The organism is Dokdonia pacifica (genome assembly GCF_900188275.1).
Classification (GTDB): domain Bacteria; phylum Bacteroidota; class Bacteroidia; order Flavobacteriales; family Flavobacteriaceae; genus Dokdonia; species Dokdonia pacifica.
The window spans coordinates 1-50,349 of sequence record NZ_FZNY01000014.1 but is presented as its reverse complement, the minus strand read 5'-3'; the positions used below and the strand labels follow the sequence as shown (position 1 = coordinate 50,349).

The 50,349-nt window shown below is 32.8% G+C and carries 46 protein-coding genes; 20 read left to right on the top strand and 26 right to left on the bottom strand.

Annotated elements, in window-relative coordinates; translation table 11 throughout:
* Together CHB80_RS24060 and CHB80_RS24055 are read left to right on the top strand one after the other, a co-directional pair.
* A partial coding sequence (locus tag CHB80_RS24060) for an RHS repeat domain-containing protein (RefSeq protein WP_143337247.1) occupies nucleotides 1-2,106 on the top strand: 2,106 nt, incomplete at its 5' end.
* Nucleotides 2,106-2,648 carry a hypothetical protein gene (locus tag CHB80_RS24055; RefSeq protein WP_089374080.1) on the top strand — a complete coding sequence of 181 codons (543 nt, stop codon included), beginning with the start codon at nucleotides 2,106-2,108 and terminating at the stop codon, nucleotides 2,646-2,648. The genes CHB80_RS24060 and CHB80_RS24055, both read left to right, overlap by 1 nt.
* Nucleotides 2,649-2,713: 65 nt before the next feature.
* On the opposite strand, the gene CHB80_RS24050 is transcribed toward CHB80_RS24055, so the two are convergent.
* The 6 genes from CHB80_RS24050 to CHB80_RS24025 all read right to left on the bottom strand — a co-directional run bounded on the left by CHB80_RS24050 (nucleotide 2,714) and on the right by CHB80_RS24025 (nucleotide 8,102).
* A complete protein-coding gene (locus CHB80_RS24050; protein WP_089374079.1) occupies nucleotides 2,714-4,402 on the bottom strand; it encodes a hypothetical protein in 1,689 nt (562 codons plus the stop codon).
* A gap of 145 nt (nucleotides 4,403-4,547) precedes the next feature.
* Nucleotides 4,548-4,961 carry a hypothetical protein gene (locus CHB80_RS24045; protein WP_089374078.1) on the bottom strand — a complete coding sequence of 138 codons (414 nt, stop codon included), beginning with the start codon at nucleotides 4,959-4,961 and terminating at the stop codon, nucleotides 4,548-4,550.
* Entirely contained in the window at nucleotides 4,936-5,571 is a 636-nt protein-coding gene (locus tag CHB80_RS24040) for a hypothetical protein (RefSeq protein WP_089374077.1), read from the bottom strand. Before CHB80_RS24040 ends, CHB80_RS24045 begins: the two co-directional genes overlap by 26 nt.
* A 38-nt stretch (nucleotides 5,572-5,609) precedes the next feature.
* Nucleotides 5,610-6,410 (bottom strand): DNA adenine methylase, encoded by an 801-nt coding sequence (locus tag CHB80_RS24035; protein WP_089374076.1) that lies wholly within the window; start codon nucleotides 6,408-6,410, stop codon nucleotides 5,610-5,612.
* Nucleotides 6,411-6,421: 11 nt separating this feature from the next.
* Complete coding sequence (locus tag CHB80_RS24030; RefSeq protein ID WP_089374075.1) at nucleotides 6,422-6,892, bottom strand: JAB domain-containing protein; 471 nt, start codon at nucleotides 6,890-6,892, stop codon at nucleotides 6,422-6,424.
* 43 nt (nucleotides 6,893-6,935) lie between these two features.
* A complete protein-coding gene (locus tag CHB80_RS24025; protein ID WP_089374074.1) occupies nucleotides 6,936-8,102 on the bottom strand; it encodes a type IV secretory system conjugative DNA transfer family protein in 1,167 nt (388 codons plus the stop codon).
* 395 nt (nucleotides 8,103-8,497) lie between these two features.
* On the opposite strand from CHB80_RS24025, the gene CHB80_RS24020 reads away from it, so the two are divergent.
* The 5 genes from CHB80_RS24020 (at nucleotide 8,498) to CHB80_RS24000 (ending at nucleotide 11,300) form a co-directional block, all read left to right on the top strand.
* The gene (locus CHB80_RS24020; protein ID WP_089374073.1) at nucleotides 8,498-9,388 is read left to right on the top strand and encodes a tyrosine-type recombinase/integrase; all 891 of its coding nucleotides are present in this window, start codon (nucleotides 8,498-8,500) and stop codon (nucleotides 9,386-9,388) included.
* A gap of 338 nt (nucleotides 9,389-9,726) precedes the next feature.
* Nucleotides 9,727-9,936 carry a hypothetical protein gene (locus CHB80_RS24015; protein ID WP_089374072.1) on the top strand — a complete coding sequence of 70 codons (210 nt, stop codon included), beginning with the start codon at nucleotides 9,727-9,729 and terminating at the stop codon, nucleotides 9,934-9,936.
* Nucleotides 9,926-10,438, top strand: coding sequence for a hypothetical protein (locus tag CHB80_RS24010; protein ID WP_089374071.1), 513 nt, complete (start codon nucleotides 9,926-9,928; stop codon nucleotides 10,436-10,438). Before CHB80_RS24015 ends, CHB80_RS24010 begins: the two co-directional genes overlap by 11 nt.
* Before the next feature lie 90 nt (nucleotides 10,439-10,528).
* A complete protein-coding gene (locus tag CHB80_RS24005) occupies nucleotides 10,529-10,756 on the top strand; it encodes a hypothetical protein (RefSeq protein WP_089374070.1) in 228 nt (75 codons plus the stop codon).
* Between the two features lie 88 nt (nucleotides 10,757-10,844).
* Nucleotides 10,845-11,300 (top strand): JAB domain-containing protein, encoded by a 456-nt coding sequence (locus CHB80_RS24000; RefSeq protein ID WP_179218268.1) that lies wholly within the window; start codon nucleotides 10,845-10,847, stop codon nucleotides 11,298-11,300.
* A 32-nt stretch (nucleotides 11,301-11,332) separates the two neighbouring features.
* Here the strand turns inward: CHB80_RS24000 and CHB80_RS23995 are convergent, their stop codons facing one another.
* A complete protein-coding gene (locus CHB80_RS23995; protein WP_089374068.1) occupies nucleotides 11,333-14,401 on the bottom strand; it encodes an NACHT domain-containing protein in 3,069 nt (1,022 codons plus the stop codon).
* A 179-nt stretch (nucleotides 14,402-14,580) separates the two neighbouring features.
* Between CHB80_RS23995 and CHB80_RS23990 the strand changes: the two genes are divergently transcribed.
* The 8 genes from CHB80_RS23990 (at nucleotide 14,581) to CHB80_RS23960 (ending at nucleotide 20,643) form a co-directional block, all read left to right on the top strand.
* Nucleotides 14,581-15,327 carry a hypothetical protein gene (locus tag CHB80_RS23990; protein ID WP_143337246.1) on the top strand — a complete coding sequence of 249 codons (747 nt, stop codon included), beginning with the start codon at nucleotides 14,581-14,583 and terminating at the stop codon, nucleotides 15,325-15,327.
* Nucleotides 15,328-15,487: 160 nt separating this feature from the next.
* Nucleotides 15,488-16,588 carry a hypothetical protein gene (locus CHB80_RS23985; RefSeq protein WP_089374066.1) on the top strand — a complete coding sequence of 367 codons (1,101 nt, stop codon included), beginning with the start codon at nucleotides 15,488-15,490 and terminating at the stop codon, nucleotides 16,586-16,588.
* Complete coding sequence (locus tag CHB80_RS23980) at nucleotides 16,588-17,310, top strand: hypothetical protein (RefSeq protein ID WP_089374065.1); 723 nt, start codon at nucleotides 16,588-16,590, stop codon at nucleotides 17,308-17,310. The genes CHB80_RS23985 and CHB80_RS23980 overlap by 1 nt, the downstream gene beginning before the upstream one ends.
* Nucleotides 17,300-17,461 carry a hypothetical protein gene (locus tag CHB80_RS24845; RefSeq protein WP_179218267.1) on the top strand — a complete coding sequence of 54 codons (162 nt, stop codon included), beginning with the start codon at nucleotides 17,300-17,302 and terminating at the stop codon, nucleotides 17,459-17,461. Before CHB80_RS23980 ends, CHB80_RS24845 begins: the two co-directional genes overlap by 11 nt.
* Nucleotides 17,462-17,464: 3 nt before the next feature.
* A complete protein-coding gene (locus tag CHB80_RS23975) occupies nucleotides 17,465-18,922 on the top strand; it encodes a type IV secretory system conjugative DNA transfer family protein (protein WP_089374064.1) in 1,458 nt (485 codons plus the stop codon).
* Entirely contained in the window at nucleotides 18,919-19,278 is a 360-nt protein-coding gene (locus CHB80_RS23970) for a DUF2958 domain-containing protein (RefSeq protein WP_089374063.1), read from the top strand. The genes CHB80_RS23975 and CHB80_RS23970 overlap by 4 nt, the downstream gene beginning before the upstream one ends.
* The gene (locus tag CHB80_RS23965) at nucleotides 19,262-19,747 is read left to right on the top strand and encodes a hypothetical protein (protein WP_089374062.1); all 486 of its coding nucleotides are present in this window, start codon (nucleotides 19,262-19,264) and stop codon (nucleotides 19,745-19,747) included. Before CHB80_RS23970 ends, CHB80_RS23965 begins: the two co-directional genes overlap by 17 nt.
* A complete protein-coding gene (locus CHB80_RS23960) occupies nucleotides 19,744-20,643 on the top strand; it encodes a relaxase/mobilization nuclease domain-containing protein (RefSeq protein ID WP_089374061.1) in 900 nt (299 codons plus the stop codon). The genes CHB80_RS23965 and CHB80_RS23960 overlap by 4 nt, the downstream gene beginning before the upstream one ends.
* Nucleotides 20,644-20,914: 271 nt before the next feature.
* Here the strand turns inward: CHB80_RS23960 and CHB80_RS23955 are convergent, their stop codons facing one another.
* The gene (locus CHB80_RS23955; RefSeq protein ID WP_089374060.1) at nucleotides 20,915-22,636 is read right to left on the bottom strand and encodes a T9SS type A sorting domain-containing protein; all 1,722 of its coding nucleotides are present in this window, start codon (nucleotides 22,634-22,636) and stop codon (nucleotides 20,915-20,917) included.
* A gap of 120 nt (nucleotides 22,637-22,756) precedes the next feature.
* On the opposite strand from CHB80_RS23955, the gene CHB80_RS23950 reads away from it, so the two are divergent.
* Nucleotides 22,757-22,999: a helix-turn-helix domain-containing protein gene (locus tag CHB80_RS23950; RefSeq protein WP_089374059.1), complete on the top strand. Its 243-nt coding sequence runs from the start codon at nucleotides 22,757-22,759 to the stop codon at nucleotides 22,997-22,999.
* 50 nt (nucleotides 23,000-23,049) lie between these two features.
* Here the strand turns inward: CHB80_RS23950 and CHB80_RS23945 are convergent, their stop codons facing one another.
* On the bottom strand, nucleotides 23,050-23,412 hold the full coding sequence (locus CHB80_RS23945; RefSeq protein WP_089374058.1) for a hypothetical protein: 363 nt from the start codon (nucleotides 23,410-23,412) through the stop codon (nucleotides 23,050-23,052).
* Nucleotides 23,413-23,712: 300 nt separating this feature from the next.
* On the opposite strand from CHB80_RS23945, the gene CHB80_RS23940 reads away from it, so the two are divergent.
* From CHB80_RS23940 to CHB80_RS23925, 4 genes are all read left to right on the top strand, one after another.
* The gene (locus CHB80_RS23940; RefSeq protein WP_089374057.1) at nucleotides 23,713-24,405 is read left to right on the top strand and encodes a hypothetical protein; all 693 of its coding nucleotides are present in this window, start codon (nucleotides 23,713-23,715) and stop codon (nucleotides 24,403-24,405) included.
* 159 nt (nucleotides 24,406-24,564) lie between these two features.
* A complete protein-coding gene (locus CHB80_RS23935; protein WP_089374056.1) occupies nucleotides 24,565-25,227 on the top strand; it encodes an IS1 family transposase in 663 nt (220 codons plus the stop codon).
* Nucleotides 25,228-25,878: 651 nt separating this feature from the next.
* Nucleotides 25,879-30,027, top strand: a complete 4,149-nt coding sequence (locus CHB80_RS23930; protein ID WP_089374055.1) for an RHS repeat domain-containing protein — start codon at nucleotides 25,879-25,881, stop codon at nucleotides 30,025-30,027.
* A gap of 12 nt (nucleotides 30,028-30,039) precedes the next feature.
* A complete protein-coding gene (locus tag CHB80_RS23925) occupies nucleotides 30,040-34,671 on the top strand; it encodes a DUF6443 domain-containing protein (protein ID WP_089374054.1) in 4,632 nt (1,543 codons plus the stop codon).
* Nucleotides 34,672-35,053: 382 nt separating this feature from the next.
* On the opposite strand, the gene CHB80_RS23920 is transcribed toward CHB80_RS23925, so the two are convergent.
* From CHB80_RS23920 to CHB80_RS23840, 17 genes are all read right to left on the bottom strand, one after another.
* Nucleotides 35,054-36,187, bottom strand: a complete 1,134-nt coding sequence (locus CHB80_RS23920; protein WP_089374053.1) for a type II secretion system F family protein — start codon at nucleotides 36,185-36,187, stop codon at nucleotides 35,054-35,056.
* Entirely contained in the window at nucleotides 36,178-36,654 is a 477-nt protein-coding gene (locus CHB80_RS23915; protein ID WP_089374052.1) for a PulJ/GspJ family protein, read from the bottom strand. The genes CHB80_RS23920 and CHB80_RS23915 overlap by 10 nt, the downstream gene beginning before the upstream one ends.
* On the bottom strand, nucleotides 36,651-36,980 hold the full coding sequence (locus tag CHB80_RS23910) for a hypothetical protein (protein ID WP_089374051.1): 330 nt from the start codon (nucleotides 36,978-36,980) through the stop codon (nucleotides 36,651-36,653). Before CHB80_RS23910 ends, CHB80_RS23915 begins: the two co-directional genes overlap by 4 nt.
* A complete protein-coding gene (locus tag CHB80_RS23905) occupies nucleotides 36,968-38,239 on the bottom strand; it encodes an LbetaH domain-containing protein (RefSeq protein ID WP_089374050.1) in 1,272 nt (423 codons plus the stop codon). Before CHB80_RS23905 ends, CHB80_RS23910 begins: the two co-directional genes overlap by 13 nt.
* Nucleotides 38,239-38,712 (bottom strand): hypothetical protein, encoded by a 474-nt coding sequence (locus CHB80_RS23900; protein WP_089374049.1) that lies wholly within the window; start codon nucleotides 38,710-38,712, stop codon nucleotides 38,239-38,241. The genes CHB80_RS23905 and CHB80_RS23900 overlap by 1 nt, the downstream gene beginning before the upstream one ends.
* 3 nt (nucleotides 38,713-38,715) lie before the next feature.
* Entirely contained in the window at nucleotides 38,716-39,378 is a 663-nt protein-coding gene (locus tag CHB80_RS23895) for a hypothetical protein (protein WP_143337245.1), read from the bottom strand.
* A gap of 10 nt (nucleotides 39,379-39,388) precedes the next feature.
* Nucleotides 39,389-40,114, bottom strand: coding sequence for a hypothetical protein (locus CHB80_RS23890; RefSeq protein WP_089374047.1), 726 nt, complete (start codon nucleotides 40,112-40,114; stop codon nucleotides 39,389-39,391).
* 9 nt (nucleotides 40,115-40,123) lie between these two features.
* Nucleotides 40,124-40,636 (bottom strand): hypothetical protein, encoded by a 513-nt coding sequence (locus CHB80_RS23885; protein WP_089374046.1) that lies wholly within the window; start codon nucleotides 40,634-40,636, stop codon nucleotides 40,124-40,126.
* On the bottom strand, nucleotides 40,637-41,851 hold the full coding sequence (locus CHB80_RS23880) for a hypothetical protein (RefSeq protein ID WP_089374045.1): 1,215 nt from the start codon (nucleotides 41,849-41,851) through the stop codon (nucleotides 40,637-40,639).
* Nucleotides 41,851-44,028: a type II secretion system protein GspD gene (locus tag CHB80_RS23875; RefSeq protein ID WP_229746911.1), complete on the bottom strand. Its 2,178-nt coding sequence runs from the start codon at nucleotides 44,026-44,028 to the stop codon at nucleotides 41,851-41,853. Before CHB80_RS23875 ends, CHB80_RS23880 begins: the two co-directional genes overlap by 1 nt.
* Nucleotides 44,029-45,447: a GspE/PulE family protein gene (locus CHB80_RS23870; protein ID WP_089374044.1), complete on the bottom strand. Its 1,419-nt coding sequence runs from the start codon at nucleotides 45,445-45,447 to the stop codon at nucleotides 44,029-44,031.
* Nucleotides 45,447-46,004, bottom strand: coding sequence for a hypothetical protein (locus CHB80_RS23865; RefSeq protein WP_089374043.1), 558 nt, complete (start codon nucleotides 46,002-46,004; stop codon nucleotides 45,447-45,449). Before CHB80_RS23865 ends, CHB80_RS23870 begins: the two co-directional genes overlap by 1 nt.
* On the bottom strand, nucleotides 46,001-46,411 hold the full coding sequence (locus CHB80_RS23860) for a prepilin-type N-terminal cleavage/methylation domain-containing protein (RefSeq protein WP_229746912.1): 411 nt from the start codon (nucleotides 46,409-46,411) through the stop codon (nucleotides 46,001-46,003). The genes CHB80_RS23865 and CHB80_RS23860 overlap by 4 nt, the downstream gene beginning before the upstream one ends.
* A 177-nt stretch (nucleotides 46,412-46,588) precedes the next feature.
* Nucleotides 46,589-47,251, bottom strand: coding sequence for a hypothetical protein (locus CHB80_RS23855; protein ID WP_089374042.1), 663 nt, complete (start codon nucleotides 47,249-47,251; stop codon nucleotides 46,589-46,591).
* A gap of 187 nt (nucleotides 47,252-47,438) precedes the next feature.
* Entirely contained in the window at nucleotides 47,439-47,828 is a 390-nt protein-coding gene (locus tag CHB80_RS23850; protein WP_089374041.1) for a DUF3592 domain-containing protein, read from the bottom strand.
* A gap of 11 nt (nucleotides 47,829-47,839) precedes the next feature.
* On the bottom strand, nucleotides 47,840-48,235 hold the full coding sequence (locus tag CHB80_RS23845; protein ID WP_089374040.1) for an RDD family protein: 396 nt from the start codon (nucleotides 48,233-48,235) through the stop codon (nucleotides 47,840-47,842).
* 20 nt (nucleotides 48,236-48,255) lie between these two features.
* A partial coding sequence (locus tag CHB80_RS23840; protein WP_317044302.1) for an RHS repeat domain-containing protein occupies nucleotides 48,256-50,349 on the bottom strand: 2,094 nt, incomplete at its 5' end.

Below are 50,349 nucleotides of genomic sequence, written 5' to 3'. Positions count from 1 at the left end.
AATGGAACTACAGTAGCTACACATACCATGACACAAAACTTCCCTTCTCTAGTTGGAGATATGGTGATGTATGATGAAGGGACGCAAATAAGCAGTTTAAATCTCTATGCAACCAATATTAATAAGAGTCTACAGAAAGTAGACTATCAGTATAACATACGGGGATGGCTCACCGATATAAATAATAACAACTCAAAAGAAGGTGATCTTTTTCATTTTCATATCAATTATGATTCTAAACAAGGAATGAGCGCCACAGGAAGTATTACTCCTCTATACAATGGAAATATTTCTCAAACCATGTGGAAAACAGCAAACACTGATAATCAAATAAGAGCCTATGGATATGCCTATGATGATTTAAATAGAATTAACAGCGGATTTAGTAGGCGTGGAACTAATTTCGATACCGTAGATAGTTATAGCCTTATTAATGTGAGTTATGACAAAAATGGTAACATTGGTGGTTTAGAACGTAGAGGGTTAGGATCAGGTACAGAGGTGATAGATGACCTTACCTATACCTACGACGGAAATCAATTACTCAGTGTTACCGATCTAAGTGCCAATACATCAAGTAGTATTAGTAATCAGGGATTCTATGATGGAAATACTTCAGGAGATGATTTTGAGTATGATGTCAATGGAAATATGATCAAAGATCGTAATAAAGGGATTACTGATAATATTGAGTACAATCATTTAAATCTGCCTGAGATTGTTAAAATCAATACAACTGACTCTCAAGGAAATACTCAGCAAGGAACGATTACGTATATTTACGATGCTACTGGAATAAAACTAGCTAAAATTGTGGATGATCAGTCTCAAAATAGTACTATCACGACCTATTATGCAGGTGGATATATCTATGAGAATAATAACAATAATGTTGAATCCTTAAAAATGTTTCCACACCCCGAAGGATATGTAGAACCAGTATATAGCACCTCTAAATCTATCCAGAAATTTAATACTTTAACGCAGGCTACATCCTTCTCTTCGTATCAATATGCATTTAACTATACAGACCATTTAGGAAATGTAAGACTCACCTATGCAGATTCGGATGGAGATGGGGCGATTACACCTTCTTCTGAAATTATATCTGAAAAACACTATTATCCATTTGGATTACAGCAAAAAGGATATAATGACGTGGTTACATCCAATTCTAACTCCATGGCGGAACGTTTTGCCTTCAACGGAAAAGAAAATAATCCTGAACTTGGACTGGAATGGTACGACTTCGGAGCAAGAAATTATGATGCTTCTTTAGGTAGATGGATGAATATTGATCCTATGGCTGATTTATATGTTGATATGTCTCCTTATCATAATGTTGCAAATAATCCGATTATTTTTATTGATCCAGAAGGAGAATCGTATTACTATGCACAAGATGGAACATTTCTTTTTGAAACTGATGATGATAAAGATGATGTGTATGCATGGCAAGAAGGAGAAGGTAAAAAAAGAACTCATAATCCTGATGGTAGTTATCAGGATGAATGGGTTGAAGGAAGTTTTGGTCAATTAAAGCATGATGGCGAAGCAGTTAGTCATGATGTGTTTCTTGGATTTGCAGCAGCTGTTGCAGAAGAATCTAGCGGAGATAAAAATGAATCTTTTGCAATAGCGAGTACTACTTTAAATTTCTTAGCTGAAGGAGGCAGTACACAATTACAAACGCTTGAAGATTTAGTACTCTATGATAATAACTTTATACAAGGTGCTACTCAAAAAGGTTATTCAGAATATCTAAAATCAAAAAATAAAAACTCTGAAAACGAAATTGGTGCAGTAATAAATGCACTTTCTGGTGGTACTGATTATTCTGGAGGTGCAAATGGATGGGATGGAATAGATCTAATATCTACAAAGCATAGTAATAGTCATAGAGGCTATAGATGGTCTTCTGATTCTAAATCACTAGTTGAGAAGTATAGAAAAGATAATAATGGTGGCGTAAAAGTTGGAAAATGGACTTATACAAGTAAAAACCCTCAAATACAGGTTCAAAGGATCGTGAAGAAGACTATTTTCACTAAACTTTTGACGGGAAGGGGAGAAAGAAAACAATCGGAAACAAAATTTAAAAAATAATGGTAATTAAAAAGTTAATTTATATTGGTATCGTATGTGTTACATTTTTTTCTTGTAAAGAAAATAAGGACTCAGTAGAAAAATCTGTAGAATCGAAAAGCGTTACAGAATGTGATTCTAAATCTTTAAAAGAGTGGTCATTAGAAACTATTAAGAAAAAAGAGTTTGTTCTTTCTAAAGAAAATAACATTAAATTTTCAGATGATTCAACATCAGTAACATTAACTTGGATATATGATATTGAAAATCCAAATCTTGATAAAGATGAATTCACAATGTATTGTATTGATTTAATAAGAGAAAAGATTACGATTCCAGAAAATTATACTTTAAAATTTAATTATCTTTTAAATGCATATTGTCCTGTTGATGCAGATCTTCCAATAGAAGTGAATTCTGAAATTCAGAATTTTAATATAATTGATAATGATTCATTAGCTATCTATGATTTTGATATTGTTAGAGGAAGACTTGATTCTGGAATAAAGTATTTAGTAAATGAATCTAAAGAAGTTACGGATACTATTCATTTGAAAATATAATCATAAAGAGTAACTTAAAATGAAAAGGGAAGTAATTAATTTTACTTCCCTTTTTTATTGATATATTATTCATTTTTAGGCTCAAATAGTCCTTTAAGGTTTATAGATTTGGAGATATTAACACTAATCACAGGATCTTCGCCTCTGGCGAAGTATTTACGAACTTCACCGCTAAGTTTAATTCCTACTGATCTTTCTAATAAATAAAACTGAAACGCTCCAAAAGTGGTAAAAGTAGATGTTTCTTGACCAGAATCTCTAATTCCTGGGTTCCCTCCTCCTAGAAATGGATTAAAAAAGACTTCAATTCCTTTACTTTGATAAATGGTTGGCATTGCTATTGCAAAATAACTATCATATACAGTTAAAGTTCTATTACTACTTCTAATTAAATTGCTTTGTAGTTCTTGATTTTCTGCTAAATCACTTACAGAAATACTTTCTACCCCCAATGAAAATAAGTCTTCATTGTTAAAGGTTGTAGTTTCTGTACGTTGTATGACCTCAACATGAGGACCTACCATAAGTCTAAAAACAAAATCTTCTTTAATTGTTTCTTTTAAATTAATAAATGCTTCAAAGAATAAACCTAAATTTTCTATCGAAACACTAGGCACACGCCTAACTTGTTTTCGTTCAAAGAAAATTTCTTCTGAATTTGATTGTTCATCTAAAATCTCTATGACTTCTTGATTTTCTGAAAGCTCAAGTAATTGAGACACACTATTTGTTTTATATAGCCCTGCTCTTATTCCGTATTTTGCTGTTCTTTCACCTGACAAATCGGGTAAAAAAACATCTATTTCAGAATAAAAACTATTAGCCTCTAGATTGTCTTCTAAATCGAAATTAGTCCCGCCAAAAAAATTATAAGAATTTCCAGAAAAAGATGACTTAGTTAATGAACGCTCTACATAAACAATTTTCTCTTTATTTAATTCGTCAACTTTAATTATTTGTTGAGATTTAGGTTGAGATTTGAAATAAATAGAATCTATTTCTAAAACAAACCTTTTCAGAGAGAGTAAGTTTTTAGTTAAGTTTTGTTGTTCTTTTTCTATTAATCTATTTTTACTTGATAGATTTGAATCATCTAATTTTATTATAATTTTATCATTTGAGTAACTTCCTTTAAATGGTTTTTCGTATTTAGCAACTATCTTAGGAGATAAGTTTTCAAGCCCTTTAGTTTTTATTATTACCTCAATATCTTCTTCAATTGGTATTGAAGATGTTATTTCGTAAGGAATCTCGATGACCTGTTTTTTTGACTCTGTTATTTTTATAGTGGTTTCCTTTGATTTAAATCCTAATTTTGTAATTGATTGTCCTTTAAAATATAGAATTTGTTTACTTTGAATGATCTCATAACCTTCATTAGGAGTACTGATCTCTAATATTAAGGTTAACTCTTCATCCTCCAAACCTATATTTTTATATATAGGAATATTTACAATACTTTCTTTATTTGAGGTGTCTACTACAAATTCTAATTTTTTATCATTAGAAATTCCTATCAAAAGTTCATTGAACTTAGCATTAGCATGAGAAATTTTAAGCTTTAAAAAATGATGATTCTCATTAACCTTTTTATCGTAATCATAGTTTTTTATGACAACTTGTATATTCTTAGAATTAGAGTTTATAGTTTGGTATGGCGCTGAAAAGCCTATTTTAGTCTGGCAATAGCCAACTGAGAAAGAAATGTAGATTAATAGTATTAATAATCTTTTGATGATTTTTAATTGATCCATAACTAAAGTTTTGATATGTTATTTAAAATTCTTCTTAAAAGGACTCTATAACAATACATAAGAAATTAGATATTTTATTACGGGAAGCCGTAATTGACTTAGAAGTTAAAAGCCCACTTTAGAAAGTGAGCTTTTATATATTCATTTATTCCAACCAAATCTCCTTAGCTTTATTAAATCCAACCCATTGCATTTCCTTGTCATACCCACGAGCAGATAAGCTATAGCGAATCAGTTTTTCAAGCGGAATGTCATAGGCAAGCAAAAACCTGAGAAGCTCTCCGTTCAAAGTTCCAAAGGTTCCTTTAAGCTCCTCCCAAAACCATAATGGATTAAGGTCTGCAAAGATTTCGGCAATCCTATCATAGGAAAGGGAAGTGTAACTTTCAGGTAATATTTCAAAGGTTTCTCCAACAACGGTTGGATGATCGACAGGCACTATTAAATAATCATGTTCAATACTTTGAATAACGCCGTACTCTTTATCAGTTCTACGATGTTCAAAGTTTAACCATAAGGCGTTATCTATTGCCTTACTTTTTTGTTGCTGTCGTATCATCTTTCTTCTTGTTAGGTGTCCCTTTTTTAAGAGCAATGGTTTTGGACGCTTCTTTCTTTTCAGCTTGCTTTGCATCATCTTTTATTTCAGATGTTTCTTTTACTTCCACTACACCGTCTTTTCGTTCTTCCTTTTTAATAGGCGTACCATTGAGTGAAATGATATCCTCACGAGAAGACAATCCCTCTGCTGCTTTTTTGCGAATTAATCGCTGGCTATTAAACAATGGTCTACATTTAATATTAAAGGCGGTATAGTTTAGCGCATCTTTTGGGCTTTTATGACTCCCTGCATAGATGGTATAAAGCTCATCATTGGTAAGTGAATTACCTTTAGTCTCCATAATAATGTTTAATGCTCGTGTGGCCACATCATTTAATGAACTTCTAGTTTCAGCAGTATCAAAGCCAAGGGCTTCAATCTGTTTCTTTTGTTCTTCATTTGCATACTTTAAAAAAACTTCTGCTTCTTTTCGATAGCCTTTGAGACGATCTGCAACAGTTACTTTTTCTTCTTTGGCTTGGGTAATCTTTGCATCAGCATCTTTTAAGAGTTCTTGATCGGTAGTGATATTCTGTATCAGCGTATCAACAATACTTGGTGTTTCCATAATATTCAGTTTTAAAAATTAATAATTATTTGTTTGTGTTATTCAATAGAGTAATTGGCTGTTAGTACTTCTACTTTTTTAGAAGTTCGAGCCTCACCACTTTTACCAAGACTGGCGTTAAGTGGTTTTTCAAATCGCTTGGTGTACCATCCGTTCTCTTGGATATACTCATCCAAGATATCAGAAGGATACGAAGACAAGAGAAATTTTCCTTTGATATTAGAAAGGGTATCTAAGAGTTTACGATAATCATTTTCGGTATATCCGCCATACAATCCTTGATCAGAATTGATATACGGAGGGTCGACATAATGAAAGGCATCTACAGCATCACGACTGGTGATTACTTTTAATGCATCATTGTTCTCAATCTGTACATTCTCTAACCGTTTATAAATCGACTCATCAAAGGCAATCTTCTTATTCCTAAATGCCTTAACTCGTTTCCCATACTTATCATATCCCCAAGATCCCACGTTACAGGCAAATCCCATATTGGTAGCTATGTAAAATGCCCAGGCTTGTTGCAATTTGTTAAACAAGTGAGGCATTCGATAGATTGCTAGAGCAACGGAATACGTCGCCCGTGAGAATAAGGTTGCTTCTATTTTCGCTTTAAGCGAAACAAAATCAGTTTTAACGACTTCATAGAAATTAACTACAAGGTTGTTTGTATCATTGATGGTTTCTGATTCAGATTCCGCTTTCGCGAAAAAGACGGCACCACCACCAAAAAAAGCTTCGGTGTAGATTTTGTGTTGTGGAATTAGTGGGAGAATATGCGATAGCATATTAAGCTTTCCGCCATAGTAAGTAATTGGAGTTTTGAGTTTGGGCATAAAAGGTCAAGCTATAACCAACCTTCATCAGAGAAGGAAGTATAATTTTCAGTAGTTAGGATGATGTGATCGAGTAATTTAATATCAAGTAAGCCAAGGGCTCCCTTGATACGCTGAGTTGTTGCTTCATCAGACGTTGATTTTTTAAGCACGCCCGATGGATGGTTATGACAAATAAGTACTCCAGAAGCATTCGTAAGAATGGCTAATTGTACAACCTCTTTAATGTTTACGAGTGTACCGGTTGTACCACCAACTGATATTTCGCTAATGGCGATCACTTGATTGGCATTGGTGACAAGCATGACGAAAAAGAACTCTTTAAAATCCAATCGCTCAGTATCGACAAAATCACGAAAAATAGCTTCAGCAGATTTACTGCCTTTTATATTTTTTGTCTCGTCATATACAGGGCGTTTGTAATGTATTTGGACTTCATTGCATAAAGCAATATCCAAGGGATGTTGTTTTTTTGGTTTCATTGATATTGAGTTTTTAAGTTATTGAAATGAGGTCATAGACCTTTTAAAGAATGGTATCTGCACTAAAGGGAACAGAGGGTTTTCCGTCTATCATTAATTTGAGATAGATGGAGTAATTGGCAAGGGAAGTGAAGTCAGTTGTTTTAAAGATTGGATAGAATTCTTTTGCCATTAAGTTGGCATCAGTAATTCCTAATCGAAAACAAATAATAGTTCCGACATTTCCAAGGACACTATTACGTACTTCGGCATCTAATTGAGAAAGGAATTGATTAGCGAGAATGAGTCCAACTTTGAACTTACGAATCTGTGCCAATAGTTCGGCGATGAGTTCTGTGCCTGACAGAGTTTGAAACTCATCTATGTATAAGTAATATGGCGTTCGTTCGTCCTCTAGCATATCAATGCGAGAGAAAGAAGCCGATGCAAGGGAAGTGAGAAGCAATCCACCCAAAATATTAGCGACGTCTGCTCCAACTTCTCCCTTGGCAAGGTTGATAATAAGAATCTGATTGCTATCAATTATCGAGCGAAGTGATAACTGATTGGTGTTTTCAATCAAGATTTTTCGCACCATTCGATGTGATAAAAATCCACCGAGTTTGTTCATTATGGGTAACAAATCGTTTGGTTTGTATTTTGGGAACTCTTTTATCCAAAAGTTTTTGATGTCGGGGTTGTGAATATGGACTAAACATTCATCTCGATATGATCTCTCGTGTAAGAGTTTTAAGATGTCTGAAAGCTGTGCTTTCGGCTGATCTAATAAAGTAAGCAAGATCATTCTAAGAATGTGTTCCATCTTCATTCCCCAAGCAGATTTCCAATTTCTTTGGAAGATTTCCAGAATGTTAGAAGCCACTAATGAGCGTTTAGAAACGGATACTTTTCTAAGTGGATTATACCCAATATCAAGATTAGCATCGGTAACGTCAAAGTATATATAGCTTCTATAGGGAAACCGAGATTTAAGTTTTTCAATAACCTCACGTGAGGCATCTCCATGAACATCTACAAAAGCAAATCCTCTCCTAGCTTCTGCATCTTGATACATTAGTGTCTTAAGTAGGGAAGTTTTACCACTTCCAGACTTACCAAAAGCATACAAATGAAATAGCCTATCGGCTTGTTTTATACCAAAACGTTTGTGTTCACTCCTAAAATTGGTACGTGCAAAATAGCTGACCTCGTTAAGATAGTCGAGATTCATAGCATAAAAGGGAAGGGTAAGATTTGGGTAAAGTGTTATTTAATTTTGACAATGTGAAAGAACTACTTGACTTGTTCTGGATTTGTGATAATTTTTAAGAGCTTTAGAAAGAAACTTTTTTACGTTCAACTTACTACCATTATACCATATTGAACAAAGGGAGGGGATACTAGGCATTTTATGTAGGGAGTTAAAACACTTCTTGCCATTAGCACGAAAATGAACTACACTATTACCAGTCATTTTAATACAAAGAAACCCCGTTGCCCGAAAGGGTGATCAATAATATTGATTAATGGAAAAAACGGCGTGTTCATTCAAATATCTCTAGCTTTTTTAGTTGGGGTATATGAAAGACCCGCTAACATTCCATTTTAGCGGGTCTTTTATGCACTATGGAAATCAAAGAATCAATACAGACTTATTTACGTTGGAAAAATCGTCATACTAACAAAGCATATGTTCCTTATCATCGCCATTTAAAATTACTTAAAATATTCCTCGAAGAAAAAGCAATCACTAGACTTGAAACTATCCACGAAGATCACATTATCGAATACCACGAATCTATGGAAGAGAAAGAGTATAGTCCCGCTACGATAGCGTACTCAGCAAGAATTATTCGTAACTTCTTTAAATTCTGGAAAGGTCGTGGTAAATCTAAACTCAATCCTGAAGAGATTAAATCAGCTAAATTTATCAATGCCGAAAAAGATATTGTAACCAAAGAAGATTTTGAGCAATTGATCATGGTGTTGGATGAGCGATATGCTAATGAACTGATTAAAAAGCTCATCATACATTTACTATGGGATACAGGGATGCGTATTAGTGAACTATTAGATATTAAACTTAATGATATTAGTAAACAAGGAATCAATGGACTTCGCACCGCCAAGGTACGTACTCGAAAGAATATGAGATATAATCTTGTAGTATGGGGAACAGATACCAATGAGCTGTTGAATCAATATCTAGGAATGAGATTATGCATGGAAACAGAAAACAATTACTTATTTATCAATCCTAAAACAGATAAATCCTATACATCAAGAAGCGTACAACGATGGATTAAAGAAATCACAGCAATGACACTTATAGACAAAAATATTACTCCGCATAGTTTTAGACACGGAAAAGCCAATGAGATACTAGATCAAGGCGGAAATGTCAGGGATGTAAGTGCTATTCTTCGACATATCGCTGTTGAATCTAGTATGCATTACTTGCAACTATCCGAAAGTCGATATAAACAAACCGCAGGAAGATTCTTAAAGACAGCCTAAAAAACAACTTTAAAAACGTTGTTTTTTAAATGATTTGTAAAGAAATATTATCTAGGTTATACTGATGCCAGTACCTTGCAACTATACATACCTTTATGTTTTATAAGATAGTTTTTACAAAGTAATACTTTGTATTGAAATGACTACCTCTGCATTCTCCTGAACCAAGCCCCTAGTAGGGGTGAAAAATATGACAATACAACGTCGTAAAATATATGGTTCAGGACTTGCTTGTCGCGAAACCCAATAGGGGTTTTACGACACCGCTATCTTCATAAGATATAAGGGTATTGGATATCACGTCCTAAGGTTGCAGGTACATAAATCAACAATTTAAAATGACAAAATTCTACAATGTCGTTACGCGCAAGACTATTAACCAAGATACTATAGGCAAAAAGATCTACCATAAAGTAGGCATTCTTAAGGTAACCGAAAATGGTGGATGGTTTTTACAAATGTATCATCAACCTAATACAGACTTTATGGTGTTCCCAAATCATAATGAATCATTGCCAGTAATCAATTTTGGAAACAATGAAGCTTAACCATACCACTGCTGTACCTAATATATTTTTTGATAAGCAGATTGGGGAATTAAGCGGGTCAGCTATACGGGTGTATTTAAAAATCGTTCGTAATCTTTTAGGATGGCGAGATCAAAACGGACAGGTAAAGAAACGAGACTGGATAGCTCACTCACAATTTGAGAAGACTGGACTTTCCAATAGAAGTGTTACAAACGGTATCCAAGAACTACTGGAGAAACAACTTATCCAAGCTACTGACTATATAGGTAACGATGTAAGCAACCCTAAAGAGCGTAAACACGCCCAACGAGTTTACTACTCCCTTATACTTGAAAACTCAGAAAAAACTACGTTCTACAACGAAAAAACAAAAGAAAAACCACCGCATAACTTGCGGACTACAAAAGAAATTTCTTTACCAAAGTACAAAGCAAACGAAAGAATACCTGACCATATCCGTATACGGCAGATACAAGAACAGGAACAGAGAAAGCAGTTACAGAGGGATAGTTGGCAGTAGTATTGTTAAGAATATTCTTCTATACTTCTATAAAAGCTTACGCTTTTATAATTAAGGTATGTTTTATCCGAAATTAACCTACTAACCTTTATGCAAAAACAAAGATATCTGCATATTCCTAAACCATTATTTATTGCTCATAAGAAAGAATTTAAAACCTTTCTTGATACACGATTATTCACTATAGCTTCTCTATACTGGGAACACGAAACACATATTAATGATATTGCTAGAGAATACGAAGTTTCTGGAACACGTATTCGTCAATTATTATGGAAAGCTAGAGAGAGAATTAAAGAGAATAAGTATCGTATCTAATATTGTAAGTATCTATTATACAAGTAATTAAATATTGACATTTGTTTTTGTAATGATATGATAATCTAGAATTTAAAACTTAATTATTGTGAATAAAATAACAGATGTCAATAAAGTAGAATTAAAATACAAGCGTCCAAACAGAGACGAGCTTATACATGTTCCAAATCCTGATGTTGCCATTAAGTATCTACGGACAATTATAGACGATGGCGTACTGGACTTAAAAGAACATTGTTGGCTTATCCTTATGACTTCGGATAATTACTTGTTAGGGATTTCTGAAATAGGGATGGGAAGCATTGATAATGTAAAAATTAGCTTAAGAAATATTGTGCAGACAACACTCGTTGCAAATGCAGTTCGAATTGTATTAGTGCATAATCATACCAGTGGAGATTTAACATTTTCTAGAGCCGATATTACCACCGCTAGGCATATCAGAGATACTGCCATTATGATGGGAATTGATTTGCAAGACAGCCTTATTATTACTTCAGAAAAATACAGTTCCATAAGAGATTTACTCAGCGATTGGGAATAAATATGTCCTCCTTTGTTTAGGAGGATTTTTTATTACTCCATGTTCATATATAAATATAAAATATCTATACAACTACTAATAAAATCAACTCTATCATAACGATAATCTTTCGGAAAATTCTTTTTAATAATGCGATTTAGAAAATCATCTTGATTAGCGCGTTGATTACTAAGGTTTAGAAATTCTTTTTGATACTGAATATTCCAGGACATACTCATATATGCAAATGCTCTAAGTCTTTGCTTATTAGGGTATGAAGTGTCAAAAATAACGTTATTGAAAAAGTTGAAATACAAGTCCAAAAGGTAGATATCAGTAGATGCTGTCAATGCTCTTTCATATTTGATATGGTTTTTGACATTTTCATCTATTTTCAAATAAACATTTTTAGTGCTTTCAAAAATAAGTTTTGCACTTTCTTTTGATAAAATTCCTTCTTTAAATGTAAGCCAGAAGCGGTACTTATGTACAGTATTGTAAATAAATCTTTTGATTCTGAAAATAGGGATGTCGTCAAGATGATCAAAAAGATAATTAAAGAATTCACTACTATGATATCGCATGACATTAGGAACAAATAATTTCAAAAGATTCCCTTGTTGATTTATGAACTGTACGTATTGGGAGTCACTACTATCCTTGAAAAAATACTCAAATGTAATGGCTACTTTCTGATTGGTTGAAAGTCTAACAGATGTATATTCCTGATCAAGAACATTTCGATAAATATGATGTACATATAATTCTTTATCTTCCTTACTTTTGGTACGATGTATTCGTTTGATTTGCTCTACAAATTCAATAAGTTCTTCAAAAGATAGTCCCAAGTTATACTTTGTCAGTCTTTTGACAAAAGTTCCAAGTTCCCCTAATTTTTTAAAAGGTAGATGATGAATAAAAAAATTAAGCTCTTTATATTTTTGATATCTATTCGGCTGAATAATATCTAATATCGGTAATTCATTGGCAATACCACTAGAAATATGATCCAAAATAGAAATAGACTCTATCGTTTCATAGCGATCTAGTAAAAGGCGACTCATTTGAATTAATGAAGTACCCAAAATTTCGTAATCACCACAAATAGCATTTTTTTGATGAACAAATTGTATAGCTAATTTATATTGCTCTATAAACTCTTCCGTTAAAATCTCAGGCAGATTTCCATCTTGAAACCAAGAACAATCTAAAATTTGATTTGGTTGTAATACACCAATTAAATAACCGAGAATACTTTGCCATAATTTTGGATTCGCTACATCTCTTTCATATTTTTTGAGTGAATTATAACTAGAAACATGCTCTTTCAGGTAACTAGCAATAAAAAATGCTTGTAATTCTCCATTTGCAAAGTGAATTGTCGTTCCATTACGGATTAAAAGATGATGTTTTATAAGTTCATCAAGTGTTGATGAAGGGGTATAATCAATAAGCGTTGCTTTATTATAGTACTGAGTACAAACTTCTTTAAACTTTGATGTTGTAACTTTCTCTACTGTTTTACTTTTGAATACCATTTCAAAGGCTAAAAGCGAAAGGACTTGAAAATGATGGTGTTTGCGTTCCTTCCATTTACCTTCATCAGCACTCATTTTATCTCCCTCGTAGTCGTTAATAAATTTGTCCTGTATCAGCTTGCTGAATAACGTCCATTTATTTACAATAGATTTGATTAGACTATTGTGATCTTTAGAATAGGATTGTTTCTTGTTTCCTATCAGAGATAAAAACATACACAAATACAGTGGATTATTTAAATGTACCTTAAGGTTATGTCTTAGAATCAAGTCATAGTATAAAGACGATTTCGTGTCATCTTGAAAGTAATTAAAAACAAACTTTTTTATATCAGAAAGTTCAAATTTCGGTATTTGGTAGGTTAGAATATCCAAGTTATACTTTGATAATCTTGGTTTTGTTCGCCCACTTAATACCACTTGCATCTTAGGATAGTTGGATCGTAAGGTTTTGATAGTTCCAAACAGTTTATCAGCATCTACAGTTTCTATATCATATTCGTCTAACAATAATAATATACGCTCTTTTGAGAGTATATTTTGATCATATTTTAAAGATTGAATTTGCTTATCAAACAGCTTTTGGAAGTCATTTTCGGTGTCATACATCAATTCTATAAAAATAGGAATTAATGGAGTTTTTTGATTTGCAAAGGTGTGTGCCAACCACTTCAATGTTATGGATTTTCCAAAGCCAGCAGGAGCTTCAATAAAAAGATGATGACCCATATCAATGACCTGCATGATATTATGTGAGTCTTTAAGGATTGTGTTAATCCTTATGATACTTCTGTCAATGGTATCAATTCTTTCAAATTTCGCTTTGCTGGTAAAACATTCATGCCTTTCTTGTTGTAGTTCTTTTAACTCAGAGATAAGTTCAGGGTTATCCAAAACAAGAGGCTTTTGGATATAATTTGAAATTGGTATTTCAAAATCAAATAGTTCCAGTCGAATTGTACTAAATTCTGAACGAATATTTTTAAAATATTCTTGGAGACTATGATTAAGATCAGAATTATCAGGATCATTAATGTTTTTAGATACAAAATTCTTAGCTTCTATTAGCTTACCCTTTTCCGTTATTTTTTCTTCAAAAATAGCTTCACAAAAAAACTTTTCTTTTTCAACATTAAACACATAGGTGTAGTTTTTAAATTCACTTGTATCATCAAGAATTAAATCAATTTTTTTAAAGAAGATATTAAAAGAGCTTTTGATGTCTTCTTTTTCTTGAGTTTCTAGGTCATAAATTTTCAGTTGCTCGAATAGTTTTTTAAGATGTACTATTGTGTAATTTGATTTTGGAGAAAATAAAAGACATAATAATGTTCGTAAATTCCACGTAGTTAATTTTCCTTGTGCAATGTTATTTCCTATAGTCGTATATGCGGTTGAAGAAGTTATATAGGGAATGATTTCTGATAATTTCAACTCTTTAGCTTTTTCTATAAAATCATTTTCAACACTTAAAGCTTCTTTGGCTAAAGTATACCCTCCTTTATTTTTGGGCTTTTCAAAAGCTTCTAAAAGTTTTTCTTTTTTAATATAAAACCAAAAATTCTTCGAGTAGACTTCTTCCATACCCCAAAAATAAAAATTTATCCTCTTGAAAATTCTCAAAAATTGGAAGAATGGATGAATGGATAATAGAATGGATGACAGAAAGATACAGAATGGATAATGTAAGCCAGTAAGGAGTATTGCTGGAATATATTGCATCCAAGAAACAAGCGATGTTTCAATACACTTAAAAACAATTAATGATGAATCAAAACACACCGATTACACAAGAAGAATTAGATGCATTTGTAGAAAATCACAATAACGACCCTACCAGTAAATGTAAAATTGGACCTATCAAGACAATTACGATCAGTAGAAATCCAAATCACGACACCACAACAACTGCAAAGCAAAAGCAATTACTCAATAGGTTACTGCAAGAGGCGATACATCCTAATCAAGTATTTTTTGATGCCTTTGAAGATGATTATCGTAAGGCAGAGAACACAATTTCTAAAGTGTTCTCAAATCAAGTGCCAGCATTTAAGATAGCTCTTTGGGCTGATCTGGGTGATAGAGAATTGCGAACACTACTTAAAGATTTAGGAGGATATATAGTTGCTCTTAAAAAGAAAGTGCCTTATAAGGTATTAAATGTCATCATCAAGCATTTAGAGTACAACAAACAGTTCCTAAGACTAGTAGAAGATTGCTTTTATTTTTATCAATATCAAGATCACTATACTACAGCAGGAAAAGATGTTATTGAACAGTTTAATACTCTATATAAGTCATACTTAGAAGGTGTACTTACAGATACAGAAAAAGATACATTTTTCAAGCTATGCTCAAAAATTCGTAAAGAAACTGCTACTAATCATCTAAAGCGATATGCCGAACTCCTCCTAGGAGTAAGTTATGATGAATTGAATCAAATAATGAGTGATTGCTATATGGGATGTTTGGTCATTGAGACTGATCCTCTTTTAGACATATTTCTATAAAAACAAACAGCACGTCATTCCGCCAAGAATTTACACGTGCTGTTCACTTGATCCTTGAACGAAGGCTAATGCCTATCGTAGAAAGAAATGGAAACCTTCCATGAGGGAGGTTTACCATTTCATAAAAATACAATTCTAAAATCATTTACAATTTATTCTTATGAAAGAACAAGTAAAAAACCAAAAACCAGACGGTAAGGTTACGATATTCCGTTACCAACAAAAAGAACTAGAAGCAGAACTCTTAAAGGAGCACACCATCATCATGGAAGAAGTTTCCCTAAATCTAGCCAAAGATTTAGCGACGCTTAATAAACCTGAAGCTGATAAAACAGAAGATCACTATTCCGATCCTATATTTAGCGCATACCGAAAGATGGGTATTTATGCCAAGAAAGAACTACAAGTAGATATTGAATCTCACTCTATACTATCTGACAAAGAAGAGTCTAAACATAAACTAGAAGAGTTACATAAAGACCTTAGCGCTAAAGAAAATAATCTCCGATTAACAAACAGGCAACTGGAAAAAGAAGACAATACACTTTTAAAGAAAGATAAGCGATATCAGAAAACCAAATGGTTTCTTAGATTCATCATTTTAGTCGATACTTTTTTAAGTGCAGCCGCACTTCAAGCAATGGAGTATTCTCTTATTGCTTCTTACATAGTAGGATCAGCAATCGGAATGAGTATTTTTCTCATTGCAGAGTACCTACCGCAAATTATAAACAAAGGAAGTACAATGATGCAGAAGAGGCTTATTGCACTTGGCTCCTTTACTGTCTTGGCTATCCTTTTTTATGTCTTAGGTATCTTTAGAACCTTTAGTGTCACAGGAGATGATATTGCTAACTCAGAAGGGATTAAGCCAATCTACTTTATGTGCTTGAATCTCTTTTTTGTAATCGTATCCACCTTAGCAGTGTACTTTAATAAATTAACAAAGGCAGAGCGTCAACAATTAGATGAATGGAAACTTAAAAAAGAAGCATCCGAGAAATTAACGAAAGAAGTTGAAGATCTTAAGTCTCGTATTCAAAAAATTAGAACAGATCAAGCCGAGGCAGAACTCACACGTAAACAACTATTGATTTACGCACAAGATGTACAAGAACTTATTCAAAGCTATTTTGAGCAAAGTTTAAAAACATTTTACTCTACAAACCTCATTCATCGATCAGATGGAAAAACACCTTTATGTTTTTCTAATCCGATTCCACAGTTACCTGTATTCTACAAAGATTTAAAACTGAAATAATGATGAGGGTATTCTATACACTGGGACTTGGATTGCTGATAGCTTCCTGTACCGATTCCGCTAATCAAGGCAGAATTATATCTGTTCTTAATGATCGCACTGAATATGATTTTGTGATACAGCCTAATTCTAAGATGATACTTCCATTATTTCAGCTAAAGGATGACCCATGGCAACAATTACTTTTTCGCTATGGAGAATTGAACGATCTAGAGCATAATAGTCGGCATGAAGTATCTCTTGAAGCAGAAGTGGCATTATTTGGAAATGAGTTTAAACGCAGGGCAAAAGTGAAACGTTTTCAAAAAAATGTAGTCACGATATTAGATCAAACTTCTGATTCTACGAACTATCAAAATAGTACTATTTGGGAGCCACTGGTAAAAGAACTGTTGATATTACAGCGTGATACCACCCAAAGGGTAATATTATACGTGTTTTCTGATTTACGAGAAAACGCTTCTTGGTTTTCTACCTATCGTTATTCAGATATTCAATTATTGGAAAATAATAGTAAGGCGGTAGAACTATTATTCCTTGAGAAAGCACAGGAGATTATCCCAAGTGCGTATATCGAAGTTATAGTCGTCTACCAACCTCAAACATTAGAGCAAGATCAATCCTTTAAACAGATGTCTCATTTGTATAGGGAGGTATTTAATGAATTGGGTATTACTATCTCCTTTGTTGCAAACCTCAAAGATTCAGGTTATGGCACATAAAGGAAATGTATTTATAAAAACCATAGGGAGCATACTGCGCTCTCTATGGAAACTATTCCTGATAGGATTGTACACCTGTGCTAAAGTGATTGGTTTCCTCTCCACACTTACTGCAAAAATTGCAGAGAAATTGTTGAATTTAAAATCATAAATAATGAGCTTTATTACAGATATCATAGATGACGTTTTCTCAGGATTAGAAAGCTTATTCAAAGCAGAACCAAAACTGCTAGATGCAAAATTTGGAAATGAATCTGATTTCTTCTCTCGGAAGAATACAGGATTTTCTTTGGGTCAAAAATCAATGACTACGCTTCAAAGTAGAAATAACTGTTTGCTATTCGCGCCTTCTGGAGCTGGAAAGACAACTACCTGTCTATATCCAACAGCGATCAAGATCGCTCTATCAAAAGAAGGGAATAGCATGGTGATTAATAATCCGTCAGGAGAATTATCACAACTTAAAAACTTTTTAATACATCAGGGATATACCGTTTTAAAATTTGATCCTAATGATGCAGAACACTCCATTCATTATAATCCACTCTCTCGTATACGAACGGATGCTGACATTCAGAAAGTAGCCAAGATGATTGTTAGTGGTTCAAACAAGGAAGCTAAAGATTTTTGGGTCATCAAAGCCCAGGAACTTATCGCACTTATCATAACTTTTCTAATTACTCATGCTCCTAAGGTCAATCAGAATTTAGGCAATGTCTACTATTTACTTCAACATCTAGCAGGGGATGAAGACGTGATTAATGGATTATTTGCCGATAAGGCAACGGATAATGAGTGGCGAACGTATAAGAGTATTATCTCAAATAGTCCTAATACGAAGGCGAGTATTATCAGTTCAGCTATTGCAAGTTTATCTTTCATTGGTTCGGATGCAACGCTATGTAATCTTACTAGCGTAGACACCTTTGATAGTGAACGAATGCGAAAAGAAAAGGTCGTATTATTTTTAAACTGTCCCTTAAGTGATGCCTCATATTATGAGGTTTTAATGGGCTTGTTCTTTGAGCAATTATTTTCAGAAGTCTTTGATACTTTACCTAGAGGGGATGATAAGGATATATTCTTGCTTATTGACGAATTGAGTTCTATTCCTATGCCTAACCTTGCAAACGTCATATCTAACGCTCGCAAATTCAGATTACCGATTCTTGGTGTATTACAATCTGAAAATCAACTCTATGAAAAATATGGGCAATACAATGCAAAAACCATTATCAACAATGCTACGCGTATTTATATGACTGGTTTAACAGACGAGTGCGACCGCCTTGAAAAGACCCTTGGAACCAAGCAATACTATGCAGATAAGGATAAAAAAGTAGTACGTTCTCGTCCGCTTATGTCAGCAGATGAGATACGTACTATGCCTATTGATAGGGTGATTGTACTTCCCAATGGCGGGGTGCATCCTCTCTGTGTAAAAGTAAAGCCGTATTACAAAATACCAAAGTATAAACGGTATATGGAAATGGATTTACCACTAGGTCATACTCCTATTACACCTTTCAAATATGAAGCTCAATATTTATCCTTAGATAAATACCATTCAACAGAAACGGTAGTTGAGACCACTAATAACGAGGCGATATGAAACTTATCACAGAAGAATTAATTGCTCGCTTCAAGGAAGTGGGTGATCAGTCAGAAATGGAGAACCCTATCATTATTGCTAAGTTTTTTGATCCCGTAGGATCTGCTACATGGTACGCTACAGAATATGATGCTGAAACGAATGTTTGTTTTGGTTACGTTACAGGGCTCGCTTACGATGAGTGGGGTACATTTTCAATTACAGAAATGGAAGCTATTCAACGTCCTTTTGGCTTATCCATTGAAAGGGATATATACTTTAAAGAAATTCCTTTTAGTGATCTAACTCAAAAGTCGAGAATGGCGGAACTAAAGAAGAATAAAGACGAAAAGCAGCGAGATGAGCTTGAACGCTAATAAGCAATATGATGACACCGAAACCTTCAACTATACTTCGCTGTATGAATATCTAGAGATTAATTTACACAATAAATCTCAGGTCAGCGATGAAGATATTATTCTTTTAAAAAAGGAATACTGGAGGCTTTGGTATCGTCATTACCGCAGAGAGCAACGTAAAAAACGAAAGGAATTTACTCTTGGTTTCAATGATAAACAGTTGAGTGAAATAGAAAGACAAAAGGGAAGTTATACGATTTCTGAATTTCTTTATCAGGCAATAGCATCAGCACTTACAGGAAAGAGTATCTCTCAGATGAATACCGCATCCCTTGGCCTCATTCATCAAACCTTGTTACACTTGATACATCTTTTAGAGGAATTGGAGGATGACGATGATACGACAAGCATCAGAGATGAAATCTTTGAGCGACTTTCTGCATTAGAACAACAATTTGAAAACACTTTTAAAAAGAAAGAAATATGATTATCAAGGAAAAGAGTATCAAGAGTTATAGAGGTTTAGAAAATGCCCTTCGATATGTACTTACCAAAGGTATCGATGGAACTGGGGAAGTAATGCGACGTTTTGTTTTGGGGGATAAACCTTTTGAAAATGCATTACAGAGTATAGAAAATAATATGGAAGAGATGTCTATTATCATGGAAAATCGTATTGCTAATATGATGGGACAGTATAGAGCGAATGATAGAAAACGGATTCATAAACGCAAAGGAGAAACTAAATTCTATCATTCCATATTGTCGTTTCATAAAGAGGATAGATTAACCCCTCAACAATTGAAACAAATAGCACGCACCTACGCCAAAGAACGTTACCCTAATTCTATGGTAGTAGCCTTGCCTCACTTTGATAGAGACCATTTACATGTCCATAGTCTTGCCAGTTCCGTAGAAGTGGGAACAGGTAAAACGTGCTATTTAACTCGCAAAGAGTTTAAGGAAGTGAAAGAACGTATGGAGCTGTGGCAGGATAAGCATTTAAACTTAAAGCACAGTCGCGTAAAGCATTCTAATAAGGCTCGATCACTACTCAAGGATGCCGAGCATCAATTAAACTTAAATGGCAAGCTTTCAGAAAAGCAGCAGATGAATATGCGACTTGCTGAAATCTATAGTAGATCAACATCTGAAAAGAGTTTTTTTAAAGCATTAAAAAAGTTGAATGTGTATGAGCGTAATGGCGAAATAACAGGCTTACAGGGAGAAAAAAGGCGCTATCGTCTTAAGACGCTCGGTTTCTCTAAAGAACGTCTAGAAGAGCTTAATCAAAGCAAGCTAAATAATGTAACGAAGTCTCGATTAGAACAGCTTAAAAAACTTGATAAGGGAAGAGATCGAGATATCGATCGAGAGAGATAATTAAATACTGAATGAATTTAAAAAACCGATGGTACATACGCTATCGGTTTTTTTGGTTGGTGGGGATTCTTAAGGGGTTTCCCAATAAGCAAGACTGCCTTTGAGTACTGAACAGTTCAAAGGCAATCTTGCAAAATTCAAAAAATGAATTTTCCTCGATATGTCTCAAAAGCTAGGGAGCGACTTGAGTCATATCGAGATAAGAATGTTCCTAAAAGAATACCGCAGTATTCGACTTAGGACATTCTTTATTTAAAGGACACACTCATACTTATCGTTTGATAAGTTTTCTTGTAACTATTGTATTATTAATAGTGATTTTAATAAGGTAGATTCCTGTAGAAAAAGCATTAAGGTCTATATACTCAGTAGGAGATGTTTTTGTGAAAAGTAATCTTCCTTCAAGGGAATATAATCTGATATCAGTTATGATTTGGGATGACGTATTTTTTATATTTAATATATTCTCTATAGGGTTTGGATATATAGATACAGTACTTTGATTAAAATCATTCAAACCTAAAGTATCGCATGTTTCCTCTTCATTAAAAGGGTCAGAACCACAGGCAAGTTCTTCTTCATCACTAAAACCATCATTATCATCATCAAGATCGCAAATATCTCCCTCAGTATCACCATCATTGTTTTCTTGTTGCGGATTATGAATTTCAGGACAATTATCAGTGTTATTTAATACAAATCCATTGGGAATATTGTTAGAGGGTACTTCTTGGGAAATATTAGGATCACCAAAACCATCGGGACCGCCATTGGCATCGTTATCTTCATAGACAGTAACCAGAGAAACTGAGTTTTGTGTTATCACATAAGTTCTTTTAGTATTTCCAAAATCATTTCCATTTACTACAAGATCAATTAATCCATCACCATTATAATCTTTCGCATCAAGAGAAGAGTTATCCAAAGCAATTACTTGATTCGTTTCTTGGTCAATAAATGTTATCGGTTCAGAATTAAATGTAGAAGAGTCAATACCTATATGTATACCTGTATACAGTTCACTTCCTCCAATACCAGAAATAGCAATATCCATAATTTCATCACTATTAAAATCTTGAAAGAGAATATCTCCAAAACGTAAATCAGGTAAACCTGTTAATGATGAAGATTTAGGGTTAAAATTTCCTCCTCCGATATTTTCATAAAAAGTTGTTAGTGTTCCGCTCTCACCAGAACCACTCACTACAAAATGATTGAGTGAGTTATCGCCATTATTACTAATGGCAACCATAGATAAACCTACGCCATCAAACAAAAAGCTTTCTGAGAAAGTACCATCACCGTTATTCTCCCATACAGCGCCATACGCTCCAATATCTTCAGCATCACCAGTAACAATTAAATCTTTTAGATCACTTCCTACAACATTACCGATAGCAATATCACCAAAGTGAATTGCTGGGATAGTAGTACTTATCGGAATAAATACTGATGAAGAATTATTGTCACTATCCGTTTCAAAGTCATTGATAAGGACACCATTTTGTTGGTTAATACCTGTTGTTGCTATATTTCCTGTAAAAAAGACGTCTTCAAACCCATCGTTGTTATAGTCAATAATGCCTATACTACCGACTTTATATGGCGTAGGGTCTGTATATACAATACTAAAGCCATTAGCACCATCATTTCTAAAAATATTAATACCGCTAAAACGTGACATGGTTACAACATCTAGTTCACCGTCACCATCATAGTCTAGAAAATCATGTCTGCCATCAACTCGCAATGAGATATTAAGAGTTTCAGCAGGTATCCAATCACCAAGAGAAAAAATATAACATTTTGTTACATCTTGAGGTGCGTCTCCTTGGAAAATCTCTAAGGTATCATTAGAAGTATCTAACTCAACAAAACTAATGTCTGTACCAGAGGTATTATCAGTAAACGTTTCTACGGTAAAGTCTTGAGCTATTGTTTTAATGGAAAACAACAGTACGGTAATTACTAGAAAAAGGTATATTTCTTTCATTATGTATTGATTTTAAGTTACTAATGAAGCAAACATAGAAAAATTCCTTATAAAATACACCTTATAAGGAACAATTTATAAAAGGTTGTGAAAAAGTGGTTTCTCTAAGAGTTTTGTGATATGGCAAATCACGATACAGAAACACAAGAGAAATTAGAAAAACTCGCAAAGAGATTCAAAGAACTACGCATAGCAAAAGGCTATCCTAATTATGAGCAATTCGCGTTTCAAAATAATATCTCACGCTCTCAATATGGGAGGTATGAAAAGGGGCAGGATATACGTTTTAGTTCACTCTGTAAAGTACTCAAGGCTCTTGATGTAACCTTTGAGGAGTTCTTTAAAGATTTCGAGGAAAAATAAAAAACATCTTAGAAATAAGATGTTTTAAAAAAATATTGAGAATAAAAAGGCTATATCTTAAGCCCTAATTCTTTTGCCGTTCTAATAGCGGTTTCTTCAATAACGATCCAGCAAAGGTTAGCAATATTGTCTCCCTTAAATTTAGAAAGGTCTTTCTCTGTAATGCCATACTCTTTTTGTTTTTTAAGAATGTCATTTTTATAGGTGGTATAAAAGCTATCAACATCTGAATATTCCATAAACTGAAATATCATATCCATTGAAGTTTTAGGATTGATGATATTTTTGATGTAGGCTGTACAATCATTCTCATCATAGTTTAAAGAATCATAAGAAATGAAACCTTCAACAGTTGTTTCAGCTTCTTTTTCAGCAATAGTTTCTAAAGTATTTTTAATTTCAAGATTAGTCATAGTATTATATAAAGGTTAACGAATAATACGCTGACGGTAAAGCCCAGTGGTAAAGCTTTTTTGACAAGGAGGAATCCGCTAGGAGCATTCCTTGCGAAAAAGGTGTTCTGGGCTAGTGTCGGAAGTAGTTATTTGTATCTGCATATAATACTAAGGCTAATCTCTTAAAAGCAATTACTATTTGTATAGAGAAATTTATCTACTGAAATAATTGTAATTAAAATTCTGACAATGTGTCGTTTATATTTTGTTGGAATAAATTGTGTGTTGAAAATTTAAAGTAAATACAATAGTTTATTAATGGATAACGATGTGAGTCAAAAAATAGGAAGTTTAATAGAGGCAGAACTTCCAATTAAGGATAGAGAAAAATATCTTGATATATTAACTAATAGAATTGAAGGAAATATAAAACTCAACAGTAAATTTATTAATATAATGTTGCTGTGCATATTGGCTTTTCCTTTATTGGTAAGTTCCAAGATATCAGAAATATCTCTAGGTCCTTTTAAGCTTGTAGAGGATAGTATTATTGTATTATTAATACCAACAGTATTTACTTTTATTCACTATAGGTATATGTCAGTTTGGGCAAATATTACTCAACAAAAAGAAATATATAAATATTTAACTTCAAATATCTTTTCTATTAATACCAACTCTCTACTTAACTATAATATAAGTTTACAATCATTTACGGAGTCAGCCATACTAAATCATATTAGAGGAGGCTCAAGATTTCTCATAAAAACTATGGCATTCATTTGGTTATTGATGCTATTTATTGTGTTTGTAATACCCTATGCATTTGGAATATATGGGGTTTGTATTCTTTATACTAAACTTGAATTTAATTCTGTAATCAATTGGTTAAGTTTTGTAATCCCAATTTTTTTAATGCTTGGAACTCTCATTGCTACTGTTCAATGTTTATTAGAAGATGTTGGGATACTTAATAAAAATCTTATAGAGTTCGGTGATGTCCCAAAATAGGTCATTATCAAAGATGATAGTTTAAATTATTGAAAAACAGTAGTTAGCTAAAAAGTTAATTACTGTTTTTCTTCGTTCATTGGTATGTTGGTAAGAAAGAAAATCGCTAAGAGGTCTTAAAATAAGGATTCTTTAAATCGTCATGTATTAAATTAGGACATGGAAAAAATACACTGTCCAAAATGTAATGGTATATCTGTAAAAAATGGATTTCAAAATAAAACTCAACGATATAAATGTAAAGTTTGTAATAAACGATTTCAAGTTTCATATACGTATAAAGCATATAACAGCAATACAAATGAATTCATTATTGATCTTTTAAAAGAAGGCTGTGGACTTAGGAGTATTTCAAGGATACTAAAAATTTCAAAGAACACTGTTTTATCTAGAATGCTCAAGATTAGTAATTCGATCAAAGTTCCTTACTTTGATAAACAAGGTTGCAAATTTGAAATAGATGAAATGTTTATAAAGATTGCAAATGGTGAAAATCAAAACTGGTTAATTTATGGTATTGAAAGAGTAACAAAATCTTTAATTGGTTTTGTTATTGGTGGAAGAACAAAAGAGAATATTAGTCAATTAATCAATAAGATATTATTGCTCAATCCTAAACGGATTTATACGGATAGATTAAACATTTATCCTAGCTTGATTCCAAAAGAAATTCATAGACGCTTTCGATATTGCACAAATAAGATAGAGCGAATGAATTTGACATTACGAACACATATCAAACGACTTTCAAGGAAGACGATTTGTTTTTCGCGAAAGCAAGAATATTTAGAGGCACACTTAAGAATTTATTTTTGGGGATGAATGTTATGTGTCTACATCATAAATAAAAAGTATACACTATCCATCAGATAAAAAAATAAACTAATGATATTTAATCACTTCCCGTGTATGGAATAATTTATTAAAAAGTGTCATGGAGATTATATGATGGATCCATCTATCAGATGAAAAGAAACAATATCATAAAAATCAAAAAGTATGAGTCGTTGGGAAGTACTGAAAAGACTAAAGCTACTAAAGTTAAAAAACGTGTTTAAAATTTCATATTCTCACAATGAAATTTATTATCAGATTCATTTTTCCAACGAGAGATATTTGAATTTGGAATCTGTGCAATTTGTTTTTCAGTCAAAATATCTTCTAGAAGTTCGTAACGAGTATTATGTTTTATAGTTATGTCATACGAAATCCTATTCATACTTTTTTCAACAAAGCCATTAAACACAATAACTAAATAGCTGATATCTAGCCAATTTACTTATAAGAAAAAAATTATTCAAAAAAATTCATGGAAATTACTGGGTAATACTTCTTAGATAACACTTTTGAAATTAATCATAACATTTATGAAATAAGTCTTTGTGTATATACAATAACTATTGTATAAGTTCTCTTAAAACGAAAAATTAGCAATCAGTTATTAAGAAATACATCAATTTAAAAAGCTTATAAATGATTAATAATTCTTTTTTTTCTAAAACTTTTATAATATGTTTATTTATTTCATTTTACTGCTTAGGTCAAGAGCAAGACATAGCTTTTGATCCTAACTTTATAAATGAAAATTTACCCAAAAGTCCTGAGGCATCAAATCTAGGAACTTATGGAGATATTTCTAATAATCCATATAATGGAAAGGCAAACATTAATGTTCCTATTCACACTATCAATTTTGATGGTTTACAAATCCCAATTAACTTAAATTATGATTCTGGTGGTGTGCGAGTTCAGTCCGAAGCGAGTTGGATAGGACTTAATTGGTCACTTTCAACACACGTAGGAATAACAAGAACTATTAATGGATCTGACGATCTTAATGAAAATGTTATTCCCAACTCCAATGGTGATATCTCTGCTTTTGTTTTTAATCCAATTGAGGTTCAATACAATCCAGGTAGCTCTCCATATGTCCTTCCAAATGATCAAGTTACAGTTCACGAAAGCTATGGAGATAGTCCACATCACTTCTACAGTCCTCGTTTATATGCAGATTTACAGCCTGATATTTATGAAGTATCTATTTTTGGAAAGGACTATAAGTTTAGGTTTGAGAAAAGACAAGGAACCAATAACATTCTTCAAACTCACATCTTTAATAATTCTCAAGCAACAATTACTTACAATCTTAATCAACAAAAATTTACCTTAGTTGATGATAAAGGATTTAGCTTCTATTTTTCAACTTTGGATTATAGTACCCCATTTAGTTCTACGCGCTCCTCATCTCAAAGTGCAGCAAATAATGCTTTTGCAAAGGATGCTATTTTGGGGGAAATTAAATCGGATCTATTTGGGCAAGACAATACCATTATTACTTCTTGGCTTTTAGACAAAATTGTTTCTCCTAAAGGAAGAGAACTAGATTTTACTTATAAAAAAAGTGCCTATTTCTCACAACCATCTTATGGAGCAAGAACAACTTTTAGAGATGGTGCGGAGGTACACACTTATAATCATGACTTTGCGTATACTTTTTCCAATCCACCTAATCAAACTAGTACTTATGGCATGAACGCTGTAAAATTTAGTGCTACTGTTAATATTTTTGAAAACAACTATTTAGAAAAAATTGAAGGTGACTTTGGAAGTGTAGAATTTGTGAGTGATGACCGTAAGGATTTGATGACAGGAAACGATTTTAAAAATGCATATAGTCCTATAAATAATGCCTTTAATACATTTACTTTCTTCACAGGTGATCTAACCAATAGTACAAGAACCTACAGACAAAATCACGGAACTAACGATCATGACCTAAAAGCAGCAAAATTGAATGCAATTATCATTAAGGATTACAATAATACTATTATAGAGAATGTGATCTTACAGAATTCTTATTTTAATGATCATAAAATAAATGCTTCAGATAAATCACTATGGTTACGCTTAAAACTTGATCAAGTAATTATAGGAGACAAAGAATATTCATTCACTTATGAACAGACCAATAATCTTCCCAAAAAAGATAGCGATGCGATGGATTTTTGGGGGTTTTATAATGGTGTTCATACCAACAGTACTAGTATTCCAAGTTTAGGAAGGTTTGCAAAGTCATATTTACCTCAGTTTCCAGGAAATCCAGAAGAACTTCATACAGGTAGCACTTATTTTAATTTTGAAGGTGATAACAAAAGTGCTAACTTTAATTATGGAAAAATAGGATTATTAACTAAAGTAGAATACCCTACTGGTGGTTACTCTCTATTAATTTATGAACCTCATGATGCTGTAATTGATGTTACTCAACCATATGTAGTTACCGAGCGTTTCCCAGTTAATAATCGTATTAAAAATACAAGCCTTGAGAATGAAGATTTGTATAATTTTACTTACCTATATTTAAAGAATTCAGCAGATCCCACGTTTAATTTTTATGACCATGAATTTCAACCAGGAAATTCAGGAACAGAGATTAGTGCCAACTTTACCGTTACTGCCCCTACTCTTGTTAGAGTGCAAGCAGACTTGAGAACTGAACAAGGTGCTGAATGCTTGCCTGAATGGTCAGGTTTACCTCGTTTTATTATTGAAAATACTCTTGATACCAGTATCCAGTATCCTATTTTCTACTATGATGATTTCTCAGAAGTCCTTCTTGAAACGATTAATTTGACTAGACAGGTTATCGTACCCCCAGGAATGTATAGAATCAAAGATATTCAACCTCTACCTCCAAATGGTGCATGTACTCCAGGCCTGTCAATTCAGAATAGAGTCTACACAAAATTTGAGGCTTCTGGAAATGAAGTATTTGCTGAGAGATTTGAAATAGGAGGCGCTCGTGTTTATTCAATTACTCATTTTGGCAATAACCAAGAGTTTATTAGTAAAAAACAATATGATTATTCACTTCCTGATGTTAACGATCCTACAATTGCTTCTTCAGGAAAATTAATGAATGATATTATCTTTCATTCTAAGTCATATGGTTATTATTCGTACGACCCAAGAGTGAATCCGAGTGAATTTAATATATCTTCTACTAGCTCTCTTAGAGGCTTACCAAGTGCTCAAGGAAACCATATAGGATACACAACAGTTAAAGAAACTGACTTAGATAATAATAATACTGTGTTAAGCACTGTAGAACGAACCTACCATAATAGAGCTAATATTTATGCCAAGGAGAGTTTTACTCGATATCGTCATGGAAATGTTAATGCTAATGGTTATGATTGGGTGACCGTTAAGAATACTTTACTAACTGGTTTATCCCCAAGAACAAGTTATAACAATATTAATGGTAATGTGCTATCTGAGCGTATATACGATGATCAAGGAGCTTTACTTCAACTAACTGAAAACATGTATGACATTTTTAGCATAAATAGCGATACTACCTATTTTGCAGGTTTTATGGCATATCCTCATTCCGGAAATCTCAATGATCCATATTTTGAGAATAATGAGACTTATCATACCTATAGATTCAATAATAATTATGCTAAAACAGCACTTTTAAGAGCTAGTTTTACTACAGAGTATTTACCAAATGGAGGGCAAATGTTTAGTGAACAATATCAAGAGTACATTCCAGAAACAGGAGATTTACTTATTACTGAATCCATCATAAGCGATACTGAATCACGATCAATCAAGTATTATTATCCATATTCGCAAAGTGTTTCTAGTTTAAGTGGAATGTCTATGCTTTTAAATGATAACCAATACTCCAAAGTGGTAAGAACAGAATCATATATAAATGCAGATAAAATAGCAACTAGGGATTTCGATTTTAATACCCTTTCTGGAAATGTAGTACCTATAAAACAAAACACTAAAAAAGGTAGTGAAACAGAGAAGCATGTTCGTGAACTTTATGAAAAATATGATGACCGGGGTAACCTTCTTCAAAAACGACAAAAAAACGGACAACCTATTACTTACATTTGGGGGTATAATAAACAATATATAGTTGCAAAAGTGGTTAATGCCACTTATTCACAAATAGAAAACTTATCTGCTTTCGGTCAAAATTTCAACATTCAAAATGGATTAAGCTCTAACCAAGAAAATCAGCTTCGCAATATTGCTAACACTTTAGTGACAACCTATAATTATAATCCTATGATTGGAGTTACAAAGGTTTCTGATCCGCGCGGAGATTTTCAAACCTTTGAATATGATTCTGAAAATCGATTAATTGCTGTTCGGGATCAAAATAACAATTTGTTAAAAGAGTATGAATATAATATCAATCCCGATATTATCAGTGGTGTTCCTCAAAATACCACCCCCATCATTTCTTTACCTCAAGAACCAGACACTGTTCGTATTACTCGAAGCAGTATTACCGATAGTACAAATCAGTATAATGCCTTATTCGCTTCTGTAGAGCTGACAAGTACCATGGCGGCAGCTAATGTAATTACCCATAGTTACAAAGTCTTTGCAGAAGGTGGAACAGATAATTTAGAGTATCGATGGAAGATTAAAGGAGGTGAGTTTACCCCATATCAATCAAGCCCTACCTGGTCTATAGATTTTGATTGTAGTGCTCAGGATGTTCGAGGAGTTATCGTCATATGTGAAGTTCGCGATACCCAACTTGAGATTACCAAACGAGAAAAGATTCGTCATGTAGTATTGTGTAACAATTAAAAAAAAAGAGTGATGAATGGATTACAATTAACAACCGTAAACAAAAAATCAAATACTATGAAGATTTTCTTTTTATTAATTCTTTTAGTAGCCCCTCTTTGTGTTTTTGCACAAACTCCTGATGAAAATTATGTAAAGAGTACTACTTATCAAGTGGAGACATCAAATGATAGTGTTGACCCCGACAGCAAGATTGAATCTATTACCTATTATGATGGACTAGGTCGTGCTAAACAAATAATAGCTCAGAGAACGGGAGCTAATAGAGAAGATATTATTACACCTATTAAATATGATGCATTAGGGAGACAGAGCAAACAATATTTACCCTATGCCAATCCTAATCTGAATAATAATGGTATGATGATGCCTAATATTATACAGGAATTAGAACCTTATTATCTAAATAAATACTACAGCGATAGTGATGGCAATGGAAATATTAACCCTTATACAGAGATAGTTTATGAAAATTCTCCCATGAGTCGAATTTTTGAACAAGGCGCTCCAGGTATGGATTGGAAATTAGATGAAACTACTGATAATGATCATACAATTAATTTAAAATATAGTATTAATGCAACTTCAGATCATGTAAAGCGATTTAAAGTTGTTTATGAAAATGGAGATACCGTAAATGGAAAGGTGCAGCAATATGGAGAGTATTCTGAGGGGGAATTATATGAAAATAGCACCTATGATGAAAATGGAAATCTTTCTATAGAATTTTTGAATAAACTGGGTCAAATGATATTGAGCAGAAATGTTAATGGACCTACCATAATTGACACTTATTATGTCTATGATGATTTTGGAAATCTATCCTTTGTTTTATCACCTAAGCTTGACTCAAGTCTTATTGTATATGACACTAATACTTCAAATACATATTCCAATTATTCTATTCAATTTGGACCTATAGATTATCTAACAAGTGAAAGTACCCTTCTAACCAATATATTGGTTGGAATAACAGATGATATGCTATCTATTCAATCTGGATTACAATTACAAAATAATTCTCGAAGCGGTATTTTATTACCAATGGCAGTAATAGAATTAAATACTACGCCACAAATTCCAGACATGACTCTTGGATTTATTGAAGGTATTACCATTGATAATAATGGAAATGAAATTGATCGATTTGTTGTTGGGAATATTCAGATTAGTAATGGCAATCTCGTTTTACAACGAACATCAATAGCAAGTTTTCACGGAATAAATTTAAGTATCCAAAGAGACTTATCAGTACATACAGCTAATCATATTCCAGAAGAACTTGATAAATTAGCTTACCTCTATCGTTATGATGAAAAAAACAGACAAGTTGAAAAGAAAGTTCCTGGAAAAGGATGGGAATATATTGTATACGATAAATTAGATAGGCCACTACTTACTCAAGACTCTCATTTAAGAGCAATTGGACAATGGTTATTTACTAAATATGATGTGTTTGGAAGAATAGCATACACAGGGATTCGAAACTACACGGGTTCCAGAGAAGATCTTCAAGGGCTTATCGATAATAGTAATGGCGACACATACGAAGAAAGAATTCCTGCCAATGGTACACCATTAAATATAGGAGGAACTATCATTTATTATCAAAATAATTCTTCTCCTTTTGGTGCAATAGCCGAAATTTTAACTGTTAATTACTACGATGAATATGTAGATATAGATAATTATGTATTGCCTACTTCGGTTTATGGTCAAGCATGTACAACAAATATTAAGGGACTATCAAGTGTATCCAAAGTTAAGGTGTTAGACACCAATAATTGGATTACTTCTTTCAACCTCTATGATGAAAAAGGAAGGACTATTTATACTCGTTCAATTAATGAATACTTAGAAACTGATGACATTGTTAAACTTAAAATAGATTTTCTTGGAAAACCTATAGAGTCGTTAACTACACATTCAAAAAACGGAAAGCCAGATATTAATGTTTATGATTATTTTCATTACGATCACACAGGCAGGCAGTTAAGTCATAAACAAAAAATTGATGATGAACCTCTACAGTTAATTGTAGAAAATGAATATGACGATTTAGGAATGCTTTCGATAAAAAATGTAGGAGGTGTAACAATTTTGGATGGGTACACTGGAATTACTAATAACCTAGACGTTACTTTTGACGGAACCATTTTGAAAACGAGTTCTGAAAGTAGTTGGGATGCTAGTTTAGCAACCAAAGGTAAGCTTTCTGAAGAAGGAGGCATTAGTTATATAATTGATTCGCCAAGCGCCTTTATTAAAGTTGGTCTAATTTATGGAAATGGCATAGGAGGAATCGATCCAAATTATATTGAGTATGGAATAAAGCACTCAACTAATGATGGGAATAATGATAATGAAAATGATATTTTCATTATCAAAGACGGAAATGAACTTCCTAGTATTTATGAAGGGTATATACCAGGAGATGAATTTTCTATCGAACGAACAACCAATGGAGATATCATATTTAGAAGAAATGGAGACACACCATTTTACACAATCAGTAATAACTCGGAGGGTGATTTATTAGGTAAAGGCATATTTTACACTCCTACATCACAAATTAGTAAATTTAATTTGTTTAACCCTACTCTAAACAATACACTTCAAAATATTAATTATGCACACAATATTAGAGGCTGGTTAACCGATATAAATGATGTAAATGAACAGTTAGATGGAAAAGCTTCCAATGACTTATTTAAATTTAAAATCAATTATACAAATATCGAAGGGACAGCGGGAGATCCAACTTACGCTGAGCCTTTGTATAATGGAAATATTGCCCAAACCATTTGGAGAAGCAGAAGTGAAGATTCTGACAAACACGGGTACGGTTACAAATATGACAACCTTAATAGATTAACAGCTGCATATAGCAGGAAAGGGACCCTATTAGATCAGGCAGATAATCATAGTATTTGGGGTCTTCAATATGATAAAAATGGCAACATTCAAAGTTTAACACGAAATGGATATAATGGCATTAATGGTCCTGCTCTCTGGGATCAGCTAACCTATAACTATTATGGAAACCAATTAAATTCCGTAACCGATAATACAACTAATCCAATACAAAAAACAAAAGGATTTAATGACCTCAACACTTTGGAAGACGACTTTGAGTATGATGCAAACGGGCACTTGATTAGCGATAAAAATAAAAATATTACCAATATTTCGTATAATCATTTAGGTTTGCCAAAAAGTATAAATAGTATTGGAAGCAATGATCAATCAATATGGTTAAAAAGTGTTGATTATATTTATGATGCTTTAGGGACAAGACTCGCTAAGATCTATATTCCTGATGATGGATCACCTAATGCTACAACTCAATACAATGGAAATTTTATTTACAAAAAAATAGGCATTAATGATCCTGTATTACAGTTTTTTAATCACCCCGAAGGATATATTGAGCCTGTAGCTGGAACATCTAAATCGGTTAAAGGATTTGATAAAGGAGATGGGCAAACTACATATTCAAGTTATAACTATGTATTCCAATACAAAGATCATATAGGTAATGTGAGACTGAGCTATGCTGATTCCAACAAAGATGGAGTTATCAACCCTAGTTCTGAAATTATCGAAGAATCGAATTACTATCCATTCGGGTTAAAACAAGCAGGGTATAATACGATAATTACAACCAATGGAAACTCTCTAGCTCAAGCTTATAAGTTTGGGGGTAAGGAATTAAATTCCGAACTTGATTTAGAGTGGTATGATTTTGGTGCCAGAAATTATGATTCTGCCATTGGGCGATGGATGAATATCGATCCTCTAGCAGAACTAATGAGAAGACACAGCCCTTATAATTATGCCTTTGATAACCCTATTTACTTTACAGATCCCGATGGAAGAGCTCCCCAAGGTCGCGTAGGACCCTGTGGTAATGTGCCCTGTAAAGAGTTCGACACAAACCATGTAGGTTATAATGGAGGCGGAAACCCTAATGATCATGGGCCTGCACCAATCGATGCCAGTCTTGCTGGGCAGAGTCCCCAGGTACCAGTATATTTTAAATCTCAAGGAAGTCATGTAGAAGAAACCAAAGGCGGAAGTAGATTCAATGGATTTAAAATCGAAGCTAGGGCAATGAATCCTTTAATTGGCGAAGCTAATGCTGTGCTTAGAGGGTTTACAGCTGGTTATGAATCTGATAAAGGGCCTACAAGTAGACATATAAGTGGTAGTGCTTCTGGTTTAGCTCTCGAATTTAGTGGGTCATCAGATCTATCACCCCCAGGCTCACTAGGTGCTGGCACGACAAAAAGTTTGGAAGGTGATGCTTCAGTTTTTCATGTAGATGGGTTTGCTGGAGCTGGGTTTTATAATGAAGAAAATGGAAATCAAGGTCTAGATATAGGCATAGGCATACGGGGACATGTAGCAGAAGTAAGTTTAACCCCTTCTATAACTATCGCTGGATATAAAATTGGCATCACTATTGGCGCATCATTTGCATCTATTGGTGCTAGTAGTGAATTAGTATCAATCAGTAACCAGAACACTAAAGAATTTAGGTCAGCGGCTAAGGCAGAAGTTGGATTAGGTGCTGTTGGTTTTAAAGTTGGTTATGAAGTATCAAATACAGGGAGTGGATTTAACAAAAGAAAAAAAAGATAACACGTTTGCGCTTTACATCTCTACATTTTAAATGAACTATAATTGATTATAGAGAATTGGCAGATATTTTCTTTTTAATCTGAAGATCAATCAATTAAATAATATAGAAATAAAAAGTCATAATCATATAAAGTACTATTTATTTTCCGTAAAACAAGAACATCTAGTAGCTCATTTAAAGATTGATTATTGATTTCTAATAACACAAATCACTGAAACTATTGAAACACTAGTTTAAATAGCTTGTATATGAAAGGCTTAAAAACTACTATTGTACTTTCTTTTCATAATAGTAGTTCTTTTTTTATCAGAAGGTTTCTAAAGAACAAGTAAACTATTATACAATATTAAGATCGGTCATGCAGGTTTTGACCGATCTTTTTTATTTAAGTACATTCCCTATCTCAAACATAGGAAGATACATAGATATCAAAATAACACCAATTATAAAACCTACAACAAGAATGATGATAGGCTCTAACAATGTAGAAAATGTTTTAGATTTCTGAAGGACTTCTTCATTGTATTGCTCACTAAGTCTTTGAAATACAAACTCTGTTTTATTGGTCTCTTCAGCAACTCGAACAAGAGCTACCATTTTGTTATCAAAAAGAGGATATTCTTTTAAACTATCGCTTAAATTCCTTCCTTTTTGAATATCTTCTTCTACTTTTTCTAAATCCTTTTCTAAAGGATAGAAATCAATCATTTCTTTAGCTAAATGAATACTTTGTGGGATAGATACCTTCGTGCTTACTAGTAAGGAAACTGCTTGTAAAAAACGTGCAATATTAGATGTTTTCACAAAAGATCCTATCAGTGGTAATCTCATTAAAAAAATATCTCTTTTAGATCGATACCATTTCTTTTTAGCTAATTGCTTTTGAAAAATAATGAATAAAAGGATTACTACTAAAAATAACCAACCATAGGTGCCTATCCATTCAGATATTGAAATTACTGATTGTGTAATCACAGGAAGGTCTACATCATTCTGTCTAAACATATCCTGAAAAATAGGAACTACAAATCGCAACATAAAAGTCACCGCCAAAAAAGCAGTGATCAGCAAAAAAACAGGGTAGGTTAATGCATTTTTAATGTTACGTCGTTGTTCATTTTTACGTTTATAAAAATCAGCCAGTGATGCTGTCACCTTCTCCAGAGCACCGCTTTCTTCTCCTATTCTTACTGAATGCTCTTCATAGGTAGAAAAGTATGTATGTTCTTTAAGGATTTTAGAAAAGTCATCTCCAGCGATAATACGATTCCCAATACCCAAAAATAGTTCTGTATCCTCTTTCTTTTTTTGAGATTCAGAAATTAAATACAAGGCATCTTTAAGACGAATTCCCGATTTGAGAAGTACACTTAGCTCTGTATAAAATTGCTCTTTCTTTTTAGAACCAAAAGAATTTCCAAATAGTGTAATCTCTTTCTTCAAGATAGTATCAAGAGAAGATTCGCTATTCTCTGATAGCTTTTCTTTTTTTATATCTTTTACCTTTAATCCCATAACTCTTGTACTATCTGCCTAGCATCTATTTCTTTTGAAACAAAAAATTGAACTGCCCTTCCTGTTGCTTCTAACTCTATTTCTATACCATCAACTATTCCCTCTTCTATAGTATCTCCTTTATAATAAAGTTGTGTATTCAAAACTTTCAAATCAATCGTATCTGAATCTCTTAACACATATTCTGAAGTCATCTCATAACGAGTCACTTCATCTTGATGGGTAATACTTAACTCTTGTATTTTTTCATTCCAAAATATCTGAGATCCTTTTTCAAAATCAAACAGTAATCGTTGTTTAAATTTCGTTACCTCAGTACGCTCTTCATATCGCGATTGCATGGTAATAAATTGCTTTGAAATTAAACTGAGTACCGTAAATGCTATTGTAATAACAATACTTGTAATCGCTAAGACCACAAGTATCTCACTAAGGGTAAAAGCAGGTATTTTATGTTTTTTTGTCATCTAACTTGCTTTATCACTAATGGTTTTGACTGCGCTGTCTTTTTTGCACTATAGATTATATATTCTACATCTTCTTGTATCGCTACTATAGAGATTTCATAGGTATCATATGTTTCATCATATGGAAGGGTTATCTTTTCATGCTTTATTAGATACTGTAATTTCTCTAATCGATTCTGCACAGAAAATGTATCCCGCTCTGCTACCGATTTAAAAGTGTTCATCAGCACTAAAGAAGCAACCACAAAAACAATCAAAATAATACTTGTGGCCACCAAAGTTTCCATGAGCGTAGAGGCGGGTATTTTCTTTTTTAATCCAACCATTGCACTACGTTTGTTTCTGTTTCGGTAGTTATCACTCCACAAAATGATTCTGGGAAATTTCTACTGTCAATAGTGGCATCAAAAAGATGGTTTTTATACACTGAACCTCTAGCTTGTATAGCAAACTGATGTGTATAAACAGAACCTTTTACAATACCTTCTATTTGAACGCTATGATCGCTATATATTTCCCCTTGAACCATCGCATCTTCATTAATAGTAATCATAGGTTTTTGATAAGTGTTTTCTGAGCCTTTTAAATGAATTACACTTCCAGAAATTATGCTCCCTTTTTTTAAAACAATTCCTTGTAACTCTTCTTGATTACTATTAATAGTATTTTCATTTTCAAGAACAACTAAAACAGATGGATAAGACAGTTTTGTGTTTTCTCCTACACTAATACCCTTTGATGCAAAGGCTTGAAAAGAGCCCTCTACATTGGCATCAATTTCAATATAAGGAGCAATTAATATGATATTATCCGCTTTCGCGAAAGCGGATATACGAATTAAACTATCCGATTTTATAATAATATTATTTCTAATTTCTTGATTCCCGATTTCTATCGCATCTGGGCGATATAGCCATTTAGGGTTTGTTTTGAAGGTAGCAGTAATTTTAGAAGCACTAGAACGAATAAGTAATGAGTCTTCTTGCGGAAGATCTCCAAATAACAAACTCTTTATATAGTCTTTTTTTTCTTCTGTGATTTGAGGTTTTACAGAGGCGTCTTGTTTGATTCCTCCATACACTAACGAGGTGCCATTATAGTAGTTTCCTGCAATATTCCCTGGCCTTACTCCTTGTCTTGGAAGGATTACATTCCCTTGAATTGTTGTATTTCCCACAACTACTAAAGGGGAATTACTATCCTCCAAATAAACAGCTGGACGCTTATCTTTGGATAACTGCCCCCCTAAGAGCGCTATATTCTGAGATACAAAAATTTTACTTTTCCCTCTAGAAATGACTTTATCAAAAATACCCCAATGGGTTTTATAAAGTGTTATCTCTTCTGCCATTTCTTCCTCTAGTTGTATAGATATACTGTCATTATATACAATCGCTTTTTGTTTTGCATAATTAATACCATCATGAACTAGTTTTATAACATTAGAAGACCGTTGTAATTGCTTTTCAAAGCGTAATTGAGAATAACTAATTAAAATAAAAGCACTAAGTATTGCAGCTATTACAACACTTACTAAAATAGTAAATTGTAATGCTCCTGCTTTTATCTTTTTGTTTAGTAACATTAATCTGAAATTGTAATGCGTTTGCGTTTTCCTTTATAAGAAACTAGTAGGCTTTGCCTATTTCCTGAAATTACCTGAATACTATCTACCGTATTTCCTTCTTTAATTACATATTCTTTAGCATTGATTCTAAGAGAGAGTACTTTTTTGGAAGAGCCCGCATCAGATATAATTCCTAAATATGTTATCGCTGGAAAGTAGGCTTCTTTTTTATTGGTAATTTCTTTTCTTGAGTCGCTAGATGTATTTTTATTATCTCTTATTAATGTTCCTAAAAAAGGGTCTCTATAATCATTATTGATGGTGAAGTTCTCTTTTACATCATAGCTAGTGGGTTTAAAAGAAGCTACTAGCTCATTTGTAGGCAAGCTATAATCACCATCATTACTCAACATAAAAAAACGAGCAATAACCGCCCCGTAAATTAAAATGACGGCAATCAACAAATATCTCGTTCGTTTCTTTTTATTCATCTTCTATAAGATTGTAATAGTTTGCTGCGTATAGGGCGTGTTCTGACTCTCATTTTCACCTCGCACTTCCCAAGTATAGGTTCCAGAAACAAAATCTACAGTGATTTCTGTATCTGTAGTTGTTTGCTCTAAAAAGATACTATTACCAACAGTATCCGTAATGATGATCCTGTATAAATTTGCACCCTCTAATGCTTCCCATGATAAACCTATCATCGTATCTGCACTTTCAAAATTATCTTCAGGAGCGAGTATCACAACGCTCTGTTCTGATAAATTTATTGGCACTTCTATCGTAGCTACTTCAAAACTTTGAGTTGTATAATCAGTTTGAAAATTATTATTAAACCCACGTACACGCCACTGATAATTATTGGAGGCTAAACTTGTCGTAAAACTTCGAAATGTCTGAAGAGAATCTCCTAAAATGGTATCTAAGACCACTTGATTTGCCTGCGCGAAATTTGGCGTTGCCACTTGAATCTGATATTGATCTGCAAATTCGATCTCTTCCCAAGTAAAAGTCACTTCAGGATTTTCTAATACAGCATCATCTGTAGGGGCAATCAGCGTAATTAAATCTTCTGAAATATCAGGTACACTTACAATTTCTTCACAGCTATAAATACATAGAACGCCAAAAACAAGAGCGATTAATTTCTTCATACTATCCATTTTAATAATCTATTAGTTTTTTTATGGTCTCTAATTTTTCAGCTTTTCTTTCTAAAGGTCTCTTACACGACTTCCCTTCTTCGACAATATCCATTATAACTACTTGATTGCGCTGATTTTTACCATAACAGAAAAAAGAGATTTGATAATCAAAAACAACTATTTCAGAAAAAGAAAGTGTTGCCAGTAATTCTTCATTGTTATATACATTAACAACATATTGATTTTCTATTTCCTCCAAAAAAGCGGATGTCATATTTTCAAAACTTACAGCACTTTTAGAAACCATTACTATTTTGCTTACAACGCCTGCTTTTTTTGAATTTTTCACATACTCCCTCGAAGTAACATCGTTATTAATACTACTTGCATATCCTATATCATCGATAAGCTCTATCTCAAAATATGTCGGTTTGTTTTCTGTAGTATCATCAAATTCAATAGATGGTTTTTGGGTATCAAATATCCTTACATATTTAGAAAAAGAAGCTTTCGTAAACTCTTTTTCTATAACTGAAACACGTATTTTTTGATCAAGATCGGGTACTCCTTTGATCTCAACATTGTTTTTTAACGCACCTTCTTTTTTTACAATAGCTCCTAAGGATATTGTATTGCTTTTTTCCTTAGCAAACTCTAATTGTTTGGTAGTGCTACATCCCAACAAAAGAATAAAACAACCTAAAGAGAATAGGCTTATATTAATATGTGTGTGTTTTAATTTCATTATCTATTTTTATTGAACTAATTGTAAAATAAATTGCCCTTCTAGTGTGATTTTTCCTGTTCGAAAGCTTTTGATTTTTTCAAATTCCAATGACTTTACCATCCCAAACTTACTACGCTGTTCTAATTGATAGGCTAAGCCCAGAATTGAGTTAAAATCTCCAGAGACTCTAAAAGCATAGGAGTTTGTTTGTTTCCCTTTTTCAAAAACACTATGTGGCTCATCAAATGAAACAATCTTAATATTATGATCTATAGCATACCGGTCTATGGTTTTTAATAAATTATTCTGCAAAGAAGTTTCTGTGATTTGATAATGCTTTAACAGTGAATCATAGTGTCTTTCTTTTTGGGCTAATACCTGTAATCGTTTAGGGATATTTGCATACAGCTGTTCTTGCTGTTTTAAATTATCGTAATTCTTTTTTAATGAAAGTGTTTCTGAAATAGACAAAAAATACCCAAGGATAAGTACTCCAAAGAAGCTAATAAGTAAGGTGGTATTTTTTTGTTTTATCGTCATTTATGATTTCATTGTAAGTGTAATACTAAAATGTATATTCTTTCCTTTCTTCTCAATATTCATAGAAGCCCTTTCTATAAACTCCAAATCTTCTAATGATGAAACCCAAGAAGACAAGTCTTTGTTCACAGTCGTTTCCCCTGTTATAATGATATTACTTACTTCTACTTGGACCGGTTTATTATTACGTATCTTTTTTTCTAAAGGTTGATATTGAAGTTTTTCTAAAAGAATGGTATGTGGCATATCACTTGCAATAGCATCTATAAAATAAGAAGCAGAAGAGGACGCAGAAGCAATCACATCTTCAAAGAGTTTTTGCTTTTGACTCACAATAGAATCCTTTTTTACTAAGCGTTTTTTTTGCAGTGTATTGGTAGTTGCTATCTCCTGTAGTACTGCTACCTCAGTATAATAATGGTTATAGATTAAAAAGTTAACTAAAAGAATTATGAGTAAGGTTCCTAGTGCTAACGGCAATCCCAGTGCAAAAAACCGATACTGTTTAAAATTCGCCTGTTTTAGTAATACTTCTTTACTAAAATTAGTTGCCACTTGATCGTCATCAACTCCACCAACAATGCCTATAGCACCTCCTAAAGTATTGATATAATCCCCTTCTATTTTGATACCTTCAATATCATAATACTCATTTTGAAAAGTAGCTGACGCTAAACGATCTATACTTTGTATTTCTCCATTAGAAAGAGAAACGGTGGCTGCTGGAGTATGAACTACTACTTGGTTTTTTAAAAATGGTACTAGCGTATGTATAGATGTGCTTCCTAAATTCCACTGAGTGATAAAAATACGCTCCTTCTCATAACTCTTAATGAGCTCATCTACATATTTTTTCCTACAGATGTATACATATGCTTTTTCTTTTACTCTAAGAATCTCATAATAAAAAGAGTCTACATCAATATTGGGAAAGGCTTGATTTACTATAACGATTTCCGAAAGTGACTGTCCATTTTCTACTGTTTTTTGAAGTACCTGATGATTATTAATAATTAAATGTGCATATTTCAGTTTTTCATCAAATGCTCGAACATCTTTTATAGTAGCAACTTCTGTCTTACCAAAAACTTCGAGCTCTCCTTTTTGTTTTTTACAGACAAGGGTTTTAATTACAGGATCAGTATCCGAGCCTAGATGCTCTATACAGCAATAGGTATTCCCATAGATGATATTTCGCTTTACCCCATCTAACATTAGTAAATAACCGTTGGTTTTATAAGTACTGTGAGTTTTGATGTGGAAGCGGTACGTACGCGTTTGCTAAATAAAAACTTTATAATTGGAATACGTGCTAAAAAAGGAACCCCAGAACCTGAATTACTTTTTCGATTTTCTTCCAATCCTCCTAATACAACAATATCATTGGTGCGGGATTTAATAATAGATGTAAATTCTCTGGAGCTAATTTCAGGTGGTCCATTTTCTGTGACACGTTCTCCATTAAAACTCGACTGAATCACCTTAATATCCATCGTTACTTCTCCATCAGCAGAAACAAAAGGAAGTACCTCAAGAGAAAGCTCTGCATCTACAGGAACAAAATTTACACTTTCACTTAATATTGGATTTTGGGTTCCCACAAATTGATTTTGTGTAACTTCAAAATAACTTGTCTGTCCATTAGAAAAATAAGCGCGATGTCCATTGAGGGTTGTGATACGAGGAGATGATTTAATCTTAAAGTTACCATTAGATTCAGAAGCTCTAATATTGGCAAAAAAGTTCGGTCCTACTTGTCCTATATTAAAAAAGCTAGAGCCATCAATACGTCCTAAAATACGATTAATCGTGCTGGCGCCTAAATTAATATTGGTCTCTGGAAATATCGCTCCTTGCGTTGTTGTAGGCTGAGAACCAATACCCCATTCAATACCCGTATCTAGTGTAGAGTTTTTATTTACCTCCAAAATCATTACCTCGACAATAACAATAGGAACTTGTTTATCTATTTCTTTTACAAAGCGTTTAAAACGCTCTATATCGGCACTAGCACCGCTCACAATAAAGCTATTAAGTTCTTTGTCTGCTATGATATTCAAATCTTGTTTTACATCATCAGGAATAAGTGAACTTATATCTGTTTTATCTCGATCATTTTCACGCTCTCTACTGCTTTGAACACCTCTATCAACATTCCCTGTTGTATTTCCAAAATTTGATCCATTCCCTCTAAATCCAGAATTAAAACCAAAACTTGTATTGGATCTTCCCGCACTTCTACCAGAACGTTGAGGATCTGATAGTAGTCCTATAGAACGGTAACGAAGTGGGATCACTTCTGCCGAACGAAGGGTAAGTTGCCTATACGTTCCAAAATAATACACCCCATTTTCCTTTTTAAAAGTAAATCGGTTTACAGGACTTGTAGGAGTAATATCCTGACTTCTATCTGTTGTTCTTCCAGTATTGTTTTGATTATTATTTTGAGATGAGTTCAAAGCCAGTGTAGTATTCTCAAAAATCTTAGTTAGTAAGCTATCAAAAGAAATGTTTTTTGCACTAACACTTGCAAAACCTGCTTCATTTAAAGGAGATGCTGTAAAAATATCTAATCCTAATTCATTACCTATATCATAAATAATATCTGCTATCGGCACATTTTGAATATCTACATCTAAAATGCCATTTTCTTTGTCTAAAACCTTAAAGAAAAAACTAGCATTCCGAGCTCTTATAGGACGAGTTCGTTGTTGATTTCTATCTCCATTCTCTGCTGAAGATTGTATAATTCCTGATGTAAACTCAAAAGAACCATCTTTAGTTTTGGAAACAACCAAATCATTAGAGTATGCTATTTTCTCCATGGCAATAGCAAATGGAAGTTCTTTAATAAAGCCAGAAATGGTTTTGTTTGCTAATTCAGGCGTATAAAATATCCCCTTTCCAGAAGTATCCGAAATTAATTTAAAAGCTTCTGAGAGATTATCATTCTTTAAATCTACGCTTAGTATCTGACCAGTGGGATCATATTGAATTTCAATGTTACGCTCTTTAAGAATCTCTTCTTTTTGATAAGGCGTGATATATAAAATATTCCCTGTAAAATCAATCGTGAGATCATAATTCTTACAAACATATAAAAGAACATCAGATACTTCGACATCCTTAAAATTATTGATGATTTGTGTGCTTTGTAACTGTGGATTTACATCAATATTAATCTTGTGAATCTCAGATATTCCTAATAAAAATGTAGAAAGATTGCTTTGTTGTAATTCTATATTGAGTTTTTCTGTAAGCCCAGACACGTCTGTAGAAATAGCAGTAAGCTCATTTTCTAATTGATCTATACGCTCTTGATCGTACTCTTGTGCAAAAATGAGTGGTGTCATAAAGACACACATCCATACAAATATTATTTTTTTTATCATTTATTTATTTGCTAATAACGCAAATACATCATCTACAGATGTTTCCCCCATTTGAATAAGATGTATTGCTTGATCGCTTAATTGTTTTATACGTTTCTCTTCCAGATACTGATCGATCTGTGTTTCATTATTCTTGATATGAACAGTTAAGTCCTTGGTAATAGGAAGGAGTTCATATATTGCTTTTCTACCTAAATACCCTGTGTGATAACAATGAGAACATCCTTGTGGTGTATAGTGTTTTTTTATTTCTTTAGGTACTTTATAATTGATAGGAAACGTATCCTTTTCTACAGGCATTTCTTTTTTACAATGGATACAGAGTTTACGCACCAATCGTTGGGCTACACTTAAGTTAAGTGTACTTGCTATTAAGTGTGCAGGCACACCCATATCAATAAGTCTAGAAATAGTCCCCCAAGCAGAATTGGTATGTATCGTAGAAAGCACTAAATGTCCTGTAAGTGCTGCTCTTATGGCCATGTTAGCCGTTTTTACATCTCGAATCTCCCCTACCATTATAATATCGGGGTCTTGACGTAAAAAAGTTTTAAGAGCCGTTTCAAAATTGAGCCCTATCTCTTCCTTGAGTTGCATTTGCATCACACCTTCTAAGGTATATTCTATAGGATCTTCTATTGTTAAAATCTTAGTGTCTGTTTTATTTAAAAGCTTAAGGGTGGCGTATAAAGTAGTGGTTTTACCAGAACCTGTAGGTCCCGATATCAATACAATACCATTAGGGTTACGAACACCTTCTTTATATATCTGCAATTCCTTTTCAGTAAACCCCAATTGATCTAAATGGATATTAGAAGTGTCCTTACTTAAAATACGAAGGACAATACTTTCTCCATCCAGTGTAGGCAAAGTAGATACCCTAATATCAAATTCATCTGTCTGTGTTTTTACCGTGATTCTCCCGTCCTGCGGTAAACGATTCTGTGAAATATCAAGATTGGCTTGATTTTTAATCTTATTGATAATCACAGGATATTCATCCTTAGCAATACTATATTGTTCTTTTAATTTCCCATCCAATCGAAAACGGATACGACATCGATTCTCAAAAGGTTCAAAATGTATATCACTACTACCTATCGCTTTGGCTGTTAAAAGAATTTTCTCTAAAAAATCTTGGGTATAAGTAAACGTTTGTTTTTCATTGTCAAAGGCTTTTCGAAAGTTTGTACTCAAATACGTATTCAGTACATCTGTATCTATTTGTTCTATAGTGACTGCATATCCTAAAAAAATTAAAAGTTCTTGAGATAAGGCCTCAGGTTCTAAGGTGTCAGAATAGAAAAAAACACTTCCATTTTCTTCTTTAAAAGGCACAATACGATATTGGTAGGCCTGTTCCCCACTAATACGTTGTTGTAATTCAACAGGAATATGATATGTGTCTACTTCCAACATTACATTAAATATAAGTGATCATAAAAACCTAGCCAGTGAATTAATAAAACCCCTGCAAAGAATATAGCTAAATAACCTGCCATAGGAGCTGTGTGTTCTTCTGAAATGATATTTTTTTCTCGGTATTCCCTCTGCAATATATCATAAGGAACAGCACCAAATATTTTATAGCCTTTCATTTTCTTTAAAACTGAATGTAGTATAAGGGACAAAATCATACCAAAGCTTAATAATATCATAAAGTTCATAGTACCAAAACTTACCAATATCATGCAAAAAAAAAGGATATCACCTAATGCAAAAGCTTCTGTAAACTTATAAGTAGGAATCTTCATTTTTGTATAACTGGCAACTACTAATAAACATAATAATACACAAAGGCTATTCATCGATATATGAATACCAAATTGTAAAAACCCTATTTTTTGAATATGCAGTATAGCTAGACCTATAGCGCCTATTAGAAAAAACCACCAGTCTACCATTCTCTCTTTTTGATCTTGATAAAAAATGGCTAGTAAACTAGCTATCAATACTATTTTTATAAGTACTATCAATCTTTAATGATTTGTTTAGGATTACCATTCTCATCAATCTCCCAAACATTAAAAATACCATCACGATCAAAATCTGTAATAGCTGTAGCTCTTGCTTTAAAACCTTCTCCTGTAACAGATATAATCGCGTATTCATAATTAGCCGTCCCTCCTTCTTTTACCGTTTTAGGGGGTTCAAAATCAATCTCATTAAAATCTCCCGAAAACTTAGAATACGAATAACTATATAATAGCTGCATATTATGAATCTGCTTTAATTGTGCTTGCGCCTCTATCGCTTTTGCCTTAGAAATTAGAGGCATCAATTTTGGCATCGCTAATAGTAAGAGTATTCCTATGATGGCTAGCACAATGAGCATCTCTTGTAAGTTAAATGCTGCAAGCTTATGTTTTGATTGTTGTTTCAAAATGATATTAATTTATTTTCACGATATATATGATAGAGCATTCTTGTATTACAAATAATGTATATACTCTTTTTATACAATTATAATTATTACTATATCTACATTTTATACTACAAGTATAGTCAAGCAACATTTTGATCCATGACTAGCAACGACCTAGTTTGAGACATCTTTTTCTTATTCAATTAATAGATACTTATTTGGATTGGAATTAAAAATAGTATCGGGAATTTTTTTTGGTGTAATTTTAACAGCTTCCTGAATTGCTCTAAAAAATGGTAAAAATTCTGTCTCATTCCGTAAGCTTACTGATTCTGATTCTTTAACATAAAGATTCCAAAACCCATCAGTATACTTTTCATATAACTTTGGATTCAATTTATACTCATCGTAATAATAGTATGTACCTCTAAATTCCTTAAAAAAACTATTTTCATTTAATGATTCGTAATGAATTAATATAGATTTACACATTTTACCTAAAACCTCTTTTTGATTAGAAGAAATAACTTTAAAATCAATTAGTTTTTCTTTCTGAGAACCAAAAGGAGATTTTATTAGGGTATCAGATTTTTCATACTCTGTGAGCGTATACCCTTCATTTAAGAAAACACTTACCTTAATCCATCCAAGTTTTCCTTTTGCATCGTAAAATAATTGATATTTATCTTCCTTTATATAGGCTGAGAAAGATTTCCCCATTTCTCTTTCCAAAATACTAGATGAAATATTTTGATCTAAAGACTCATATGTAACATTATATAATATCTCTCCTTCAAAATAATCTTGACCATAAATATTTTGGACGATTAGAATTGTTAAAATTAAATTTCTTAGCATTTTTTATTTTTTTTGAAAATCGATAGTCAATTTTTATTATAACTATAAATTTTTAATTATTTATAACCATGCCTTTTACTTATGGCCATTTTTACTATAATTTTTTATTGTTAATTTAAATTATTAATCATAAGCAACAACTGCTAATTAAGTTTTAAGAGCAACTGTTTAATATATTATTCTTTTGCTACCCTATAATTCCAAAAAATAAAAAAAGTAAAGACATAGAAAATAATAGAACAATGATAAAATTATTTCCTTTTTTTAATTGAGCTTTTTCCGGGTTTCTTGGGTTATATAATACTTCGACTTTTTTACCTATAAAATTTCTTTTTGAATTTCCTTCCCCATTTTCAGATGAAAATTTATATTCATTACCTATTTGATCTGAAAATTGTATAACTGGAAAATAATAGAGAATTTTTTCTTCAAATGAATACACCTCTTTTTCAATCACATCAATTACCTCACCACTTGTAGTAATTGCATCTTTTTTAAATTTTAAGTTTTTAATATAATAATAAAGACCCAAAATAAAAGTAATTGAAGATATTATAATAAAGATAATATTATACATTTTGATTTTGTTTAAGCTACGTAACAACCACTAATAATATCGCCTAGTTTTTTTGGTTTCTTAGGAGTTGTATAACCTGTTATAATTAATGGGATTATATAAATAAATGGTAAGACAATTTCTAAAAAATTGAAAATATTCCTAAGAATTATTCTGAAAAATATTATTTTTTTTTCAGACTTAATTTTTAAAGAAAAAATACTTTTCCCTAAAGTTGTTTTGAATATTATTTCGGACACTATATAATACAAATAAAAAAAAGGTAAAAATACTTTGGTAGGTATAGTTTGATCCTCTGTGGTTAATGAATCATCTATTATTAATGCATATAGGTGCATAATAATAGCTATTATAATTACATCAATTAATGCTGCAGATATTCTTTTTAGATAATATTTAATTTTCATTTTAATTAATTTTGAATATGTTATCCTTGTTTTTTAGAAGGATCTATAGAGCTGCTTTTCTCCTCTTCTATTGATTCTGCTTGTTTCCCTTCACAATCAGAACAAACTTCATTTGTAGTTTCATTATTAGTTTCTTCTGGAGGGATAGGGCTATATGTACTAGCTGGATCTGGTTCAGTTAAACCTTCCCATAATTCTGTAAAATTTATACCTGCTTTTAGTTTTATTCCAAACTTAAGCTCAGCAGCGACATCAGAGTTTTCAAAAACTCTATCTAATTCTATATCTGCATCTCCATTAGCTTCTAATCCAGTCCAACCTTCCTCTTCATCATATTTTATTAGATATGCTTCTCCTTTAGCATTTACTAATTTAAATATTTTAGCTTTTCCGCCCGCCCTTATAAAGGTAAAACTTTTTGTTTCTACGTTTAAATCTTCATCACTAAAGATAGTCCTTAAACCTCTTATTTCTAAAGTAGCTACAGTTACATCCCCTTTGGAGTCTATAAAATCTTTACCTCCAATAGTCAAATTTCCTTTTAGCCCAAAAATTCTTACTGTAAGAAGATCATCATTCACACTATAGTCTGCTTCTCCTAATACAGCTGAAACACCTGCAGAAGCGTATTTTGTTACTTTAGCTTTTAAACCTACACCCGCGGAAGCACCAATTCCAATCTTAAACGCACTAGCAATCTTTTCCCAATTACAACAAGCTTTAACCACATTACCATCAGGGTCAAAATAGTAAATGGGATTATTTAAAACATAATTATATGATGATTGATCATAGTACATTTCTGCAAATGCATCAGTTGTAAACCAACGTCCTGTTTCTGGTTGATATAGTCTGGCTCCAAAGTCATACCAATCTAATCCGAATTCAGGATTGTTTTCTTTACCATTGTACGCAAATTGTTCCGCTATCGAGTTTGAATTTGAAGTAACCGTATTATTGTAGCCTTTCTGCTGAAGTCCTAGTGGATAGTAATGCTTTTCAGAAATAATTTCGGAAGAAGGCGCAATAGCTCCATCTCCATCAGAATCTGCATAAGTGAGTCTTACATTTCCTAAATGGTCAGTAAAGTTAAAAGCATATTGATAACTAGAGAAGCTTGTCGTTTGTGTTTTATTACTAAACTTCTGAATAGATTTAGTTGTTCCATAGACAGGTTCTACATATCCTTCAGGATGTGAAAACATTTTTAAAGATTCATAGTTATTGTTGTTCTCATAGATATACCTTCCTGCATAATAAGTAGTAATGGTACTATTTTGAATTTCATCATTCACTATTTTTGCAAGTTTTGTTCCTACGGCATCGTAGATATACGTAATCGTTCCTTGTTGAGTAAATCCATAAGGGTCAGTTGTATTGATTTTAACAATCTCAGGCAGATTTAAGTGATTGTACTCAATATTATCAGTAATCCCTTTATTACGATCTTTGATCATATTTCCATTGACATCATACTCAAAATCATCTCCTGAAGTATTTCCATCATAGAATCCCTGATTACTAATACTACTTGATGTATTGGCACTTAGATCGGTAACACTGAGTAATTGATTTCCGTCGTAGGTATAGGTAAGGTCATCCATTACCTCTGTACCTGATCCTAACCCTCTACGTTCTAAACCACCGATATTTCCATTTTTGTCATAACTGACATTAATGAGGCTATAACTATCTACGGTATCGAAATTAGTTCCACGCCTACTAAATCCGCTGTTAATTCTATTTAAATCATCATAGGCATATCCATAGGCTCTTATTTGATTGTCAGTGTTTGCTGTTTTCCACATGGTTTGAGAGATATTTCCATTGTAGAGTGGGGTGATACTACCGGTAGCAGTCATTCCGTCTTTAGAATCATAATTGATGTGGAAGTTAAACAAATCACGTTCTTTAGAATTATCATTAATATCATTGATATCAGTGAGCCATCCACGAACATTGTAGGCATAATCTACTTTTTGTAGACTCTTATCAATAGTTGTTGCATAGAGATTTAAGCTGCTTATTTGCGTCCCTTCATCATACATCACCATATCTCCAACTAGAGAAGGGAAGTTTTGTGTCATGGTATGTGTAGCTACTGTAGTTCCATT

Coding starts and splice junctions, on each gene's coding strand:
- CHB80_RS24055 (WP_089374080.1), top strand. CDS start 2,106: ATGGTAATTAAAAAGTTAATTTATATTGGTATCGTATGTGTTACATTT.
- CHB80_RS24050 (WP_089374079.1), bottom strand. CDS start 4,402: ATGGATCAATTAAAAATCATCAAAAGATTATTAATACTATTAATCTAC.
- CHB80_RS24045 (WP_089374078.1), bottom strand. CDS start 4,961: ATGATACGACAGCAACAAAAAAGTAAGGCAATAGATAACGCCTTATGG.
- CHB80_RS24040 (WP_089374077.1), bottom strand. CDS start 5,571: ATGGAAACACCAAGTATTGTTGATACGCTGATACAGAATATCACTACC.
- CHB80_RS24035 (WP_089374076.1), bottom strand. CDS start 6,410: ATGCCCAAACTCAAAACTCCAATTACTTACTATGGCGGAAAGCTTAAT.
- CHB80_RS24030 (WP_089374075.1), bottom strand. CDS start 6,892: ATGAAACCAAAAAAACAACATCCCTTGGATATTGCTTTATGCAATGAA.
- CHB80_RS24025 (WP_089374074.1), bottom strand. CDS start 8,102: ATGAATCTCGACTATCTTAACGAGGTCAGCTATTTTGCACGTACCAAT.
- CHB80_RS24020 (WP_089374073.1), top strand. CDS start 8,498: ATGGAAATCAAAGAATCAATACAGACTTATTTACGTTGGAAAAATCGT.
- CHB80_RS24015 (WP_089374072.1), top strand. CDS start 9,727: ATGACAAAATTCTACAATGTCGTTACGCGCAAGACTATTAACCAAGAT.
- CHB80_RS24010 (WP_089374071.1), top strand. CDS start 9,926: ATGAAGCTTAACCATACCACTGCTGTACCTAATATATTTTTTGATAAG.
- CHB80_RS24005 (WP_089374070.1), top strand. CDS start 10,529: ATGCAAAAACAAAGATATCTGCATATTCCTAAACCATTATTTATTGCT.
- CHB80_RS23995 (WP_089374068.1), bottom strand. CDS start 14,401: ATGGAAGAAGTCTACTCGAAGAATTTTTGGTTTTATATTAAAAAAGAA.
- CHB80_RS23990 (WP_143337246.1), top strand. CDS start 14,581: ATGATGAATCAAAACACACCGATTACACAAGAAGAATTAGATGCATTT.
- CHB80_RS23985 (WP_089374066.1), top strand. CDS start 15,488: ATGAAAGAACAAGTAAAAAACCAAAAACCAGACGGTAAGGTTACGATA.
- CHB80_RS23980 (WP_089374065.1), top strand. CDS start 16,588: ATGATGAGGGTATTCTATACACTGGGACTTGGATTGCTGATAGCTTCC.
- CHB80_RS24845 (WP_179218267.1), top strand. CDS start 17,300: ATGGCACATAAAGGAAATGTATTTATAAAAACCATAGGGAGCATACTG.
- CHB80_RS23975 (WP_089374064.1), top strand. CDS start 17,465: ATGAGCTTTATTACAGATATCATAGATGACGTTTTCTCAGGATTAGAA.
- CHB80_RS23970 (WP_089374063.1), top strand. CDS start 18,919: ATGAAACTTATCACAGAAGAATTAATTGCTCGCTTCAAGGAAGTGGGT.
- CHB80_RS23965 (WP_089374062.1), top strand. CDS start 19,262: ATGAGCTTGAACGCTAATAAGCAATATGATGACACCGAAACCTTCAAC.
- CHB80_RS23960 (WP_089374061.1), top strand. CDS start 19,744: ATGATTATCAAGGAAAAGAGTATCAAGAGTTATAGAGGTTTAGAAAAT.
- CHB80_RS23955 (WP_089374060.1), bottom strand. CDS start 22,636: ATGAAAGAAATATACCTTTTTCTAGTAATTACCGTACTGTTGTTTTCC.
- CHB80_RS23950 (WP_089374059.1), top strand. CDS start 22,757: ATGGCAAATCACGATACAGAAACACAAGAGAAATTAGAAAAACTCGCA.
- CHB80_RS23945 (WP_089374058.1), bottom strand. CDS start 23,412: ATGACTAATCTTGAAATTAAAAATACTTTAGAAACTATTGCTGAAAAA.
- CHB80_RS23940 (WP_089374057.1), top strand. CDS start 23,713: ATGGATAACGATGTGAGTCAAAAAATAGGAAGTTTAATAGAGGCAGAA.
- CHB80_RS23935 (WP_089374056.1), top strand. CDS start 24,565: ATGGAAAAAATACACTGTCCAAAATGTAATGGTATATCTGTAAAAAAT.
- CHB80_RS23930 (WP_089374055.1), top strand. CDS start 25,879: ATGATTAATAATTCTTTTTTTTCTAAAACTTTTATAATATGTTTATTT.
- CHB80_RS23925 (WP_089374054.1), top strand. CDS start 30,040: ATGAATGGATTACAATTAACAACCGTAAACAAAAAATCAAATACTATG.
- CHB80_RS23920 (WP_089374053.1), bottom strand. CDS start 36,187: ATGGGATTAAAGGTAAAAGATATAAAAAAAGAAAAGCTATCAGAGAAT.
- CHB80_RS23915 (WP_089374052.1), bottom strand. CDS start 36,654: ATGACAAAAAAACATAAAATACCTGCTTTTACCCTTAGTGAGATACTT.
- CHB80_RS23910 (WP_089374051.1), bottom strand. CDS start 36,980: ATGGTTGGATTAAAAAAGAAAATACCCGCCTCTACGCTCATGGAAACT.
- CHB80_RS23905 (WP_089374050.1), bottom strand. CDS start 38,239: ATGTTACTAAACAAAAAGATAAAAGCAGGAGCATTACAATTTACTATT.
- CHB80_RS23900 (WP_089374049.1), bottom strand. CDS start 38,712: ATGAATAAAAAGAAACGAACGAGATATTTGTTGATTGCCGTCATTTTA.
- CHB80_RS23895 (WP_143337245.1), bottom strand. CDS start 39,378: ATGAAGAAATTAATCGCTCTTGTTTTTGGCGTTCTATGTATTTATAGC.
- CHB80_RS23890 (WP_089374047.1), bottom strand. CDS start 40,114: ATGAAATTAAAACACACACATATTAATATAAGCCTATTCTCTTTAGGT.
- CHB80_RS23885 (WP_089374046.1), bottom strand. CDS start 40,636: ATGACGATAAAACAAAAAAATACCACCTTACTTATTAGCTTCTTTGGA.
- CHB80_RS23880 (WP_089374045.1), bottom strand. CDS start 41,851: ATGTTAGATGGGGTAAAGCGAAATATCATCTATGGGAATACCTATTGC.
- CHB80_RS23875 (WP_229746911.1), bottom strand. CDS start 44,028: ATGATAAAAAAAATAATATTTGTATGGATGTGTGTCTTTATGACACCA.
- CHB80_RS23870 (WP_089374044.1), bottom strand. CDS start 45,447: ATGTTGGAAGTAGACACATATCATATTCCTGTTGAATTACAACAACGT.
- CHB80_RS23855 (WP_089374042.1), bottom strand. CDS start 47,251: ATGCTAAGAAATTTAATTTTAACAATTCTAATCGTCCAAAATATTTAT.
- CHB80_RS23850 (WP_089374041.1), bottom strand. CDS start 47,828: ATGTATAATATTATCTTTATTATAATATCTTCAATTACTTTTATTTTG.
- CHB80_RS23845 (WP_089374040.1), bottom strand. CDS start 48,235: ATGAAAATTAAATATTATCTAAAAAGAATATCTGCAGCATTAATTGAT.